Raw genomic sequence first — 56,658 nt, forward strand, 5'->3', positions numbered from 1 at the left:
ACTCCGATCAGCACGCCAAAGGCTGGGGCGCTGCGCAAGGTGTCGCTGGCCAGCAGCGGCAGCGCCACCTGCAGGGCGCCGCCGACGAACAGCGACACCAGGCCCCAGTACAGGAAGCAGGTGCGCAGGGAGACGTCGCGCCAGACCATCGCCAGGCCGTCGCCCACCGCCCGCAGCACCGGCTCATGCGCGAGCGCGCCGCCATCGGCCGGCAATGGCAGCATGCGCACCTGTGCCAGCGTCCATGCGGACAGCACGAAGCTGAGGCAGTCCACCGCGAAGGCCAGCGCCAGCGCGCGCAGGTCGGCGCCAGCGCCGGCAGGGCCGGAGGACAGCGCCAGCAGCAGCGCCGCCAGCAGCGGCCCGGCCAGCATCGACAGCTGGCGCAGCCCCATCAGCATGCCATTGGCGGCCGGCAGCAGCGCCGGCGGCACGGCACGCGGCAGCATCGCGGTGCCCGACGGCATGGCGAACGCCTGCGCCAGGCCGATGCCGAATGCCAGCACGTAGATGACGGGCAGCGTCGCCTGGCCGCGCCAGGTCAGCGCGGCCAGCGCGCCCAGCAGCACGACGCTGGCATATTTGGACAGCATCATCACACGCTTGGGCGAGTAGCGGTCCACCAGTGCGCCGCCCAGCAGGATGAAGACGGCCCGCGGCACGCTCATCAGCGCGATGACGAAGCCCAGCGCCAGCGCGTCCCCCGTGACCTGCAGCACCAGCCAGGGCAGGGCGATCATGGTGAACTGGTCCCCCACCAGCGACAGCACGCTGCCGCTCATCAGCCAGCGCAGGTTGGGATCGCGCCACGCGGCGGCGCTCATGCCCCCGGTCCTGCGATATTGCCCAGCACCAGCGTCAGCGCATCCAGACCGTCCTGCGGCGCATGGCGCAGCAGTTCCGCACAGGTCTCGCGCGCCGTCAGCATGGCGTTGTCGAGCAGCTCGTGGCCGGCCGGCGTGATGGCGGCAAAGCCCACGCGGGCGTCGCGCTCGTCCGCCAGCCGCGCCACCAGCCCGGTTTTCTCCAGCGGCAGCAGCGTACGCGTGACGCCGGATGCGGTCAGGCCCTGGCGCTCGGCCAGGTCGACGCGGCGCAGCCGTCCGCCCGGCGCCTTCGACAGGTGCTGCAGCAACATGAAGTCGCCGAACGACAGGCCGTGATGGCCGCCCAGCACCGTGTCGAGCCGGCGGATGATGGTGGCATGGGCGCGTGCCAGGCGCAGGCAGAAGTCCAGGGCGGCGTTTCCCGCCGGGTTGGCTTGATCGATGCTCATCGGTTATCCTTGTGAGGTGCTTGAGTGATCAAGTATAACGCAGCTAATTTCCGCGCGCCACAAAAACATCGATCAGCGGACGGGAGTATCATGACGCCATGGACAATCGCAGATCATTTCTCAGAAAATCCGTGGCCGTCGCATCCGCCTTGAGCATGCCGGCCCTGGCGCGGGCCGCTGTGGCGGCACCGCACGAGCGCAGCCTGCGTTTCTACAACACGCACACAGGCGAGACCCTGCGCACGCTGTTCTGGGCGGAAGGTCAGTTCATTCCCGAAGCGTTGCAGGACATTAACAAGTTGCTGCGCGATCACCGCAGCAACACGATCGCGACGATCGACCCGGAGCTGATGGTGCTGGTCAACAAGGTCAGCGCCCAGTTCGGCAGCAACAACGTGATCCATATTATTTCCGGGTATCGCTCGCCGGAAACCAACCAGAAGCTGGCGGCTGCCAGCGGCGGCGTCGCAAGGCACAGCATGCACCTGGAAGGGAAGGCCATCGACCTGCGCATCCCGGGCGTGGATTTGCGCCAGGTGCACAAGGCGGCGCTGGCGCTGAAGGGTGGCGGGGTCGGGTATTACCAGGACTCCCAGTTCGTCCATATGGACACGGGGCGGGTGCGGCACTGGTAATGGAACCCATGGTGTCAGGCACCCATCAACCGCTCTCCGACCGGTGCCTGACACCGGTGCTTCAGCGGCTGGGCGCCGCGCCCGTCATGTAGGGAAACGGATTGACCGGCGTGCCCTGCCACCAGTTCTTGTCCGCCCCCAGCTCGAAAATGGCGAAGTGCAGGTGCGGTGCGTTCGGGTCGGAGTTGCCGGTCACGCCCACGTAGCCCACCATCTGGCCACGGCGCAGTTGCTGGCCTTCCTTCAGGTCCGGTGCGTAGCTGTCCAGGTGGGCGTAGTAATACGCGTATTTCTCGGACGGATCGAACTGGTACACCGTCAGCCCGCCTTGCTTGCTGTTGAACAGCTTGACGACCTTGCCGTCCGCGACGGCCAGCACGGGCGTGCCCTTGACCGCCATGATGTCGAGCGCCTCGTGGCGCCGTTCGTTGCCGCGCGGTTGGTTGTAGGTATCCGTCAGCTCTTTCGCGCTGACCCCGGCCACCGGCACCAGCAGTTGGCCGATGGCTGGCTTGACGTTCATGTCCACGCTGGTCGCGGCCGGAGAAACGGGCGCCGGCGGCACCACTTCCGGCAGCTCGCCGGGCGGCAGCGGCACGCCGCCCGCGTTGGCATTGGCAGGTGCCGCCGCAGCAGGTGCGGCCGCTGGCGGCGCCGTGGCGGGCGCCGGCGTGACAGCCGGGCCCGGTGCGGGCGTGCCCGTCGCGGCGACGTCACGCCCCAGGTACAGCACGGTGCCCACGACGCCCAATACGATACCCAGCAGTAAAGTCAGCAGCCATTTCATCGTGCGCTCCTCTCAAGTGATCAATCCTGCAGGATGACGGGGAAGCCCGGCCCGACCATGTCCGCCACCTTGGCGGCGTCCCAGTTGGTCAGGCGGATGCAGCCGTGCGACTCCGTCTTGCCGATCATGCCGGGCTCGGGCGTGCCGTGGATGCCGTAGTGCTCCTTCGACAGGTCCATCCACACCACACCGACCGGATTGTTCGGGCCCGGCTTGATCATCGCCTTGCCTTCGCCCGGTTTGGCGTCCCAGAACAGTTCCGGGTTGTAGCGGTAGTCGGGATTGCGGCCCACGCCGTTGATCTTCCACTCGCCGATGGGCAGCGGATCGTGTTCGCTGCCCGTGCTGGCGGGAAATTGCGCGACGACCTTGCCGGCCGTATCCACCAGCGACAGCGTGCGATCCGACTCGTCCACCACGATGCGGGCGGCCGGCGGGATCGGCCCGGCCGCGTGCACGTTCGGCACGATGATCTGTTCGCCGACGCGGTTGAAATCCTTGCCCGGGTTGAGCTCGCGCAGCAGCTTCGGGCTGGCGTGGAAGCGTTCGCCCAGCGCTTCGTCGATGCTGGCGAATCCCAATGCCGGCAGTTTCGCCTTGTCCGCCATCGATTCCGGCACGGGGCGGTAGGGGCCCTGCACGTCGGCGTCGGTAATCGAGTAGGTGGCGAGCACGGGTTGGCGGTCTTCCAGCGCCGCCAGCGTCTGCGGGTCCAGCTTGCCGGTCGCCGCCAGGCCGCGCGATTTCTGGAAGCCCAGCAGCGCATGTTTCATATTGCTGCCGTACTGGCCGTCGATCTGGCCCGCCGAGAAGTGGGCGCGGTCCAGCAGGATCTGCGCGCGCAGTTCGGGTGACTCGGCGGGCGTGGCGGGTACCTGCGGCTGGGACGGCGCGGCCTGCGGCGGCGCCGCCTGGACGGGCGGCTGGGGTTGGACTTGCGCGGCCTGGACCAGCGGCGTGGCGAGGAGTAGGGTGAGGAGTGTCTTGTTCATGCGTCCAGTGTGCCCCCACTCAACAGCGCACTCTGTACGGCAGCGAACGTAACAACGGCCGCCCGGTTGCCCGGGCGGCCGTTGTTGTCATGCCATCGCTACTGACGCTGGATCAGCGCTCGCCCCACGGGCGACGCGGTGCTTCCGAACGTGGCGCGGCGCTGCCTTCACGACGGAAGCTGTCGCCATCGCGACGGAAACCGCCGCCTTCCTTGCGGAACGGCTGGCCTTCCGAGCGGAATGGCGTGCCTTCGCTGCGGTAGTGGCCGCCGCCTTCACGCGGCGCGCCCGGCTTGCTGAAGCTGCGCTGGCCCGGCTTGCCGCCGCGGCCTTCGCCTGGCTTCCAGCCCGGACGGGCGGCCGAACGCGGTGGCGCGCTGCGCTTCGGCTCGAAGCCCTCGATCACGTTGACCGGGATCGTCTGCTTGGTGAAGCGTTCGATGCGCTTGACGTTCATGCCTTCGGCATGGTTCACCAGCGAGATCGCCAGGCCGTTGCGGCCGGCACGGCCGGTACGGCCGATGCGGTGCACGTAGTCTTCCGGGAACTTCGGCAGGTCGTAGTTGAACACGTGCGTGATGTTCGGCACGTCGATGCCGCGCGCCGCCACGTCGGTGGCGACCAGCACCTTGACGTTGCCGCGGCGCAGGCCATCGAGCGTACGGTTACGCGCGCCCTGGTGCATGTCGCCATGCAGTGCGGCGGCCGAGAAACCGGCGATGTTCAGGCGGTCGGCGATCGTGTCGGCATCGCGCTTGGTCGCGGTGAAGACGACGGCCTGGTCCAGCGACTCGTCGCGCAGCAGGTGATCGAGCAGGCGGTTCTTGTGCGACAGGTCGTCGACGAAGTGCACGCGCTGCGTGATGTTCTCGTGCTTGTTGGCGGCCTGCATGATCTGGATGACCAGCGGGTCTTTCGTGATGCGGCGCGCCATGTTGCCGACCACGCCGTCCAGCGTGGCCGAGAACAGCATCGTCTGGCGATTGTCCGGCGTGGCCGCCACGATCTTCTCGATATCGTCGATGAAACCCATGTCCAGCATGCGGTCGGCTTCGTCCAGCACCAGGATCTGCAGCTGGGAGAAGTCGATCTTGCCCGATTCCATATGGTCGATCAGGCGGCCCGGCGTCGCCACCAGGATTTCAGGGTTGCGCGACAGCAGTTGCATCTGCTTCGGGTAAGGCATGCCGCCCAGGATCGAGACGGCCTTGATGCGGCGCAGGTTGACGCTGTACTTGTCGGTATTCGTGGTGACCTGCAGAGCCAGCTCGCGGGTCGGCGTCAGCACCAGCATCTTCGGCTGGGCTGGCTTGAAACGTGGACGCTCGCCGCGTGCGAACGCGGCCTGCTTTTCCTGGTTGGGGGTGCGACCCTGCGCAGCCGCCGGCTCGCTGTCGGCGAGGCGGTGCAGCGAAGGCAGCATGAAGGCCGCGGTCTTGCCGGAGCCGGTTTGCGAGGACACCAGCAGATCCTTGCCCGCGATCGCAGCCGGAACGGCCTGCTCCTGCACGGGCGTCGGCTTGGTGTAGCCGGCGTCGAGGAGGGCTTTCAGGATGGACGGGTTCAGACCTAGTGCTTCAAAACTCATGTATATCTTTCGTAAAAATCAGCGTTCGTGCAAAAACGCAGAACGCAACATAGCAACGCCAACCAAACGAAATGACTCTAAACAGCGAGAATAGAAATTTCGGCACAAAAGCTTTGCGCCGGGACGGTGTCAGACATCGACACACTTGGGCGGGGGGCTTTTAATAAGCGTCATCCGGCGGTATCAGTCGACCCGGTAGGGATGCGCGAAGGCTTGCGAAGCTGCTTTGTTGTTGTATGTTGTTGGTACATCGCGCGCCGCCTGTTGCAGCGCACAAACAACATCATACCTGAAATTACGTCACCCTGCACGCTTATCTGAAGCGTGCAGGGTGACGTTCGTGCAGTTACTGATAATCGCTGGCGTTCAGGCCCATGACGTGGGAGAAGCCGCCATCGACGTAGATGATGTCGCCGGTGATGCCGGAGGCCAGGTCGGACAGCAGGAAGGCGGCCGTGTTGCCCACTTCCTCGATGGTTACATTGCGGCGCAGCGGCGCGTGGCTGGCGGCAAAGCCCAGCAGCTTGCCGAAGTCCTTGATGCCGGACGCGGCCAGCGTCTTGATGGGGCCTGCCGAGATGCCGTTCGAGCGGATGCCTTTCTGGCCCAGGTTTTCCGCCAGGTAGCGCACCGATGCTTCCAGCGAGGCCTTTGCCAGGCCCATCGTGTTGTAGTAGGGGATCGCACGGACGGCACCCAGGTAGGACAGCGTCAGCAGCGACGAACCTTCCTTCAGCAGCGGCAGCGCGGCCTTGGCCATTGCCGGGAAGCTGTAGGCGGAGATGTCGTGGGCGATGCGGTAGTTCTCGCGCGTCAGGCCGTCCAGGAACTCGCCGGCGATCGCCTCGCGCGGCGCGAAGCCGATCGCGTGCACCAGGCCGTCTAGTTGCTGCCATTCCTTGCCCAGGTCGGCAAACAGCGCGGCGATCTGCTCATCGCTGGAGACGTCGCAGTCGAACACCAGTTTGCTGCCGAACTCGGCGGCGAACTCCGTGATGCGATCCTTGAAGCGGTCGCCCACGTAGGTGAACGCCAGCTCGGCGCCTTCGCGCTGGCACGCCTTGGCGATGCCGTACGCGATCGAGCGGTTCGACAGCAGTCCGGTAATGAGGATTTTTTTGCCTTGCAAGAAAGCCATGTTTACTCCAGTTGCCTACGGCGTGCCGGGGCGGCCGCCATCAGTGCAGGTTGTTGTTCTAATTGGTAAAAAAGGACGCGCCAGGCGCGCCGCTCCCACTACCGCAAGTCCGAGATTGTATGATCTGAATGGCAGGGCTGCAAGCTTGGCAATGCCATTATCGGGCGCGCAGCCTGCGCCCATGCGGGTTGCAAAAGAAAAGGCCGCGCCACCGGTGCGGGGGCGCGGCCTTGCTCGCGGCAAAAACTCAGTTGCGCGTGCGGCGCGCCTTGCCGGCATCGGCACGCGACACACGGGCCTTGACGAGCTTGATCGGCGACTTCGTGTTGCTGCTGCCGGCCTTGGCCTGGCGGTAATTGCTGCGCTTGGTCACGCGTTCGGTCGTGTCGATGGCGACCGTGGCGTTCTCCGCGATCTCGGCCGGAATGTCGACGTTGGCGCTGGTCGACAGCTTCGGTACCAGGATGGTCGAGCCGGCCTTCAGCACGCCGCGCGAGGGGATATTGTTGGCCTGGCGGATCACATCCGGCGTGGTGCGGAATTTCGACGCCAGCGAGGCGATCGATTCGCGTGCGCCAGTGACCTTGTGGGTGGTCCAGGTGGACAGGGCGCGGCCCCACTGGGCCAGGTTCAGGTGGAACTTCTCCGCGTTTTCCTTCGGCAGCAGGATCTGGGTCTGCTCGCCGCCCGTGATGACGGGGCGCTTGAACTGCGGATTCAGGGCCTTGAATTCGTCGACCGACAGCTCGGCCAGCTGGGCCGCGATGGTCAGGTCGATGTCGCTGGTCTTGTCCACGGCCGTGAAATAGGGCTCGTTGTGAATCAGCGGCAGGGTCTGGCTGTAGCGGGCCGGGTTGGCCACGACGTTCTTCAGCGCCTGCAGCTTCGGCACGTAGTTGCGCGTTTCCGCCGGCATCAGCTCGGACAGGCCCTCGAAATCGGTCGGCTTGCCGGCCGCGCGGTTCTTCGCGATCGCCTTCTGGACGGAGCCTTCGCCCCAGTTGTAGGCGGCCAGCGCCAGCTGCCAGTCGCCGAACATGTCGTACAGGCGCTGCAGGTAGGTCAGGGCGGCATCCGTCGAGGCCAGCACGGAGCGGCGGTCGTCCTTGAACGCGTTCTGCTTCAGGTTGAAGTCACGGCCCGTGCCGGGCATGAACTGCCACATGCCGCCCGCGTTGGCGCTGGAGACGGCGGTGGGATTGAAAGCGGACTCGACGAACGGCAGCAGGGCCAGCTCGGTCGGCATATTGCGCTTTTCCAGTTCCGACACCACGTGGAACAGATACAGCGAGGCGCGCGCGCTGGCGCGGGCCATGTAGTCGGGCCGCTCGGCATACCAGTTGGTGTGCTTGGCGACCAGCGAATTGTTCAGGTCGGGAATGGCATAGCCGGAACGGATGCGGTTCCAGACGTCCGTTTCACGGAACGCGTCTTCCGCGGCGGTGGCCTTGGCGACGTTCTTGGAAGGGGAGGCGAGTTCGGGTGCAGGAGCCTTGGCGGCGGGGGACAGCGGGATCAGCGGCAGGTTGGCGCGTTCCGCGGAGGATGCGGATTCGACCGCCTGGCCGATCGCCGGAGCCGCGATGATCAGCGCCGCCAGCAGGGGGGTGTACTTGAGTCGCATAGCATTCCATTGTTGTCGTCGATGAAGATCGGACAGGACTTCGAGGCGAAAGTTGCATTGCCTTGAAGGAACCTTCCGGACGGACTACCAATTTAAAGGTGGAGTGTACGGACGTTGTCGGGTCGCCGTCAAGAAATATGTCGGCACGGTTACAAAAAACTTTGGCAACATGGTTGCGCAAAAATAGCCGATAGATATGCGCGAGATAACAAAAGAAGACGGAAGATGGCGAAACGACAGGGTTGTGCGTAAAATGCCCGCTTGCCTGTCGCACGGCGCTGTCCAACAAGGAAGTTTCCCATGAGTACCCCCAACATCGACCATGCCGCAGCCATTGCCGCGACCGAACAATGGCTGGAAAAGGCCGTCATCGGCCTGAACCTGTGCCCGTTCGCCAAGGCCGTGCACGTCAAGAAGCAGATCCGCTACGTGGTGTCGGACGCCACCACGCCCGAGCAATTGCTGGAGTTGCTGATGGACGAGCTGCAACTGCTGGCCGACACGCCGGCCGAGCAGATCGACACGACCCTGATCATCCACCCTGGCGTGTTGACCGACTTCGAAGACTACAATGAGTTCCTCGACGTGGCCGACGCGGCGCTGGACGATATGGAGCTGGTGGGCGAGCTGCAGGTCGCCAGTTTCCATCCGGACTACCAGTTTGCCGATACCGACAAGAACGACATCGGCAACTATACCAACCGTTCGCCGTACCCGACGCTGCACCTGCTGCGCGAGGACAGCGTGGAGCGCGCCGTGGCCGCTTTCCCGGAGGCGGAAGAGATTTTTGAAAAGAATATCGAGACGATGGAAAAGCTGGGCCACGACGGCTGGGACAAGCTGTTCCCGCAGGGGAAGTGATGGCGGACCAGGATTTGCCGGAACGCCCGGACACGCCGTGCGTGGCCGTCTGCTCCACCACGTTCGACGAAATCTGCCGCGGCTGCGGCCGTACTTATATCGAGGTGGCACACTGGGTGTCGATGACGGCCGAGCAGAAGGAGGTCGTGTGGCAGCGCATCACCGCGCAAGGATATCCTCGCCGCAATGGCTGATGGCTGGGGTCTGTCCCCAGCGGGGACTGACCCCGAAGTCTGGTCGCGTATCGATGCGCTGGCAAACTTCGGGGTCGGTCCCCTGTGGGGACAGACCCCAATACCTCAGCCGTCCGTGGCCTCGCTCGGGTCGCCATACTCCAGCGCAAACTGCCCATCCTCGGTCGGCGTGGCGATCACCGCCCGCCGCACCCAGCGGCCGTCGACCCGCGTCAGCAGCGCTGCCGGCGGCGGCACGTTTTCCTCGTCGTCGAGCGCCGCGGCATCGGCCCACTCATACGCCACGCCCTGGGTGACGTCGCCCGACTCCCGGATCAGCGCGTCGGCGCGGCGGCCCAGCGTGGCCAGGTCGGCGAAGCGCTCGTCGGCGCCCAGTTCGGAAAGAATGTAGAGCATGCTTACCAGCTCCCGATGAAGTCCTTCTTGCCGATGTCCAGGCCGTTGTGACGCAGGATGTCGTAGGCGGTGGTCGCGTGGAAGAAGAAGTGCGGCAGCGCGTAGTGCAGCAGGTAGGTCTGGCCGTCGAAGTGCCTGGTCTTGTCGCCGCTGCCGGTCGTGATGGCGCGGCCGGCACTGCCTTCGATCTCGTGTTGCGGCAGGCTGTCCAGGAAGGCCAGCGTGCGGGCGATGCGCTGCCGCAGGTCGGCGAAGCTCTTTTCGGTGTCCTCGAAGGACGGTACTTCCTGCCCGGCCAGGCGGGCGCCCGCGCCCTTGGCGAAGTCGGCCGCGATCTGGATCTGGCGGATGAACGGCAGCATGTCCGGATACAGGCGATACTGCAGCAGCGCGGCCGGGTCGATCTTCTTCGCCTCGATGTGGGCCTCGGCCTTGGCCAGGATCGCGGCCAGGCTGTTCAGGATCTGGCGGAAGACGGGAACGGACGCGGAATACATGGAAAACGACATGACGGGGCTCCTTGAAAGAGTGGCGATCATAACAAGTTCCCCGCCACCGTGCCGGCTGGCGTTGTCAGCGCGCCCCGTAGAGGCCGCACTCGGGCCCCGCACGGGTGACTGCGCCGGCCCTTTCCGTGCATAATTGCACGACGAAAACAACACATCCTCTCTCCGCAATGCCTCCGAAACCACCCGGCTGCCGAACTGCATGACCAACACGCCACATCGCAGCGTGCGCGAGCGGCTGTCCGCGCTGTACGGCTCGTCGATCTACGGATCGCTGCTGCTGGTCGTGCTGGTGGGCCTCGTGTTTCCCGCCATCGTCGGCAGCTACTTGCTGATCGGGGTGCGCGAGCACCAGGCCGCGCGCACCGCGCTGAACGAAGCGCTGCAGCGCAACGCCGACATCCTGGCGCTGGGCATGCAGGAATCGTTGTGGAACATGAATGCCGATTCGGCCCAGTTGCTGGCCGAATCCGTCATGCGCGACCGCTCGGTCGTGCAGGTGGCGGTGACGGGGCAGGGCGATACGCCGTTCATCCACCTGGCCGCGCCCGCGCGCGCACTGGGCAATGTGGTGCGGGCCGAGCGCGACGTCAACGTGCGCGGCGAACGCATCGGCCATATCGTCGTCGAGATGGACGACGCCCGCAGCCGCCAGGAACTGCGCGGCAAGCAGCGCTCGACCATCTTCGTGCTGGCGGCCCAGCTGTCGGTGTCGTTGGTCCTGATCATTTTGCTGCTGAACCGGCGCGTCATCCAGCCGCTGCGCAAGCTGATGCGCTTTTCGTCACGGCTGTCGCAGGGTGACTTCGAGACCCGGCTGGACGTGCACGGCAGCGACGAACTGGGCCGCCTGGGCAGCCAGCTCGAAACCACCCGCGCCGCCATCCGCCGGCTGTTCGACGACGTGCGCCAGCGCGAGGAGCGCTTCCGCACCATCGTCACGCAGGTGCCCGGCGCCGTGTTCCGCTACCGGCCGGACGGGCCGATCGAATTCGTCAGCGACGCGATCGAGGAAATCTCGGGCTACACGGCCGCGCAGCTGATGCGCGGCACCACCCATGCGTGGGTCAACCTGATCACGCCGGAGGACCGGCGCGCCCAACGCCACGCCGTCAAGCAGGCCATCGCGGAAAACCGGCCGTACGAGTCGGAATACCGCATCGTCGATGCCACCGGCACGCAGCGCTGGGTGCTCGAGGTGGGGCAGCCGCAGATCCCGGCCGACGGCAGCTCGCCGTGGGTGGACGGCATCCTGTCCGACATCAGCGAGCGCAAGGACAACGAGATGCGCATCGAGGCGCTGCTGGCCGAGCAGAGCGCGATCCTGGACAACGTGATGTTCGGCGTCAGCTTCGTGCGGCACCGCACGATCATGTCCGTCAACCGGCGCTGCGAGGAGCTGTTCGGCTACGGCCCCGGCGAGATGGTCGGCAAGTCGACGTCGATCTTCTTCCCGAACGAGGGCGACTTCGAGCAGGCCGGCGCGCGCCAGTATCCGACCCTGGGCCGTGGCGAGTACTTCAGCGAGGAGCGCCAGTACCGCCGCCGCGACGGCAGCCTGTTCTGGTGCCTCGTCAGCGGCTGCGCGATCGACCAGAACCGCCCGAACGACGGCAGCATCTGGGTCTACGCGGACGTTACCGAGCGCAAGGAGGCGGAAGAGAAGCTGCGCCTGTCGGCCACGGTGCTGGAGCACATCGGCGATGCCGTCATGGTGGTCGACGCCAGCGGCCGCATCGTCGCCGTCAATCCCGCCTTCACGCAGATCACCGGCTACACCGAAAGCGAGGCGCTGGGCCAGGACCTGTACCTGACGCGCTCGAGCCGCCACGACGATACGCTGCGCGAGGAGCTGTGGCGCGAACTGGTCGAGACCGGCTACTGGTACGGCGAGCTGTGGTGCGTGCGCAAGAACGGCGAGCAGTTCCTGCAGGAGCTGACCATCACCGCCGTGCGCGGCACGGCCGACGCGCCCGCGGAAAGCGACGACGACCACGCCAGCGCGCCCGTCACGCACTATGTCGCGGTGTTTTCCGACATCACGCAGGTCAAGCAGTCGCAGGAGAAGCTGGACCACATGGCGCACCACGACCCGTTGACGCAGCTGCCCAACCGGCTGCTGTTCAACGACCGCCTGCAGCACGCGATCGACCGCGCCGCCCGCACCGGCGACCAGCTGGCGCTGCTGTTCATCGACCTGGACCGCTTCAAGACGGTCAACGACACGCTGGGCCACCATATCGGCGACGAGCTGCTGGTGCAGGTGGCGCGCGCGCTGGCCGGCAAGCTGCGCGACGGCGACACCCTGGCGCGCCTGGGCGGCGACGAGTTCGTCGTGCTGCTGGAAGACGTCGAGGGCCAGTACGGCACCACCCTGGTGGCCGAGAAGCTGGTGACGATGTTCGAACAGCCGTTCCTGGTGGCGGGCCACGAGCTGTTCGTCACGTGCAGCGTGGGCGTCAGCCTGTACCCGCACGACGCGACCGACCTGAACATGCTGATCCGGAACGCCGACGTGGCGATGTACCAGGCCAAGGCGCGCGGCCGCAACGGCTACCGCTTCTATGCGCCGGAGATGAGCGGCGAGGGCGTGGCGCGGCTGCAGCTGGAAACCTACCTGCGCCGTTCGATCGAGAAGGACGAGATCTTCCTGCACTACCAGCCGCAGGTGGAGATCGACACGGGTCGCCTGATCGGCGTGGAAGCGCTGGTGCGCTGGAACCACCCGCAACTGGGCCTGGTGCCGCCGTTCCGTTTCATCCCGCTGGCCGAGGACACCGGCTTCATCAACCAGCTGGGCCAGTGGGTGCTGGGCGAAGCCTGCCGCCAGATGGTGCGCTGGCAGCAGGCCGGCCTGGACGTGCCGAAGATCGCCGTCAACCTGTCGGTACGCCAGTTCGAGCGCGGCACCATCGTCGACGTGGTCGGCGCCATCCTGCGCGAGACCGGCCTGGCGCCGCACCGCCTGCAGCTGGAAGTGACGGAGTCGCTGATCATGAACACCGGCGACGCGCTGGCCTACATCAACGGCCTGCACGCGATCGGCGTCAGCCTCGCCATCGACGATTTCGGCACCGGTTACTCGTCGCTGGCCTACCTGAAGCAGATGCCGGTGCAGACCCTGAAGATCGACCGCTCCTTCATCAAGGACATCTCGACCGATGTCAACGACGAAGCCATCGCCATCGCCATCATCCAGCTCGGCAAGAGCATGAACCTGTCCGTCATCGCCGAGGGCGTGGAGACGGACGAGCAGGCCGCCTTCCTGCTGCGGCATGGCTGCAACCGTGCGCAGGGCTACCTGTACAGCCGCCCCGTGGCGCCGGACGAACTGCTGCGACACTGGCAATCCTAACCTGGACCGATACCGATGCTTGGACCCAAGAAGATCTCGCGCCGACGTTTCCTGCTGAGCGGTGCCGGCGTGGCCGGCGCCCTGCTGGTGGGCTGGGGCGTGGCGCCGCCGCGCCAGCGCCTGAAGGCACAGGCGGCGCTGCCGGTGGCGCGCGATGCCGTCGCCCTGAACGGCTGGGTGGCGATCGCGCCGGACAACACCGTCTCCATCGTCGTGCCGCGCGCCGAGATGGGGCAGGGCGTGCACACGGCGCTGCCGATGCTGCTGGCCGAGGAGCTGGACGTGCCGCTGGCTGCCGTGCGGATCGCCCCGGCGCCGCAGGACAAGATCTATGCCAATCTCGCCGTGATGCGCGAGAACTTGCCGTTCCATCCGGACGACACCGGCTACACGAAGGCGGCGACGCAGTGGGGCCTGGCCAAGGTGGCGCGCGAGCTGGGGATCAACCTGACGGGCGGCTCCTCCAGTGTCAAGGACCTGTGGCTGCCGATGCGCGAGGCCGGCGCCACCGCGCGTGGCCTGCTGATCGCGGCTGCCAGCCGGGCCTGGAAGGTCGCGCCGGAGCAGGTGCGCAGCGCGGACGGCTGGCTGTACCACGACAGCAGCGGCCGCAAGGCCAGCTATGGCAGCCTGGCCGCGGCCGCCGCGCAGGAAACCCCGTACGAGGTGCCGCTGAAGGAACCGCACGCGTTTCGCCTGATCGGGCGCGCCCAGCCGCGCCGCGACGCCCGCATCAAGAGCGACGGCACGGCGCGCTTCGGCATCGACGCGCGTCCCGAAGGCATGGTGTATGCGGCGCTGCGCATGGCGCCGACCATCGGCGGCACCATTGCCGGCATCAACCCCGCCAGCGTGCTGGCCATGCCGGGGGTGCTGAGCGTGATCGATTTTTCCGGCGCGCTGCGCGGCCAGACGGGCGCGCAGGCCGGCGTGGCGGTGGTCGCGCGCACGTTCTGGCAGGCCAGCCAGGCCGCGGCCGCGCTGGCCGTGCGCTGGGAGGCCGGGCCGCACGCGGCGTTGTCCACGCAGGGGCTGTTCGACGGCCTGGCCGCGGCGCTGGACGGCGACGACGAGCATGTGTATCACAGCCGCGGCGACCTGGAACAGGCCGGCACCGGCGCGCGCGTCATCCGCGCCGAGTACCGCGCGCCGCTGCTGGCCCATGCGGCGATGGAACCGGTCAATTGCACGGCCCAGGTCAGCGGCGGCAAGGTGCGCCTGTGGCTGTCCACGCAGGCGCCGTCGATCGTCGTCGCCATCGCCGCGCAGGTGGCGGACGTGGACCCGGCCGACGTCGAGCTGCACGAGCACCTGCTGGGCGGCGGCTTCGGCCGGCGCCTGGAAGGGGACATGGTGGCGCAGGCCGTGGCCATCGCGCGCGAGTGCCAGGGCCGTCCGGTGCAGATGATCTGGTCGCGCGAGGACGACGTCATGCACGACGTCTACCGGCCGGCCGCGCTGGCGCGCTTCCAGGCCACGCTGGACGCGGCCGGCACGATCCTGACGTGGCAGTGCCGCGCCGCCAGCGGCGCGCTGGGGCACCAGTTCGCCCGGCGCAATCTGGGCCTGCCCGCGGGCGGGCCGGACAAGAGCACCGTCGAGGGCGTGTACGACATGCAGTACGAGATCCCGCACCAGCGCATCGCCCACGTGGCCGTGGACACGCCCGTACCGCTGGGGAACTGGCGCTCCGTCGGCCACTCGCAGAACGCCTTTTTCAAGGAGAGCTTCATCGACGAGATGGCCCATGCGGCCGGCAAGGACCCGGTCGCGCTGCGCCGCGCGATGCTGCTGGAGCACCCGCGCGACCTGGCCGTGCTGGACGCGGCCGTCAAGCGCGCCGGCACGCCGCCGCCGGGCCGCGCGCACGGCGTGGCGCTGCACCAGAGCTTCGGCTCGATCGTGGCGCAGGTGGCGGAAGTGTCGGTCGAAGGCAAGGAAATCCGCGTGCACCGGGTGGTGTGCGCGATCGACTGCGGCCTGGCCGTCAACCCGAACCTGGTGGCGCAGCAGATGGAATCGTCCGTCATCTTCGGCCTGTCGGCCGCGCTGGGCGGGGAGATCACGATCGAGGACGGCAAGGTCGAGCAGACCAATTTCGGCGACTATCCGGTGCTGCGGATGCACCAGGCGCCGATCGTCGAGACCATCATCAACCTGTCCACCGAACCGCCCGAAGGGGTCGGCGAACCCGGCGTGCCGCCGGTGGCGCCGGCGGTGGCCAATGCCGTGTTCAAGCTGACCGGGCAGCGCTTGCGCAGCTTGCCGCTAAGATTGGCGTGAACCGAACGCCTCAGGGTTTAGGGTCTGTCCCCGCGGGACTGACCCTGGTTTTTATCGCAGGCCTTGGCGTAAGCCTGCGTTGACGCGTACGCGGTGCTTGACACCGGTGTTGCAAACGCTAGCGGATGTAGTAGCCCGACACCCGCCAGCTGCCATCGGCCTCGCGCATCGGCGTGACCGTCTCCACCGCCTGCTCCTTGTTGGCGAACTGGGTCGTGTACTGGATCACCACGTACTGGCCGTCCGGCAGCCCCGGCAGCGTCTTCGTGAACGAGGCGGATTTGAGCGCGCGGTCGCCTACCGAGCCGAGCCCGCCGCGCAGTTGGCGCATCGTCGCCTCCCACTGCTGCTGCGGCACGGCGGTGCGGAACGACGCGGCGCCGTCGCGCCAGGACGAGGCGTAGTTGCCGGCGTCGACCTGGGCCAGCCAGCGCTCGGCCGCTTCCTGGGCGTCCGCCACGGATTCCGGTTCCTGCGCCCACGCGGGCGCGGCCAGCAGCGCGGCCGCCAGGACCGCACCATGCCACCGGGACATCGTCGCCATTGCCGTTCGCATCACTACCTCCACCAGGTCGTTGACATGGTGTCATTGTAGCAACCGGCGGCGGGCCTGTCGCCCGCCAACACTTCAGTGCTTCAGTGCCAACTGCTGGCGCGGCGTCGCCACGCAGCCGGAAGCTGCCGACCACCCGGGACAGGCGGCAATGCCGCCAAGTTAAGGATGCAAGACTTACTGGGCCGCAGGCGTATCCTTCAACCCCAGGCCAAAACCGGGGTCAGACCCGCCGGGTCTGACCCCAGCGCTCCGCTTTTGGGTGCAAAGACGTCTGCGGCCGGCTGATAATTAGTCGGCCCGTCTTTCATCCCAGGAAAGCTGTGGTGAAAGTGTGCATTCCGGCAGCCGAAATGGGGCGTCGCAGCGGCGATTGATTGATTTCCATGCGGCAATGGAACATACTGAATCATAATTTCCGACAGCGCCAGGCCAGCCGGCAGCGCCAACTCCGCGCCAGCCGGCGTGTAAGCCATGACCGTTCTTTCCTCGTTTGCTTTTTCGCGCCGCAGGACCCTGGTGAGCGCCGTGCTGCTCGCGGCAATGCTGTGCGCGGCCCCCGTGCGTGCCGACGACGCCGCAGTGCTGGCGGAACTGCGCGCCATCGCGGATTTGTCGTACAGCGCCAATCCGGCCGCCATCAAGCGGCTCGAGGAGCTGCGCGCGACCTTGCCGCCCAACGTGTCCTACCGCGTACAGCGCGAGCTGCTGCTGACGCGCCATTCGCTGCAGCGCGACGCCGGCCAGGCCGAGCAGGCCGGCGAGACGCTGGACACGCTGCGCGAACTGGCACTGGCCAACAATGACCGCGACACCGTGCTGCTGGCCCGGTTGGGACGGGCCGACCGCCTGCTGGACCAGGGCAAGCCGATGCAGGTGCTGGCCTTGCTGGACGCGCTGCGCCCGCAACTCGGCGCGCACCCGCCCCGTCAACTGCAGAACTGGCTGGACCTGGCGTATGGCGACGCCTACAGCGGCACCAGCCAGTTCGACAAGGCACTGAGCCGCTACCTGGCCGTGCTGAGCCGCACCGAAGGAGACGATGTCGCCACGTTGCGCGAGCGGCTGCAAATCATGATGCTGATCAGCCGCTTGTACGTCAACATGAACAATCCGGAGAAGGGCCTGGCGATGGCGACCAACGCGCTGGAGACGTATCGCAGCGTGATGCCGGCGCGGCCCATGGCCTGGCTGCTGTTCGCGCAGGGCACCGCGTATATCTCGCTGGAGCGCAATGCCGAGGGCCTGGCCGCCTTCGAAGCCGCGCTGGCGACGGCCGAGCGGGCCGGCCTGGTGGCAATGGAGGGCGTCATCCTCGGCAACGTCGCCGATCACTACCTGCGCACCAGGCAATACGCCAAGGCGGAGGCGGCGGCGCGCCGCGCGCTGGTCAAATCGGTGCAGGTCAACGACGTCAGCTCGGTCCTGATGGCCAAGGCCAACCTGGGCTTCGCGCTGGGCGGCCAGGGCAAGCTCGATGCCGCACTGCCCTACGTGCGCGAGGTGATCGACGACCTGCGCAGTTCGAATTCGCTGGGCGACCTGGTCAACATGCTGGACGAAACCAGCCGCATGTTCGAAGCGGCCGGCCGCTCGCAGGAGGCATTGCGCTTCGTGCGCGACCAGCAGACGGTGCAGAAAAAGCTGCTGGTGTCGGAACGCGACCAGGCCGTGGCCGCGCTGCAGGAGAAATTCGAGGCGGACCGGCGCCAGCGCCAGATCGACCAGCTGGCGCGCGACAACCAGGTCAAGGACACGGTCATCAGCAACAAGCGCCAGGAGCAGCTGATCATCGCCGTGGCGGCCGCGCTGCTGCTGGTGGCCGGCGTGTTCGTCTACGTGCAGTACCGCCGCGCGCGGCGCGCCAACGCGGAACTGGCGCGCCTGAACGTGCAGCTGGAGTATCACGCCACGCGCGATCCGTTGACGGGCTTGTTCAACCGGCGCGTGTTCACGGAACGCATGCAGCGCCGTGCCGGCCTGCCGGAAGCGGAACGGCGCCAGCAGCGCGGCAGTGGCGTCGACGTGCTGACGATCATCGACATCGACCACTTCAAGTCGATCAACGACCGCTGGGGCCACGCGGTGGGCGACCGCACGCTGGTCGAGGTGGCGCGCCGGCTGACGGAGGCGGTGCGCACCAGCGACATGGTGCTGCGCTGGGGCGGCGAGGAATTCCTCGTGTTCGCGCCGGGCGTGCCGCCGGACCAGGTGGACGGCATGGTCGAGCGCCTGCTGGCGGCGGTCGGCACACTGCCGGTCGACTGCGGCGACGTGCAGGTGCCGGTGAAGATCAGCGCCGGCGCCGTGCCGATGCCGTTCTGCGATCTGCCCGAAACGCAGTTCAGCTGGGAGAAGGCGGTCCAGCTGGCGGACATGGGGCTGTACCACGCCAAGACGCACGGCCGCAACCGCGCGGTGGTCGTCGGCGGGCTGGCCGAACCCGTGCGCGGCGCGCTGGCGCAGACCGAGAGCGATTTCGACGCCGCCGTGGCGCAGGGTGTCGTGCAAGTGGCCGTGGTGCCGGGACCGGACAGCGCGGCCTGAAACGAGCGACCGTTCTGTGCAGCCCGGAAATCCTTAGCTTGGCGGCATTTCGATCACGCCCCCATCAACACCCGCAAATTGCAGTCGCGCTGCCAGTCGCGCCGCTCGGCGCTGCTGTCGGCCAGCCGCCGCAGCTCGGCGGGATCGGTCGCGGCGATGGTCTGGATCAGCCGGTGCGCCACGTTCGGGTCGGGCAGCATCGTGCCGAAGAACGCGACGGTTTCATGATGCTGGATCAGGAGGGTAGGGAAGTTCTCGACATCCAGGTCGCCAACCAGATCGGCGTGGTCCTCGATGTCGACCCACAGGAAGTATTTCTCGGGATTGCGCTGGGCCAGTTCCTCGAAGGCGGTGCGGTAGCTGGCGCACGTGCCGCACCAAGCCGCGCACAGGCAGGCCACGATCAGGTGGTCCTGCGCCAGCGCGGCGGCCACTTCGGCGCGGTTGTCGGCTTGTAGGGTAGTGCTGTGCATGCGCCTATTGTACAGCGAACGCGCGGCGCTAACCGCCCGGCGCCGCGGCCGCCGCTGGCAGGCGGACGATGCCCAGCCGTACCTCGTGCAGCTGTGGCGTCCCGGCTACCGGCGTCACCTGCAGCGTCTCTTCCCACGGATGGCCGTCGCCGTCGGTGAAGCGCCAGCGGTGGCCCGGCGACGCCGTGAACGGCGGTTGCATGCCCATCTGCTGGCGCTCGGCGGCCAGCGACGTGTCGATCCGCGCCGCCAGTGCCGTGCTGTCCAGGCTCGAGCGCACATGCCAGACGTACTGCCAGCGTCGCTCGTCGCCTTCCGTGCTGACCAGCGTTTCGATGCGGCCGGCATCGCCCAGGTCGGAATCGGCCACGGTCTGGTGCATCAGGTGGAACGCCCGCAGGCCCGGCAGGAAGCTGCCCTCCGGTTGCCAGTTGTATTCCAGGGCCTCGGCCACGAATTGCGCCTTGCCGCGGCCTTTCAGTCGCGTCACCACGTGCAGTGCGCCGTCGATGCCGGCGGACAGTCCACCCGTCGTCACGACACGGCCGCTGTCCACGACGCGCGCATCGCGCACGACCTGGATGCGCGGGTGGGCCTGGCGCAGTTTGTCGACGTTGTCGGCCGTGGTGGTGGCGCGCAGGCCGTCCAGCAGGCCTGCATTGGCCAGCGTGAAGGCGCCGTTGCAGACCCCGAGCAGCAGCTCGCCGCGCGCCTGGCGCGTGCGCAGCCAGGCGTGGGTCGCGGCATCCTTGACGACGGGGCCAATGCCCCCGCCCGGCACCACGATGGCATCCACGGCAGGCGCGTCGGCGTAGCTGTAGGTCGGCGCGATCTTCATGCCGCCGCCGCTCGTCACGCTCTTGCCGTCCGGGCTGACGGTAACGACATCCATGCCGGCGGTCAGGAAGATCTCGAAGGGCCCCGAGAAATCGATGATGTCGACACCGTCGAACAACACGATGGCGATCTTCTTGTCCGGATTGGGCACGACCGCCCCGGCATGGGCGCTGTCTTGCGTCAGCCCGAGCACGGCCAGGATGAGCAGCAGCAGATGGCAAATGGAACGCATGAATTCCCCTTGAGCAAGCAATATGATGTGCGCACAGGGTAGGGCAAGCGGCGCCTGCCGCCAATGACAATCAGCCCAGCTTTTCTGCCAACCGCTCGTTCGCGGCGGCGCTGCGAAAACGCGCCCTGAACGCCGTCGGGGACGTGTTGACGTGCCGCTGGAATGCGCTGCGCATCGCTTCGTCCGACTGAAAGCCGCAGCGCTTGGCCACCTGCGTCACCGGCAGGTCGCCTTCGGACAACAGCCGGCGAGCCTCGTCGATACGCAGCATCAGCACGTATTTCCCGGGCGTCGTGCCCAGCGCCGCGGTGAAGCGGCGCACGAAGTTGCGTGGACTCATGGCCAGGCGCGCGGCCAGCACGTCCACGCACAGGTCGTCGGCCAGGTGCTCGGCGATCCATTGGGTAAGGCTGGCGAAGCGCTCGGCCGCGCTGCCCGTGGTGTCGTGCAGCAGCCGGGTGCTGAACTGGGCCTGGCCGCCGGGCCGCTTCATGAACACCACCAGCTCGCGCGCGACGGCGCGCGCCAGTGCGGCGCCCAGGTCGCGTTCGACCAGGGCCAGCGCGAAATCGATGCCGGCCGTGATGCCGGCCGAGGTATGGTACTTGCCCGCGCTGACGAACAGCGCGTCGCGCTCGATGGCGACCGCCGGGAAGCGGGCCGCCAGCTCGTCGAAGTGCGCCCAGTGGGTGGTCACGCGCTGGTGGTCCAAGAGCCCGGTCGCGGCCAGCGCAAAGGCGCCAGTGCAGATCGAACCCACCCGCTCCGTGCGGGCGCACAGCGTGGCCAGCGCCGCGATCAGCGCCGCGTTGCCGGCCCACGCGCGCGCGCCGCGCCCACCTGCGACCAGCAGGGTATCGGCCTGCGGCGCATCGCCGATCCCATGCGTGGCGTGCAGCGCAATGCCCGATGTCGTCATCAGCGGCCCGGCCTCCGGCCCGGCCAGCGTGACGACATAAGGCCTGGGCCGGCCGCCGGCTTCCACGATGTCGCTGGCGATGGTGAACACGTCCAGCGCGCCGGTGACGTCGAGCATCTGGGCAGGCGGCAACCCGAGGATGACGATGCGGTGCGGCGGCTGGTGCATGGGCGAGGCGGGCGAGAGGAAGGTAGCGGCATTCTAACGCGTCCACGTGCCGCTGGGCCATGGCGGCCGCGCAGGGTAAAATAGCCGGATGTCTGCCTCCACCGTTACCTTGATTGCAATTGAAACGTCGTCCGAACCCGCCTCCTGCGCGCTGCTGCGGGGCGGCACCGTCACGTGGCGCGAGTCGTCCGGCGTGCGCACCCATTCGCAGGCCGTGCTGCCGATGATCCAGGAGCTGCTGGCCGAGGCGGGCATCGCGCTGGCCGATTGCGACGCCATCGCCTACGGTGCCGGTCCCGGCTCGTTTACCGGCGTGCGCACCGCCTGCGGCATCGCCCAGGGCCTCGGGTTCGGCGCCGGCAAGCCACTGCTGCCCGTCGTCACGCTCGATGCGATGGCGCTGGCCTGCCACGAAAAACACGGCGCTGCCGACGTGCTGGCGGTGCTGGACGCGCGCATGAACGAAGTCTACTGGGCGCAGTACCGCATCGACGGTGGCGTGCCCGTCGTCACCCAGGCAGCCGCGCTGTCGGCCCCGCAGGACGTGCGCCCCAGCGGCGCCCCTGCCGTCTGCGGCAACGGTATCGCCGCCTATGCCGAGGCGTTCGGCACGGCATGCGCGGGCGCCGACACGGCCATCGTGCCGCATGCCGTGCAGGTGGCCCGGCTGGGCGCCATCGCACTGACGGCGGGGCAGGGCGTGCCGGCGGCCGAGGCGCAACCGCTCTACCTGCGCAACAAGGTCGCCTACACGAAGGCCGAGCGCGCCGAGATGAACGGGGCGGCGGCATGAGGGCGCCGCGATGAAGCATTCGCCTGCCTGGGACCTGGCGCGGCTGGTGTACGAGCCGATGCAGGTGACCGACCTGGCCGACGTCGTCGCCGTCGAGCAGAGCGTCTACCCGCATCCGTGGACACGCACCAATTTCGCCGACTCCCTGAAGAACGGCTACCAGGCCTGGGTGCTGCGCAATCCCGCACGCGAACTGCTGGGCTATTTCCTCGTGATGGGGGTGGTCGACGAGGCCCATCTGCTGAACGTGGCCGTGGCCGCGCCGTGGCAGGGTCAGGGCCTGGGCCGCTTCCTGCTGAACCAGTCGGCCGCCTGCGCGCGCGGGCTGGGCATGGAATCGATGCTGCTCGAGGTGCGCCCGTCCAATGTGCGCGCGCTGGAAATCTACCGCCGCTACGGCTTTACCGAGATCGGCCGGCGCAAGGGCTATTATCCGGCCGCGAACGGCACACGCGAGGATGCCATCGTGATGCGGATCGCGCTATGAGCGAGCTGTCGCAGCGCAGTGCCGTGTTCCTGGATGCGATGGGCGTGGGGCCGCAATGGCTGTTGCGCGACCGGCCCGCGCGCGTGCCGGAGATGGCCGATGAAGTGATGGCCGATGAAGTGATGGCCGATAACGTGAGGACCGATGACGTGATGACCGGCGGCGCGATGGCCGAGCAAGTCGACGTCGCGGCGACCGAACCCGTGCCGGCACCCGCGGCGATGCCGCCATCCGTGGCGCCGGCGGCCGACACCGCCTGGTTCGACAACGCGCCGCCGGCGCCCTCGACGGCGCCGGCACTGAAGCAGCCGGCCAAGAAGATCGAGCCCGCCCGCACGCAGGTTCCCAGCGCCAGCGAGGACACGGCCTGGTTCGACGCCGTGCCGGCGCCGGCCGCGCGTCCCGCCGCCACGAGCGCGGCCCGCGCCGCCACGGACGAGGAAATCGCATCGATGGACTGGCGCGAGCTGCAGTCCGCCGTGCGCCGCTGCACCCGCTGCGACCTGTGCCACACGCGCCGCGCGGCCGTGCCGGGCCGCGGCGACGAGGCCGCGCGCTGGCTCGTGCTGGGCCCCGCGCCGACGACGGCGGACGAAGACGAGGCAACCGCGTTCGCCGGCGACCCGGGCCAGCTGCTGGAGAACATGCTGCGCGCCGTCGACCTCTCGACCGGCGGCGGCGCCTACGTCACCACCCTGGTCAAATGCCGCCCCGCCGATGACGCGGGCGTGGACCGGCTGCCGACCCCAAGCGAACTGGCGGCCTGCCGGCCCTACCTGCAGCGCGAACTGGAGCTGACCGAGGCCGGGCTGGTGCTGACCCTGGGCGGCGTCACGGCCAAGGCGCTGCTGGGCGCGGCCGCGCGCGGCAAGGTGCTGCGCCATGGCGAGCTGCCCGTCGTGGCGACATTCCACCCGGCCGACCTGCTGCGCCGGCCGGAAGACAAAGCCCGGGCCTGGGCCGACCTGTGCCTGGCCCGCTCCGCCCATGCCGGCCGGCGCTGACGCCACCGATTTCACATCCTACCAGGCGCGCTTCGCGCGCCGCTGGGGCCACCTGACGCGCCCGCACGTGCGCGCGCTGGCCTGGCTGCTCGATTCGCCCGACTTGCTGGACCCGGCGGCACCGGCCTGGCAGGGGCGCGTCGCGGCAGGCGGGCCTGCCGATGCGGCGACCGCCGCGTGGCTGGCGCAACTGGAAGCCGATCCGGCCCCGTTGGATGCGGCACTGGGCGCGCGCCACTATTCGCGCCTCGGCCTGTACGCGGAAAAGCTGATGGCCTTCTATTTCGCCCAGCGCGGCGACCTGTTCGCGCATGGCCTGCAGGTACGGGCCGCCAATAACGGCACCGTGGGCGAATTCGACTTCCTGCTCGACACGGGCGCCGGCCTGCGCCATCTCGAGTTCGCCACCAAGTTCTATTTGCTGGACAGCGACGACCCGGGCGGCGATTTCGACCAGCTGGTCGGGCCGAACCTGGCCGACACGCTGGGGCGCAAGCTGCGCAAGATCTTCGGCCAGCAGCTCGAGCTGGCGCGCCATCCGGCCGCGCAGGCGCTGCTGCCGCAACCGGTGATCGCGGCGCAAGCCCTCGTCAAGGGCTGGCTGTTCTATCCGGAAGGGGCGGCGCCGCCGCTGCCCGGCATCGGCCCCGGGCACTGCCGCGCGCGCTGGCATACGCTGAGCGGACTGGCCGCGACGGCGGCAGAACGCCATATCGTCATGCCGCGCCTGCAGTGGCTGGCGCCGTTGCAGGCGCCGGCGCGGCCCGCGCGGGACGGCTCGGTGCCGCCCACGCCGCCGGCGCTGGCGCGCGCGGAACTGCTGACGGTACTGGAACAGAAGTTCGCGCAGGACCGCTCGCCCGTGATGGTGGCGGCGGTGCGCGAAGAAGGGGACTGGCTGGTGGAACAGACGCGCGCGTTCGTGGTGCCGGACGACTGGCCGCAGCGCGCCGCGGAACGGCGCCCGGGACGCAGGGCGCCCTGATCGGTCAGCGCGCCCCGATCAGTGTTTGTGCTCGCCGATCAGCGCCAGCGAATCGTGCTCGCGCTGGTTGGCCGCGTGCAGGCGCATGATGAAGACCATGGTCCCGGCCAGGAACAGGCCGAACAGGATGATGATGACTTGCAGGTCCAGGTGCAGCCGCAGCATCAGCGAATACACGGCCAGCATCGTCAGGATCGACAGGTTCTCGTTGAAGTTCTGCACGGCGATCGAATGGCCGGCGCTCATCAGCACGTGGCCGCGGTGCTGCAGCAGCGCGTTCATCGGCACCACGAAGAAGCCGGACAGGATGCCGATCCCGATCAGCATCGGGTAGGCGATCCACGTACTGTGCACGAACGCCATCGCCATCACCATGAAGCCCATCGCCACGCCCAGCGGGATGACGGACAGCGAGCGGCGCAGCGTGATGAACCTGGCCGACAGCACGGCACCCACCGTGACACCGACGCCGACCAGGCCAACCATCGTCGTCGCCTTTTCATATGTCATGTGCAGGTACTGCTTGGCCCATTCCAGCACGATGAACTGCAGCGTGGCACCGGTGCCCCAGAAAAGCGTGGTGACGGCCAGCGAGATCTGGCCCAGCTTGTCCTTCCACAGGATCACGCAGCAATTGGCGAAATCCTCGATCAGGCGCGCGGGGTTGCGCTCCTGGTGCGGATAGACGCTGCCCGTCAGCGGAATGCGCAGGTTGAACAGGGCGGCGGCGATGTACAGCACGGCCACGACGCACAGCGCCGCTTCGGCGGCGCTGTCGATGCTGGTGTCGAGCAGGGGGAAGTCGAACGAGAGCATCATGGCGCCTACCTTTGCCGACACCAGCGCGCCACCCATCACGGTGCCGAGGATGATCGACGAAATGGTCAGGCCCTCGATCCAGCCATTGGCCGCGACCAGCTTTTCCGGCGGCAGCAACTCGGTCAGGATGCCATATTTGGCGGGCGAGTAAATGGCGGCGCCGATGCCGACGATGGCGTAGGCGGCCAGCGGGTGAATCTGCACGAACAGCAGCGCGCAGCCGAAGATCTTGACCATGTTCGCGATGAACATGACACGACCCTTGGGCAGCGAATCGGCGAAGGCGCCGACGAACGCGGCCAGCAGGACATAGAACAGGACAAACAGAAATTTCAGTAGTGGCGTGATCCACGCTGGCGAGTGCATCCTGGTGAGCAGGTCGATCGCGACGAACAACAATGCGTTGTCCGCCAGCGACGAAAAGAACTGCGCTGCCATGATGGTATAAAAACCACGGTTCATTCTGTGAGCCTGAAAACTGATATCGGCTTGCTTTATACCATGAAAGGTAGGCTTTCCAAAGAAAAGGGGCTGCGCTTTGGAGCGTGCCTTCGAGCCTGCCTGCGGTAACGTCCGGGGGGCTGCCTGCGGTACAATCCGGGCTTCGAAATTTTGCTGGAATTGCCATGCCAAGGCCCATCACCGCCACCGTCCACATCGCATCGATGCAGCACAACCTGGAACGCGCGCGCGCCTGCGCCCCTGGCTCGAAGGCCTGGGCCGTGGTCAAGGCGAACGCCTACGGCCACGGGCTGGAACGGGCCTTGCGCGGCTTCGCCGCCGCCGACGGGCTGGCGCTGATCGAGTTCGACAACGCCGTGCGGCTGCGCGAGATGGGCTGGACCAAGCCGGTGCTGCTGCTGGAAGGCTGGTTCGACGCGGCCGACCTGGCAACGATGGCGCGCCACGACCTGAACGGCGCGGCGCACTGCATGGAGCAGATCGCGCTGCTGGAGGACTTCTGCGCGCGCACGCCGCCGGCGCGCCCCCTGAACGTGCACCTGAAGATGAACACGGGGATGAACCGCCTGGGCTTCAAGCCGGAGCAGTTCGGCGCCGCGTTTGCCCGCCTGCGCGCGATCCCGCACGTGGGCGAGATCACCTTGATGACCCACTTCGCCAATGCCGACGAGGCGAACCACCCGTGCGTCTCGCTGCACCAACAGCTGCGCCGTTTCGCCGAAGGCACGGCCGGGCTGCCGGGACCGCGCAGCATGGCCAATTCGGCCGGCGTGTTCCAGATGCCGGGCATGGGCGATGCGCTGGTGTCGGACTGGATCCGGCCCGGCATCATGCTGTACGGCGGCACGCCGGGCGGCCGCACGGCGGCCGAGTACGGCCTGCGGCCCGCCATGACCTTGGCCTCCACCCTGATCGGCGTGCAGGACATCCAGGCGGGCGACTTCGTCGGCTACGGCAGCCGTTTCGAGGCCGAGGGCGCGATGCGCATCGGCGTGGTGGCCTGCGGCTATGCCGACGGCTACCCGCGCCACGCGCCCACCGGCACGCCGATCCTGGTGGACGGCGTGCGCACCCGCACCGTCGGTCGCGTGTCGATGGACATGCTGGCCGTCGACCTGACGCCGGTGCCGGCGGCTGGCGTGGGCAGCCGCGTGGTGCTGTGGGGCGAGGGCCTGCCGATTGACGATGTGGCAACAGCGGCTGGCACGATCGGCTACGAGTTGATGTGCGCGGTGGCGCCGCGCGTGCCGGTGCTTGAGGATTGAGCTTGCGCCCTCATATATAAAGACACTCAACGATCCAGGACCGCCGCATGGCAAAAGCAAAGACCAACTACACCTGCAGCGAATGCGGCGGCACCAGCACCAAATGGACGGGCCAGTGCCCGGCGTGCCGGCAGTGGAACACGATGGTGGAAACCGTCGTCGAGACGGCCGGCGTGAACCGCTTCTCGCAGGGCCAGCACCAGGCACTGGCGCAGACGGCGCCGGTGCTGTCGCTGCACGAGATCGAGGCGCTCGACGTGCCCCGTTTCGGCACGGGCATCGATGAATTCGACCGCGTGCTGGGCGGTGGCCTGGTGGCCGGCGGCGTCGTGCTGATCGGCGGCGACCCCGGCATCGGCAAATCCACCCTGCTGCTGCAGGCGCTGGCCGAGATGTCGCGCCTGCGCAGCGTGCTGTACGTGTCGGGCGAGGAATCGGGCGCGCAGATCGCGCTGCGCGCCAAGCGCCTGGCCATCGACGCCAGGGATTTCAAACTGCAGGCCGAGATCCAGTTGGAGAAGATCCTCGGCACCTTGGCGGACGTGCGGCCCCAGGTGGCCGTGATCGACTCGATCCAGACCCTGTATTCGGACGCGCTGACGTCCGCGCCGGGCTCGGTGGCGCAGGTGCGCGAATGCGCGGCGCAGCTGACGCGCGTGGCCAAGCAGACCGGCGTGACGATCATCCTGGTCGGCCACGTGACGAAGGAGGGCGCGCTGGCCGGGCCGCGCGTGCTCGAGCACATCGTCGACACGGTGCTGTACTTCGAGGGCGACAGCCATTCCAGCTTCCGCCTGGTGCGCGCCATCAAGAACCGCTTCGGCGCCGTCAACGAGCTGGGCGTGTTCGCGATGACGGAGAAGGGCCTGAAGGGCGTCTCGAATCCGTCCGCGCTCTTCCTGTCGCAGCACGACAACCAGGTGCCCGGTTCCTGCGTGATGGTCACGCAGGAAGGCACCCGGCCGCTGCTGGTGGAGATCCAGGCGCTGGTCGACGCCAGCCATCTGCCGAACGCGCGCCGCCTGTCCGTCGGCCTGGAGCAGAACCGGCTGGCGATGCTGCTGGCCGTATTGCACCGGCATGCCGGCATCGCCGCGTTCGACCAGGACGTGTTCATCAACGCGGTGGGCGGCGTCAAGATCACGGAACCGGCGGCCGACCTGGCGGTGCTGCTGGCGATTAACTCATCGATGCGCAACAAGGCGCTGCCGCGCGGCTTCGTCGTGTTCGGCGAGGTGGGCCTGGCCGGCGAGATCCGGCCGGCGCCGCGCGGGCAGGAGCGTTTGCGCGAGGCCGCCAAGCTGGGCTTTTCCATCGCCATGATCCCAAAGGCCAACGCGCCCAAGCAGCCGATCGAGGGCATGACGATCATTGCCGTCGACCGGATCGACGACGCTTTCAATCGCTTGCGCGAGCTGCAGTGAACAGTTTCCTTCGGGCACGTTAGAATGGCGGTGCTTCCTTAACGAACGTTTGTACAGGTAAAAATAGTGTCAGTCGAACAAAGACAGAGTGCCCGCAAGATCATGCGGACGCGGGCGATGGTCGTGCTGGACGGTGGCCAGCCGATGGGCGCGCGCACCTACGACATCAGCCTGGGCGGCGTGTCCGTCACGACCGAAAAGAAGCTCAATCCGGGCCAGGCCGGGCAGGTCGTGTTCGAGATGCTGGTCGAGGGCAAGCCCCAGCTGATCACGGTGCGTGCGAAGGTCGTGCACTGCATCTTCAGCGGTGACGAGTTCAAGGTCGGCTTCATGTTCCAGCCGCTGGCGCCGGACGTGCTGGCGGCCATCACGCGCTTCATGAAGTAGCAGTAGAAGTAAATAAGGAAAGTGACCAGCGGTATGGATTGGCAATTGATTGCCTGTCTGTTCCGCGCTTTGATTTGCCGGCGGCATGCGATGATGCCGTATTCCGCCACTGGAGCTTGCCCATGAATACCAACGCCAGCAATATCCTGTCTTCCTTGTACGGCAAGACGCCGTCCGCTGCCAGCACGACCTTGTCGCCGACGGTGGCGGCCCGCGTGCAGCAGGCGCTGCAGGGGCAGAAGGGCACGATCGACAAGCTCAACGCCGGGCTGACGCAGGACCAGACGAAATTGTCCGGCCTGGGTCAGCTGCAGAGTGCGCTGGCGGCGTTCGGCGCGCTGGCCGAGGGTATCGGCGGTGCCGGGCTGGCCACGTCGGCCACGGCGTCGGCCCAGGGCGTGCTGACGGCCGCCACCGGCACCGGCGCCAAGGCGGGCACCTACAAGGTGGACGTGCGCCAACTGGCGCAGCACCAGGTGCTGAACAGCGCCACGCAGCCGCTGGCGGACACGAAGATCGGCAGCGGCACGCCCGCCACCGTCCGGATCGACATCGGCACGCTCACGGCGGACGGTTTCAAGGCCGCCGGCGGCAGCGGCAAGACGATCACGATCGACAGCAGCAACAATACGCTGGACGGTATCGCCAAGGCGCTCAAGGAAGCGGGTGTCGATGCGGCGGTGGTCAAGGGCGAGGGCGGCTACTCGCTGCAGGTCAAGGGCAAGGACGGCGCGGCGCAGGCGATCCGCATCGGCGTGACGGGCGACGCGGCGCTGAAGGCGGCCATCGGCTTCGATCCGGCGGCGCCTTCGGGCACCGGCATGCAGCAGGCCCAGGCCGCACAGGATGCGCTGCTGACGGTGGACGGCAAGGAGATCGCCAGCGCCAGCAACAGCGTCGGCACGGCGATCGCCGGCACCACGCTGACGTTGACGGCGGCCGGCAAGACGGATGTCACGGTCAGCCAGGACACGAGCCAGATCGGCAAGAACGTGGCTGCCTTCGTGCAGGGCTACAACGACCTGACGGCGCGGCTGGCCACGCTGCAGGCGGGCGCGCTGAAGGGCGACGCGACGCTGGGCAATATCAGCAGCCAGCTGAGCCAGATGGTCAAGATGGGCGGCGGCCTGGCTGACGCCGGCGTGACCCTGGACGCCAAGGGCCAGATGGTGCTGGACGAGAAGAAGCTGAAAGCGGCGATCGCAGCGGACCCGTCCGCCGTAACGAAGCTGTTTACCAATGAAGGGCGCGGCCTGGCGGACAAGCTGGACAAGAAAATCGACGCGTTCTCGGCCGACGGCGGCGCGCTCGCCCGTTCGCGTACGCAAGTCACACGCGACTACGAGCAGCTGACCGACCGCAAGGAGAAGCTGGCCAAGTCGCTGACGGTGCAGGCGCAGGCGCTGGCGCAGCTGTACACCTGTCTCTTATACACATCTAGATGCAGGAGCAGTCTGGTGGGACGGGGTCGTTGCTGGATTTGCTGGGGTAAGCGTTTCGGCCGTACTGCGCAGCTGGCCTCCCGAAATGGTAGCGATTTGCCTGTCGTGAGCCTGAGACGTATCAAGGCTTGGGGTCTGTCGCTCCGGGACTGACCCCGGTTTTAATCACATACGCCGCGGAGGAAAACCAGGGTCAGTCCCCTGCGGGGACAGACCCTAAGCCTGGAAATTGCGGCGACGCGTTGCCGATGACGCAGTTGCCATTCGCGGCGCGGCGCAGCGCCTTCAGTTCCGTCGCACTCAAGTCTTGTCCAAACAGCCCACAGTATGCGCGGTAGCGTTCGTGCGGATTATCGCCGAGCCCGCTATACAGCGCGTGAGGCGTGAGCAACCCATCCGGCCGCACACCCGCGTTGCCCAGATAACTCGACCAACAATAGTCTTCAGGTCGCCCGACAATCCCTGCACGCACTGGGTTCAGTTCGATGTAGCGCTGACAGACAAGCAAGTAGCGTCCATCGGCAATGGGACTGGATCGATAGCGTCCATCCCACACCGTGCTGCAACGGCGCCGGCGCCGGTTGAGGTATTGGCCGTATTGCTGACCTAGGCCACGGATGAAGTCTGGCAAGCGGTGTACGTCGCGGAACGAGGCTAACAAGTGCACATGATTTGTCATTAATACATATGCATGCAACGAGCATTCCGTACGTCGCGCCTGTTCACCCAGTGTGTCGAGGTAGACGCGGTAGTCCCACTCCCTGAAAAAACACGCTTCCCGATTATGCCCCCGCTGAATCAAATGCAAAGGCACTCCCTGCAGCAACAAGCGTGGCTGGCGCGGCACGACGGTCTCCTGAAAACGACGACCATCCATTCTCCCGCCGCCGTGCAGCCAGCCCTATGCGTCCCCTCAAGCCCGCAACCCCCGCTCCGCAAAGAACACCGGCCCCGTATCGATCGTGGAACGTACGCCGAGGTTGTGGCCGTGCTCGCTTAGCCATTGCTCGGCCGCGGCCACGCCCAGGTCGTGCAGTTGCTCGAGGAACGGCAGCTCGCCGTTGAACTTGCTGGAGACGCCGTAGGTGCCCAGCGTGTCCGTACCGCTGATCAGGTGCAGCCGCAATGGCTCGATGCGCATCGTGGCACCGCGCTGTTCGTCCGGCACGCCGCCCGCGTGCATCAGCGCGCTGATCTCACGCGCGAAGCTGATGTTGAAGGCGATCTCGTGGGCGCGGTTGCTGATGTCGGCCAGGCTGCGCGGCATGCCGGCGCGGGCGATCGGGTTGTTCTGCACGACGAGCACGTCGCGCGTGGCGCGTTCCTGCAGCGGCGCCAGCGGCGGGTTGGCCACGAAGCTGCCGTCCCAGTAGCTCTCGCCGTCCACCTCGACCGCCGCGAACACCGTCGGCAGGCAGGCCGACGCCAGCAGCCGTTGCGCATCCATTTCCTCCCGGCGGAACAGCTTGCCCGTGCCCGTGCGCACATTGGTCGCGGCCACGAACAGCTCCAGCTCGGTGCAGGCGCGCACCCGGCCGAAATCGATCAGGCTGGAAAAAACATTGCGCAGCGGGTTGTGCGTGAGCGGAGTCTGCAGCACCGGCCCCATCAGTACGCCGGCCGCTTCCATCAGGTGGTAGGCCGGCGAGTGCTGCAAGGAGCCGCGACCGGCCAGCAGGTCCAGGGGCGTGGGGCGCAACGGCCCCAGGGCGGCCACCTGGGCCAGCCCCGTCCAGAAGCGCCGCAACGCGGCCTGGGCGCCGCGCCGGCCGCCGCCAAGGGCATAACCGTCGGCCAGCACGGTGGCGTTGACGGCGCCGGAACTGCTGCCGCTGACACAGTCGATGATGACATCCTCGTCCAGCAGGCGGTCCAGCACGCCCCAGGTGAACGCCCCGTAGGTGCCGGCACCCTGCAGGGCCAGGCTGACGGTCCGCGGGCCGTTGGTTTTGACGATATGCAAGGGAACCTCCGTAGTCGGTTGTGTCACGCAAGTGCGTGGAGTTGCCGAAATACTAGCGGAGTTGTCGATGTTGCGGCGCAGCATACGAGCGCAGCGGTGGCACCAAAAATTAAGGCTCCGTCGGCAAACCGTGCGCGGACACGGGCTGCTGCGGAGCCTCGCTCTGGTCGAAGCGTTCGCTATTCTTCGTGATAGCGGTCGGTCAGCTTGTGGTGCGCCCCACGGCTTTCGGACACGATTTCAAATGCGATCAGCGCCACGGTCGCAATGGCGATGCCGATCGTCAGCAGAGTAGGCATGGTATTCCGGGCCACCTTGCGACAGCCCGCTCCCTTGGTTGATACAGTTAAACTGTAGCAGGCCCGATGGCCTTTGCAAGGGCGCCGCGACACATTTTTTACAGCCGAGAATTCACATTCTCACTTGACCAGGTCGGCCGACATCGCCGCCTTCAGGACCACCGGCTCGTCCGCGTCGCGCTGGGTGAACCACCAGGCGCTGGCCTTTTTCATTTCGATGTCCAAGGGTTCGCCCGTCAGCAGCAGCGACGCGACCTGACCGAGAGTCGGCTGGTGGCCGACGATCAGCACCGTCTCGCGGCCGTTCGGCCAGCCCGCGGCCTGCAGGATCGCTTCCGGCTCGGCGCCCGGCACCAGCTCGGCGTTGGTCTTGTACTTGCGGCCCAGTCCCTCGGCCGTCTGCACCGTGCGCACGGCCGGGCTGACGAGGATGCGGCAGTTCTCCGGCAGCTGCGAGTCGAGCCACTTGCCCATGCGCTTGGCCTGCTTCAGGCCCTTGCCGGTCAGGGCCCGTTCCAGGTCCGGCAGGCCTTCATGGCCAGGTTCGGCTTCGGCGTGGCGCCATAAGATCAAGTCCATCCATTCTCCTTGTGGTCGGGGTCACGCGGCGGGCGGGGTCGGCCGCGTGGCCTCGGCCGTTGTCGTGCCCAAGGTCTGCATCAGGTGCTGTTGCGCGCCGAACGGCTGCTGCTTGGCGCGCGGCTTGCGACGCTGGTAGTGGCCGTCCGGCTCCAGCTCCCACGCATTCACATTGTCCTTCAGGTAGGGATTCAGCCCCTCGGCCATTACCCGCCGTTTCAGGCTGCGATCCAGGATCGGGAACGCGACCTCGATGCGGCGGAACAGGTTGCGGTTCATCCAGTCGGCACTGCCCAGGTAGATGTCATGCTGCAGGTCGTTGCGGAAATAGTAGATGCGGCTGTGCTCGAGGAAGCGGCCGATGATCGAGCGCACCCGGATGTTTTCGGACAGGCCCTCGACACCCGGCCTGAGCGTGCAGGCGCCGCGCACGATCAGGTCGATGCGCACGCCGTCCTGCGAGGCCGCGTACAGCGCGCGGATGACCGATTCGTCCACCAGCGCGTTGACCTTGACGATGATGCGCGCCGGCTTGCCCGACTTGGCGATCTTCGCCTCGTTGCGGATCGCCTTGATGATCTGGTCCTGCAGCGCGAACGGTGCCAGCCAGATGTGGTTCAGCTTCTGCGGCTTGGCCAGGCTGGTCAGGTGCATGAACACCTCGTTGACGTCGCGGCCCAGCTCCGGGTTCGAGGTCAACAGGCCGAAGTCCGTATAGAACTTGGTCGTGGTCGGGTGGTAGTTGCCCGTGCCGAGGTGGGCGTAGTAACGCAGCACCGGGTTGTCGTTGCCGCCTTCGCGGCGGATCACCAGTGCGATCTTGGCGTGCGTCTTCAGTCCGACCACGCCGTACACGACCTGGGCGCCCGCCTGTTCCAGCTTGTCGGCCCAGTTGATGTTGGCTTCCTCGTCGAAGCGCGCCATCAGCTCGACCACCACCGTCACTTCCTTGCCCAGGCGCGCGGCCAGGATCAGCGCTTCCATCAGGTCCGAGTTCATGCCGGTGCGGTAGACCGTCTGCTTGATGGCGACGACGCACGGATCGGTGGCGGCCGAGCGGATGAAATCGATCACCGTCTGGAACGACTGGAACGGGTGGTGCAGCAGCATGTCGTGCCGGCGCAGGGTGGCGAAGATGTCGTTGTTGACGGTCTTGTTCAGCACACCCGGGATGAATGGCGGGAAGCGCAGCTCGGGCTTTTTCGTGTGCTCGGCGATCTCGTTCAGGCGCACCAGGTTGACCGGCCCGTCCACCTGGTACAGCCGGGTCTTGTCCAGGTTGAACTGGTCGAGCAGGAACTGCGACAGCTCCGGCGGGCAGTTCTTCGCTACTTCGAGCCGCACCGAGCGGCCGAACTGGCGCCCGGCCAGTTCGCCCTTCAGGGCCTGGCGCAGGTTTTTCACTTCATCCTCGTCCACCCACAGGTCGGAGTCGCGCGTGACGCGGAACTGCGAATAGGCCAGCACTTCGCGCCCGGAGAACAGGTCGGCGACGTGGGCATGGATGATGGAGGAGAGCAGGCAGAACGAGATGCCGGGTTGGTCGGACAGGCCGGCGGGGAGGGGAATGATGCGGGGCAGGACACGGGGCGCCTTGACGATGGCGATCGCGGTGCCGCGCCCGAAGGCATCCTTGCCGGACAGCGCCACGATGAAGTTCAAACTCTTGTTGACCACTTGCGGGAACGGGTGGGCGGGGTCGAGGCCGATCGGTGTCAACAGCGGGCGCACTTCCCGTTCGAAGTAGTCCTTGACCCAGGCCCGTTGCGCCTCGGTGCGCTGGCTGTGCCGCACGATGTGGATGCCGTTCTGTTCCAGCAGGGGCAGCACCTCGGTATTGAGCACTTCATATTGCCGGTTGACCAGCGCATGGCACTCGGCGCTGACGCGGTTCAGGTTGGCTGTCAGCGCCGGGTGTTCCGACAGCACCCCGTCCACGCTGGCCGCCGCCAGCAGGCTCGCCACCCGCACTTCGAAGAATTCGTCCAGGTTGCTGCTGACGATACATAGATAGCGCAGGCGCTCCAGCACGGGAATCGACGGGTCCTCGGCTTGGGCCAGTACGCGGCGGTTGAACGCCAGCTGGGACAATTCGCGGTCGAGAAACAGAGCATGGCGCGCAAGTTCCGCACGAGTTTCAGGCTTCATGGGCTTGTCATTTCTTCTATTCATGTCTACAACTATTTTACCGCCACCGGTGCACGCGTGGGCTGCGTGACAGTGTAGAGATCAAATATGACAACTTCATGACTGCAAGGCTACCGATTATGACAACGGATTCATGCGCCTTCCCAGCTCAGCAATAAGTGCGGCAAGCCGGGCTGTCACGAAATATTTCAGAGAGCGCCATCGATGTCATAAAGCTGTCATATTGAGTCATTACACTCCGTCGCATTCAAACCCGTGGTACTTGTTCAACCTCCCTAGAGGAACTTTGATATGCGTATGAAACAGTTGATGGCCTCCCTCATCGTAGGCGTGTCCGCAGCAATGGCCTTCACGACCGCCGCCGCGGCGGACATTACCGGCGCCGGTGCTACCTTCCCATATCCGATCTACGCCAAGTGGGCCGAAGCCTACAAGGCCGCCACCGGCAACGGCCTGAACTACGCTTCCGTCGGCTCGGGCGCCGGCATCAAGCAGATCAAGGCCAAGACCGTCGACTTCGGCGCTTCCGACAAGCCGCTGAAGGCGGAAGAGCTGGACGAAGCAGGCCTGATGCAGTTCCCCGCCATCATGGGCGGCGTCGTCACCATCGTGAACCTGGACGGCATCGCGCCGGGCCAGATGAAGCTGACCGGCCAGGTCGTGGGCGACATCTACCTGGGCAAGATCACCAAGTGGAACGACCCCGCCATCGCGGCGCTGAACCCGGGCGTGAAACTGCCGGCCGAGGACATCACCGTCGTGCACCGTGCCGACAGCTCGGGCACCTCGTTCCTGTTCACCGACTTCCTGGCCAAGACCAATGCCGAGTTCAAGACCAAGGTCGGCGCCGACGCGGCCGTGAAATGGCCGACCGGCGTGGGCGGCAAGGGTAACGAAGGCGTGGCCGCCAACGTGCAGCGCATCAAGGGCGCGATCGGCTACGTCGAGTGGGCCTACGCCAAGAAGAACAAGATGGCGCACACCCAGCTGAAGAACAAGGATGGCGTGTTCCTGCAGCCGGACGACGAGAACTTCAAGGCCGCCGCCGCCAATGCCGAGTGGACCAAGGCCCCGGGCTTCGGCGTGGTGCTGACCGACCAGCCAGGCAAGGCTTCGTGGCCGATCACGGGCGTGTCGTACATCCTGATGTACAAGCAGCAGGCCGACGCCGCCAAGGGCAAGGAAGTCATCAAGTTCTTCGACTGGGCCTTCGCCAACGGCGACAAGTCGGCCGTCGAACTGGACTTCGTGCCGATGCCCGACACGGTCGTCAAGCAGGTCCAGGCCGCCTGGAAGCAGAACCTGAAGGACGCCTCCGGCAAGGCTCTGTACTAAGTCTCCTCCCGTCCCCTCGTCCCCGAGGGGGCTAGCAGGGCCTCTCGGCACGGTCTCCACCCCCGCTGACGGCAACCGAGATGCCCTGCTAGCTACCTCCACCGAAATCATAAAAATGTCCATGAGTGCAGAAATTTCCACCGTCCCCGTGACGGAGCCGCCGGCCGCGAATGCCGTCTCGCAGGCGGCCATGCTCGGCGTCATGCGCCGCCAGCGCATCCAGGATTTCATCTTCCACAAGGTGACGATGCTGTTTGCGCTGTCGGTGCTGTTCGTCCTGATCGGCATCATCGTCTCGCTGGCGATCGGCGCCATGCCGGCCCTGAAGGAGTTCGGGCCCGGCTTCATCACCCGCGTCGAGTGGGACCCCATCAACGACCAGTATGGCGCGCTGATCGCCATCGTCGGCACGCTCTCGACCGCCGCCATCGCGCTGGTGATCGCCTTCCCCGTCAGCTTCGGCATCGCGCTGTTCCTGACCGAGATCTGCCCGGTGTGGCTGCGCCGCCCGCTGGGCACCGCCGTCGAGCTGCTGGCCGGCGTGCCGTCGATCATCTACGGCATGTGGGGCCTGTTCGTGTTCGCGCCGCTGTTCGGTGACTACGTGCAGCCGTTCCTGAAGTCCACCATCGGCCTGTTGCCGATCATCGGCGAGCTGTTCCGCGGCCCGACGATGGGCATCGGCATCCTGACCGCCGGCCTGATCCTGGCCGTGATGATCATCCCGTTCATCTCCTCGGTGATGCGCGACGTGTTCGAGATCGTGCCGGCCGTGCTGAAGGAGTCGGCCTATGGTCTCGGCTGCACCCGTTGGGAAGTGGTCCGCAAGATCGTGCTGCCGTACACCAAGACGGGCGTGGTCGGCGGCGTCATGCTGGGCCTGGGCCGCGCGCTGGGCGAGACGATGGCCGTCACCTTCGTGATCGGTAACGCCAACAAGCTGTCGGCCTCCCTGTTCGCACCGGGCAACTCGATCGCCTCCACCCTGGCCAACGAATTCGCCGAGGCCGCGACGCCGCTGCACGTGTCGTCGCTGTATTCGCTGGCCCTGATCCTCTTCGTCATCACGTTCATCGTGCTGTCCGCCGCCAAGCTGATGCTGGCGGGGATGTCGCGCAAGGAAGGCGTCAAATAATGCATGCTCCAGTCAACAAGGTTTATCGCAAGCGGCTGCTGCAGCACCGCGTCGGCATCGCGCTGTCCGTATTCGCCATGTCGCTCGGCATCGCCGTGCTGCTGTGGATTCTCGCCACGCTGCTGATCAACGGCTTCCAGGCGCTGTCGCTGTCGCTGTTCACCGAAACCACGCCGGCACCCGGCAGCGAAGGGGGCGGTTTGATGAACGCCATCGTCGGCAGCCTGATGATGGTCGGCCTGTCCACCCTGGTGTCCACGCCGATCGGCATCCTGGCCGGTATCTACCTGGCCGAATACGGCGAGGAGAACAAGCTGGCGCAGGTGACGCGTTTCGTCACCGACATCATGCTGTCGGCGCCGTCGATCGTCATCGGCCTGTTCGTCTACACGCTGTACGTCGCCAACGTGAACCACTTCTCCGGGTATGCCGGGTCGATCGCGCTGTCGCTGATCGCCGTGCCGGTCGTCGTGCGCACCACCGACAACATGCTGCGTCTCGTCCCCAACAGCCTGCTGGAAGCCGCGTTCGCGCTGGGCGCGCCGCGCTGGAAGGTGGCGATGATGGTGCGCCTGCGCGCCGTGAAGGCGGGCGTGGTGACGGGCGTGCTGCTGGCCGTGGCCCGCGTCTCCGGCGAGACCGCGCCCCTGCTGTTCACGGCCCTGAACAACCAGTTCTTCAACGCCGACATGAACAAGCCGATGGCCAACCTGCCGTACGTGATCTACCAGTTCGCGATGAGCCCCTACGACAACTGGCGCGCACTGGCCTGGGGCGGCGCGCTGCTGGTGACGTTCTCCGTGCTGGCGCTGAACATCCTGTCGCGCACTGTCTTCACCCAGAAAATCCCGAATTGATCGTATGCTGAACCAAGAGACCACCCATATGAACGTTACCAAGCCGGTGCAGGCCGTCGCACCCCAGGCCCGCGCGGCCAGCAAGATCATCGAGATCAAGGGCCTGAATTTCTACTACGGCAAGACGCGCAGCCTGACCAACGTCAACCTGGACATCCACGAGAAGCAGGTCACGGCCTTCATCGGTCCATCGGGCTGCGGCAAGTCGACCCTGCTGCGCACCCTGAACCGCATGTACGACCTGTACCCGGGCCAGCGCGCCGAAGGCACCATCGCCTACCGCGGCCGCAATATCCTGGACGCGGACCAGGACGTGAACATGCTGCGCGCCAAGGTGGGCATGGTGTTCCAGAAGCCGACGCCGTTCCCGATGTCGATCTACGACAATATCGCCTTCGGCGTGCGCCTGTACGAGGACCTGTCCAAGGGCGAGATGGACGAGCGGGTGGAATGGGCGCTGAAGAAGGCCGCGCTGTGGACCGAAGTGAAGGACAAGCTGGGCAAGAGCGGCCTGTCGCTGTCCGGCGGCCAGCAGCAGCGCCTGTGCATCGCGCGCGGCGTGGCGGTGAAGCCGGACGTGCTGCTGCTGGACGAGCCGACCTCCGCGCTGGACCCGATCTCGACCTCCAAGGTGGAAGAGCTGATCAGCGAACTGAAACAGGACTACACGATCGCCATCGTCACGCACAATATGCAGCAGGCGGCGCGCTGCTCGGACTACACGGCCTATATGTACCTGGGCGAACTGGTGGAGTTCGGCGAGACCGACCAGATCTTCATGAACCCGGCGCGCAAGGAAACGCAGGACTACATCACCGGCCGCTTCGGCTGATCGAAAAAGAACAACGGGAGAGCAGCCATGATGGGCGAACATTCATCCAAACAGTATGACCACGACCTGGAAGCGATCCGCTCCAAGGTGCTCCTGATGGGCGGCATGGTCGAGACGCAGTTCCTCGATGCGATGACGTGCTTCCGCATCGGTAACGTCGAGCGCGCCGAGCGCGTGATCCGCGAGGACGACGCCGTCAACCAGCTGGAAGTGCAGCTGGACGACCAGTGCAGCCACCTGATCGTGCGCCGCCAGCCGGCCGCCAACGACCTGCGCACGATCATGGCCACCATCAAGGTGATCACGGACCTGGAGCGCATCGGTGACGAGGCCACCAAGATCGCGCGCACGGCGAAAAGCCTGCATTCGCGCGGCGCCGTGACCGTCAACCATTACGAGATGGTGCGCACCATCGCGACCGCCACCAGCGACATGCTGCACGACGCACTGGACGCGTTCGCCCGCAATGACCATAACCAGGCCTTGCAGCTGATCGCCCAGGACGCCGTGATCGACCACGAGTTCCGTTCCATCATGCGCAACCTGATCACGTTCATGATGGAAGATCCGCGTACAATTTCGGCTGCGCTGGACACGATGTGGGTGGCCAAGGCCATCGAGCGCATCGGCGACCACGCCAAGAACATCGCCGAATACGTCATCTATGTGGTGGAAGGGCGCGACATCCGGCACAGCAAGCCGGCCAGCGTGGCCATCGGACCCGAGGAAAATTAAGTCAGAAACATGGCAGCCGACAAAACGACCGTACTGATTGTGGAAGACGAACCAGCCATTGTCGAGCTGGTGACGTTCTCGCTGCGCGAGGCAGGCTGGAACTGCTGCGCCGTGCAGAGCACCGCCGAGGCCTGGGATTTCATCCATGAGCGCAAGCCGCAGCTGATCCTCCTGGACTGGATGCTGCCCGACCAGAGCGGCCTGCGCCTCCTGGCCCGCATCCGCGGCGACCGCCACTTCGCCGACATTCCCGTCATCATGCTGACGGCGAAAAGCATGGAAGAGGACAAGCTGGCGGGCCTGAACAGCGGCGCCGACGACTACATCACCAAGCCGTTCTCGCCGCGCGAGCTGCTGGCCCGGGCGCGCGCGCTGTTGCGCCGCAAGAGCCCCGAGCATGCCGATTCGGCCATGCGCGCCGGCCCGATCACGCTGGACCCGGTCAGCTGCACCGTCACGATGGGCGAGAACAAGATCGACATCGGCCACGCCGAATACAAGCTCTTGAAGTTCTTCCTGGCCCATCCGGAGCGCGTATTCTCGCGCAGCCAGCTGCTCGACAAGGTGTGGGGCGACCACGTCGTCATCGAGGAGCGCACGGTGGACGTGCACGTGCTGCGGCTGAGGAAGGCCCTGAAGGAGGCGGAGCACCTGATCAAGACGGTGCGCAGCGTGGGCTACATGCTGTCCGAGAAAGCGTAAGGGCGGGCGATGAATCCGAAGCTGCTGTTCTGGGTACCGGTCACCTTGCGCCTGGCGTTCGGCGCGCTGGGTGTGGGGGTGCTGTGGTGGTGGCTCGGTCCCATGACGGCATTGTGGTCCGCGCTGGTGCTGGTGCTCGGGATGGCGCTGGTGCAGCTGCACTACCTGTTCCAGCTGTCCGGCTGGCTGGACAACCCGCAAAGCGCCAAACTGCCCGATGGCTGGGGCGAATGGACCCCGGTGTTCTCACGGCTGTACCGGATGCGCCGCGACGACGAGAAAAACCAGGCCGAGCTGACCGAATGGCTGGCGCGCTTCCGCCAGGCGATGCACCTGCTGCCGGACGGCGTCGTCATCATGGACGACGTACTGTTCCTGGAGTGGTGCAACCCGGCGGCGGAAGAGCACCTGGGCCTGCGCCAGGAGCGCGACAAGGGCATGCGCGTGACGAACCTGGTGCGCAGCCCCGATTTCATGGACTACCTGATCCTGGGCCGCTACGACCAGCCGCTGACCCTGTCGTTCCGCGGCCGCAAGCTGATCGTGCACATCATCCCGTTCGAGAACCGGCGCCAGATCCTCGTCACGCACGACATCACGGAAACCGAACGCACCGACATGATGCGGCGCGACTTCGTCGCCAACGCCTCGCACGAGTTGCGCACGCCGCTTACCGTGATCGTCGGCTTCCTGGAAATCGCCGCCTCCGAGCAGCTGGACAAGGAAACCCGCCAGGCCCACCTGAAGCTGATGATGGAACAGGGCCACCGCATGCAGCACCTGATCGAGGACATGCTGACGTTGTCGCGCCTCGAGTCGCTGGACCACCCGATGCGCTCCGAGCGGGTCGACATCGGCAAGCTGCTGCTGCGCGTGCAACGCGACGCGCAGGCGCTGTCGGCCGGCAAGCACGAGATCACGCTGGACGTGCAGGGCGGCGACCTGATGGGCAGCGGCGAGGAGCTGTACAGCGCCTTCGGCAACCTGGCCGCCAACGCGGTGCGTTACACGCCGGCCGGCGGCACCATCCACCTGCGCTGGGAGGACACGGCGTCCGGCGTGCGCTTCGTGGTGCGGGACAACGGCATCGGCATCAGCCCGGAGCACATCAGCCGCCTGACGGAGCGCTTCTACCGCGTCGACAAGAGCCGCTCGCGCGAGACGCAGGGCACCGGCCTCGGCCTGGCCATCGTCAAGCACGTGCTGCTGCGCCACAGCGGCACCCTGACGATCGAGTCCGAGCCGGGCAAGGGCAGCACGTTTACCGTCAACCTGCCGAAATCGCTGGCGGCCGCGCCGCAGCTGAGCCACGCGGCTTGAGCAGCGCGAACGACCGCGATAAAAACCGGGGTCAGTCCCCAGGCGGGGACAGACCCCAAGCCTGACGCTCCGTCACGGTATCAGGGATTGGGGTCTGTCCCTTCGGGTGTTTGGGCGGGAGACATAGGTAACACTTGTCGGGAGACATAGGTAACACCTTTTATGATCATTGCACAGCAACTAACAGGAGCGTGCAATGCCTTGGAAGGAGTCCACCACTATGTCGTCCCGACTCGAGTTTGTCATGCTCGCCCAAGCTCCGGAAGCTAACATCGCTGCCCTCTGCCGGGCGTTCCAAATCAGCCGGAAGACTGCATACAAATGGCTCGATCGATATGCCAACCATGGTGCGGAGGGGCTGTTCGAGCAATCGCGTAGACCCCACTCATCGCCTGCAAGCTCGTCGGATGAACTAGAGCTGCAGGTGCTAGCGCTGCATTTGGAGAATCCATGCTGGGGCTCACGCAAGCTGCGTGAGCTCTTGCCCGAGCATCTGCCACGCCCCCACCACAGCACTGTTGACGCGATCTTAAAGCGCCATGGCTGCCAGGTTATTGGGGCGCCGGTTAAACAGGATTTGGCCTCGACACGCTTCGAGCATGACCTACCGAACTCGCTTTGGCAGATGGACTTCAAAGGACATTTCGGGCTGACCACAGAGGCCGCAGGGCGATGCCATGCGCTGACCATCCTTGATGACCATTCCCGCTATAGCGTCTGCCTTACCGCTTGTTCTAACGAGCGATTCAGCTCTGTCCAGGCAGGGATGCAAGCGACGTTTGAGCGCTACGGGCTGCCTGATCGAATTACTGCTGACAACGGTCCACCTTGGGGAAGTACTGGTCTCAAAGGGCTGACAAAGCTCAAGGTGTGGCTCATTCGACTCGGTATCCGCATCAGCCATAGCCGTCCGTATCATCCGCAAACGCAAGGTAAAGATGAGCGCTTCCATCGTACTCTAAAGCTAGAGCTGCTTGATCGTCGCGGCTTCGGTTCGATTGCTCAGTGCCAGTTGGCCTTCGATGAGTGGCGTGACAAATACAACATGCTTCGCCCCCACCACGCTTTAGGCATGAAGCCGCCGATCACACGGTATGAGCGCAGCGGACGCGAACTGCCCAGTGTCTTGCGGCCCATCGAGTACCTATCCAGCGATATTGTGAGAAAGGTCGATGCGAAGGGCTACATCTCGTATGCCAATCAACGCCACTACATCGGAGAGGGCATGCAGGGACAGCCGGTCGCGATCAGGCCCGATCCTGACAACGACGGCCTTCTTGAGGTCCGGTTCTGCCATCACAAAGTAATGGAGCTGGACCTCAAGGCCGTGACGTAAAATGCAATTTCATGTGTAACCCATGTCTCCCGACATGTGTTACCTATGTGTCCCGGCTATACACCCTTCGGGACTGACCCCGGTTTTCATCCGCGGCAGTGAAGAGCTACTTCACAAACTGCTACAATCTGGACGGCCGCGCAAAGCGGCCGCAGTCATTTCCAACCGAGCAGATCGAGTACATGTATCCAAAGCGCCTCACCGCGTGCATCCTGGCCGCAGCCCTGCTGGCCGGCTGCGCCACCACCGGCACGACCCCCACGCCCACCGCCGGCACGCCACCCGGCGCCGGTACAGCCGCAACGCCCGCTACCCCGGCAACGCCGCTGCCGCCCGTCATCCCGCCCGCGCTGGGCGACTCCACCGCCAACGTCGTGCCCACGCCGGCACCGCAGCGCAAGGTGAAGATCGGCTTGGCCCTGGGCGGCGGCGCCGCGCGCGGCTTTGCCCATATCGGCGTGATCAAGGCGCTGGAAGCGCACGGCATCGTGCCCGACATCGTGGTCGGCACCAGCGCCGGCAGCGTGGTCGGCGCCCTGTACGCGGCCGGCAACAACGCCGGCACCTTGCAGAAGATGGCCTACGACATGGACGAGGCCGCGATTTCCGACTGGGCGCTGCCGCTGTTCGGCACCAAGTCCGGCGTGCTCAAGGGCGAGGCGCTGCAAAGCTACATCAACAAGGCGGTGAAAAACCGCTCCATCGAGAAGCTGAAACTGCCGTTCGGTGCCGTCGCATCCGACCTGAAGACGGGCCAGCCGATCCTGTTCACGCGCGGCAATACCGGCATGGCCGTGCGCGCCAGCTCGGCCGTGCCGGGCGTGTTCCAGCCGGTGACGATCGGCAGCCGCACCTACGTCGACGGCGGCCTGGTCGCGCCGGTGCCGGTGCGCTTCGCCAAGGAAATGGGCGCCGACTTCATCATCGCCGTCAACATCTCCACGCAGACCGAGGCCCAGGCCGCCGTGTCGTCGCTGGAAGTGATCATGCAGACGTTCTCGATCATGGGCCAGCGCATCAACCAGTACGAGCTGCGCGATGCCGACGTCGTGATCCAGCCGCCGCTGGGCAATATGGCCAGCAACGACTTCAACAGCCGGGCGCGGGCCATGAGCGCGGGCGAGAAGTCCACGCTGGCAGCGATGGCCCAGATCAAGCAGAAGCTGAAAGCCAAGCGCGAGGCACCGACCGTCGCCGCCCAATAAGCGCAGTTCGACACCCATTTTCACCACGAGGAACACCATGCAATCGAAGCCGTACCTGAGTCTTGCCGACGTCAAAAAAATCGCCGCCGCCGCGGAAGCCGAAGCGCTGGCCAACAACTGGGCCGTGTCCATCGCCATCGTCGACGACGGCGGCCACCTGCTGTGGCAGCAACGCCTGGATGGCGCGGCGCCGCTGACGTCCTATATCGCCCCGGCCAAGGCCAAGACGTCGGCGCTGGGCCGACGCGAGTCGCGCGTGTACGAGGAGATCATCAACAACGGCCGCGTCGCGTTCCTGTCCGCACCGGAGGTCGAAGGGCTGCTGGAAGGCGGCGTCAACATTGTGGTCGACGGCCACACGATCGGCGCCGTCGGCGTCTCCGGCGTGAAATCCATCGAGGACGCGCAGATCGCCAAGGCCGGTATCGCCGCACTGGGCTGAGCTGTTCTGCTGGCGTATGGAAGTTGCCGAAATTCGGGGACAGTCCCCGAATTTTGGCAATTTTCTTGCTTTTTCGTGAAGCGACGGGCCACCGTTCGTCGCGAAATTGCAAAAAACGCTAGCCGAACCGACAATATTTTTGCGCCCGCGCGGGTGCAGCGGGTAGACTCCTTGGCTTTCCAATACCCGGATCAGTCATGCAAGCAACTCTCATCCGTACCGCGTTCGCCGCCGCGCTCCTGTGCAGCGGCGCCGCCCAAGCAGGTACCATCGACACGCACGCCTTTACCCTCGACAGCGCCGGCGACGGACCAGCCGCCGACATCGCGCTGATCGGCGACGATGCGCACCGCGCCACGTTCTCGCTCGAAGGCCTGATGCGTGACATGCACAGCAGCGTGGACTCGGCGGGCGTACCGTCCGCGTCCGCCGACAGCCCCGTGCAGGCCGGCTACGGCATCGGTGTCAAAAGCGGCTACCGCATCACCGGCCTGACGATCAGCGGCACGTTCAGCGGCAGCCTCGCGCCAGCCGATGGTGGCGCGGCCAGCAACGACATCGGCCTGTCGTTCCTGGCCTGGCCGCCCGGCCAGGTGCCGCTGTGGTCGAATTACGCCCACGCGGTGGACCTGGACGGCGAGCGCACCTTTTCCGTGACGCTGGGCGCGCAGGCGCTGCGTGGCGAATTCCTGCTGGGTGTGCTCGGCAGCGCTACCGCCAGCGCCGACAGCGCGTTGTTCCATGACGATGCCACCGGCACGGACAGCTGGCTGGGCTCGGCCGCGCAGGTGCGTGTCGGCAACCTCGTGCTGACCGTCGACGTGGCGCCGGTACCGGAACCGCAGGCATGGTTGTTGTTGCTCGGCGGCATGGGTGCGCTGGGCGCGTGGCGCCGCCGGGTGTCGGTGGCGCGCAACGCCGGTCAGCAATAACGGCCCGGACGCGCTTAACCAGCAGTAATGAACGCTGCCGCGGCGGACGTCGGTGCTACACTGTTTTCGATGACCCGTCTTGCGGCAGGCCAGTCGAAACGCTCATGTACACCAACACGTACACCAGGGAGGAAGGCATGAAAGGCACAATGGCCGGGCTTGCGCTCGGCGTGGCATTGTTCGGTACGGCCGCGCACGCCGAGCCGATTCACATCGAATCGGCGGCACTCGTGTTCGACAACTTGCCGTCCTATGCGGACGACCGCGTCAGCATCCTGGCCAACAGCGCGGATGTGCTGCAGTTGTCGCTGAACGAGATGATCAGCCGCAACAGCAGCGGCGGCGCCGGCTGGTCCGTCTATGACGACCAGGGCAGTTTCGCGCAGACGTCCAACCGCTACGACACGGGTTACCAGCTGAGTGTGCGCGACGGTTACCGCATCACGTCGATCGAGTGGAACCTGACCTTCGACGGCCAGCTGCAACAGGCCGTGTCGCCGATCGACCCGCCCGGCCTGGCGAACAATCTCACGTCGAACAATATTCAGCTGACGAGCGGCGGCGCTACGCTGCAGGCCGACAGCCGGGCGCTGCAGGACCTGAACGGTTCGCAGTCGGTGCAGGTGACGTTCAACGATATCGGCTTCGCCAGCCAGTACGGCCTGCTGTTGCAGTCGGAGGTCTGGATGGGCGCGCAGGGCATTCCACCCAACGGCATCCTGCCGGGCATTCCGTCGTTCGCATCGATGAACCTGACGGGGGCCACGCTGACCATCCACACGGCGCTGGCACCGGTGCCGGAGCCCGGCACGTATGCGATGCTGCTGGGCGGCCTCGCACTGATCGCTGGCGTGGCGCGGCGGCGGCGCTGAAATCGGCCGGCAGTCATGCGAAACGGAGCGGCTTGCCGCTCCGTTTTCTTTGCTGCGCTGCACGGCCCGGATTGTCAAGCTGGCACAGGTAGGGATAAGTGGGGAGGATTGTGACGGTCCATCACAATCGGCAGAATACCAGCTCGGTATTCGACTGCGGATGGTACGTCCGCCTTGATCACTTCATCCATTGGGAGGACACCATGAAACGACTGGCAACCGGGCTCTTGCTCGGCGCACTGATCTGGCATGCATCGACGGCCCACGCGGCCGCGACGATCGAAACGGCGGGCTTCAGCCTGGCCTGGACGGAAAGCTCCGCCAACCCGCTCGACATGCAACTGCTGTCCGACACGGATGGCCTGGTGCGTATCGGGATGGCCATGGGCACCTGGGGCGAGCGCTGGGACACCAACATGAATGGCGATGGCGGCATCGGCAACGCGGCCGCGCACCTGTTGACGGGTATCGTCCGGCAAGGCTACCGCATCACGTCGATGACGCTTGGCGCCGTCGTCAACGGTTCCCTGTACCTGGAAACACGCGACTGCGAGCAGTGCGAAACTGCGCCGGGCACGGTGGACAACAGCGCCACCCTGAACTGGTCGATCCTGCGTGCCGGCGAGCACGCGGTGCTGCCCGCCGCTTACGCCAGCCATGTCGACGGCGTCCAGGCCATTTCGGCGACAAGCCGCCTGCCACTGGAGGGCCCGTTCCAGCTCGCCCTCGGCGCGGAGAATACCGTCGCGGCCAGCAGCCCGGTGCAGTACGTCTGGAATGGCTGGAACTGGGACCAGACCATCTTGCAAGCTAGCGCGGCCGTCGAGCTGTCGAATGTCGTGTTGAGCGTGCAGGTGGCGCCGGTACCCGAGCCGTCGAGCTACGCCATGTTGCTGGCGGGCCTGGGCGTTGCCGGCTGGATGGCACGGCGCCGCCGCATCTGACGCGACGTTACAAAACAAGACATATTTGCAAACAATCAACGACGGTTTTCTCCGGATGAGCTCGCTACACTGCGTGCCTCGACAACTCATCCGGAGCAACCATGCAACTGCTGTCCCGCGCCCTGTGCGCCGCCGCCATCCTCGCCGCCACCGGTTCCGCCCAGGCCTTCGAGCCGCTGATCGAAACGACCGGCTTCACCTTGGGCACGAATGCCTCCGAGCCGGTCCCCGGCATCGCCCTGATCGGCGAGACCGCGAACTCGGCCAGCTTCTCGCTGTACGGCATCACGGAAGGCTTCCCGTTATCCGTCGACTCCGCCTTTAAGGCGTTCGCCAGCGACTACCGGTTCTGGCAGAATGAATACGAGATCGGCGTCAAGGCCGGCTACAAGATCACCGGCATCACGCTGACGGGGTCGTTCTACGGCACCCTGGCGCCCGCCCAGTGGACGATGCCGGGCGACGCGGGCAACGACCTGGGCTTCGGCTTCGGCACCTATCACACGGAGCATCCGCTCGAATCGAACTGGGCGACGGCCAAGGACCTGAACGGTCGCAAGGACTTCTCGCTAACGCTGGGCAAGACGGCCCTGGAAGGAGAGTTCACGGTGTCGTTCAACGGCCGCAACGAGGTGACGGCGGAAAGCGTGTGGTACCTGGACGAGCTGAGCAACGAGCAGTACTGGCTGGGTTCGTCGGCCAGCGCAGGCCTGGGCCAGCTGACGATGACCGTCAACATCGCCGCCGTGCCGGAACCGCAGACGTGGGCGATGTTGCTGGGCGGGCTGGCGCTGGCCGGCGCGGTGGCGCGCCGGCGACGCCAGGACGCTTGAGCGACTAGCGCTGGCGCCAGCGCGCGGCCACGCCCAGCAGGGCCAGGCCGCCCAGCAGCATGGCATACGTGCCGGGTTCCGGGACAGGGCTGACCTGCACGGTCAGGATCATGTCGCCAAACCCGAGCGATGCGCGGCTCGGCACGTAGGAGATATCGCCAAGGCGGTCCTCGACGCCGGCAGTCGCAAACGCCACGCCATAGGTGTCGACCGCCAGCGCGAACTCGCCCGTCAGCGGCTGGTTCGCCGTCAGCGCGTAGGAATGCGTGCCCTGCGCGTTATCGAGGCGCCACAGGGCCGGCCCGGTCGCCGTGCCATTGCGCAGCACCGACATGTCGACGGTAGCCTGGTTGGCGGCCGTGCCCTGTGCGCAGGCGAGTTGCGCGCTGCCGCACTGGCTGTCCAGTGCCGCCGTTTCCAGGGTGCCGGTAACGGTGCCGGTGAGCGTCATCGACGTGATGCGATAGCCGGCGGTGACGCTGGCTTGCAGCAGGCCGCCGCCGATGTCCCACTCGGTCTGCGGCAGTTCGTCGGCCGCCACCACCCACGCGGGATTGATCTGCGGCTGCCAGCCGCGCACGGCGATGCGGACTTCGCCGCCGACGGCCGACAGGATGGCCATGTCGACGGGAGAGGGCGTGTCGATGTGGGCAAGGCGAAAGCCGTCGGTCTCGATCGTGGTGGCTGCATGGGCAGCCGATACCGCCAGCAGGGCAGCGCCCAGCAGGGCTTGCTTGAGTGTCATTCGGGGACTCCGGTGAGTGCACGGCAGGGGGGCAGCCTCCCGGCGGCCGTGACGGCGGGATGGTTGCCACAATATCACTTTGACAGCCGTCCATTTCTATCGAATTGTCACGAATGCAATATGCGGCGGGCGGCACCCCTCTTGGCGCGTGCCGAGGGAGGCGGGCGCGGTCGCCGCATGGCGACGCAGCCCGGCCCACGCATTGCCGAAACAGCTCCTTTGAGTTATAATTCAAAGGTTTAGCCAATTCATATCCGTCGTAGCGCCTACCTCTTCCATCCATTCTCATCTGACCCGCAGCCAGGCACCGCCCGGCTTATTTTTTATGTGGGTCGTCTGACGTGGCGCTGCTACGGTAACTTTACAGGAGTTGCCCTTGCCGCCGTTTTTTTCAGGCCCAGCCGTTCCAGCCATCCTGGCTCTTGCTGACGGAACCATCTTCAAAGGTATTTCGATCGGCGCCGCCGGTCACACGACGGGTGAAGTCGTGTTCAATACCTCGATCACCGGATACCAGGAAATCCTGACCGATCCCAGCTATTCCCGCCAGATCGTCACGCTGACGTATCCGCACATCGGCAACTACGGCATCAATGCCGAAGACGTCGAAGCCACCAAGGTCCACGCTGCCGGCCTGATCATTCGTGACCTGCCGCTGCTGGCCTCCAACTTCCGCTCCACCCAGTCGCTGGCCGACTACCTGAAGGCCGAGAACGTCGTCGCGATCGCCGGCATCGATACCCGCAAGCTGACGCGCCTGCTGCGCGAAAAAGGCGCGCAGGCCGGTGCCATCCTGACCGGCACCCTGGGCAACGAGCCATCGGTACAGCAGGCCATCGAGCTGGCCCGCTCGTTCCCCGGCCTGGCCGGCATGGACCTGGCCAAGGTCGTGACGACCAAGGCGCCGTACGAGTTCACGGAAACGGAATGGAAGCTGGGCGAGGGCTACGGCAAGGTGGAGAACCCACGCTTCCACGTGGTGGCGTTCGACTACGGCGTCAAGCGCAACATCCTGCGCATGCTGGCCGCGCGCGGCTGCAAGGTGACGGTGCTGCCGGCCCAGTCGACGGCCGCGGACGCGCTGGCGCTGAACCCGGACGGCATCTTCCTGGCCAACGGTCCCGGCGACCCGGAACCGTGCGACTATGCGATCGCCGCTACGCGCGAGCTGATGGCGAAGAAGATCCCGACCTTCGGCATCTGCCTGGGCCACCAGATCATGGCGCTGGCTTCCGGCGCCAAGACCCTGAAGATGAAGTTCGGCCACCACGGCGCCAACCACCCGGTACAGGACCTCGACTCGAAGCAGGTCCTGATCACGTCGCAGAACCACGGCTTCGCGGTGGACGCGGCGACCCTGCCGGAAAACTGCCGCGTGACGCACGTGTCGCTGTTCGACGGTTCGCTGCAGGGCTTCGCCCGCACCGACACGCCGGCGTTTTGCTTCCAGGGCCACCCGGAAGCCTCGCCCGGCCCGACCGACGTCTCGTACCTGTTTGACCGCTTCATCTCGATGATGGAAGCCGCGGAGAAGAAATAAAAATGCCAAAACGTTTAGACATCAAAAGCATCCTGATTATCGGCTCCGGCCCGATCGTGATCGGCCAGGCCTGCGAATTCGACTATTCCGGCGCCCAGGCCTGCAAGGCCCTGCGCGAAGAGGGGTATAAGGTCATCCTGGTCAACAGCAATCCGGCCACGATCATGACCGACCCGGAAATGGCCGACGTCACCTATATCGAGCCGATCACCTGGCAGGTGGTCGAGCGCATCCTGGACAAGGAGCGCCCGGACGCGATCCTGCCGACGATGGGCGGCCAGACCGCGCTGAACTGCGCGCTCGACCTGCACCGCCACGGCATCCTGGAGAAGTACAACGTCGAACTGATCGGCGCCACGCCGGAAGCGATCGACAAGGCCGAGGACCGCGCCAAGTTCAAGGACGCGATGACCAAGATCGGCCTGGGTTCGGCCCGTTCCGGCATCGCCCACTCGATGGACGAAGCGTGGAGCGTGCAGCGCGAGCTGGGCTTCCCGACCATCATCCGGCCGTCGTTCACGATGGGCGGCTCGGGCGGCGGCATCGCCTACAACGAGGAAGAATTCGAGCAGATCTGCAAGCGCGGCCTGGAAGCCTCGCCCACGTCCGAGCTGCTGATCGAAGAGTCGCTGTTGGGCTGGAAAGAGTACGAGATGGAAGTGGTGCGCGACAAGGCGGACAACTGCATCATCATCTGCTCGATCGAGAACCTGGACCCGATGGGCGTGCATACCGGCGACTCGATCACGGTGGCGCCGGCACAGACGCTGACGGACAAGGAATACCAGATCATGCGTAACGCGTCGCTGGCGGTGCTGCGCGAGATCGGCGTGGACACGGGCGGCTCGAACGTGCAGTTCTCGATCAATCCGAAGGACGGCCGCATGATCGTCATCGAGATGAACCCGCGCGTGTCGCGTTCGTCGGCGCTGGCGTCGAAAGCCACCGGCTTCCCGATCGCGAAAGTGGCGGCCAAGCTGGCCGTGGGCTTCACGCTGGACGAGCTGCGCAACGAGATCACGGGCGGCGCCACGCCGGCCTCGTTCGAGCCGTCGATCGACTATGTCGTCACCAAGATCCCGCGCTTCGCGTTCGAGAAGTTCCCGACTGCCGACCACCACCTGACCACGCAGATGAAATCCGTCGGCGAGGTGATGGCGATGGGCCGCACCTTCCAGGAATCGTTCCAGAAGGCGCTGCGCGGCCTGGAAGTGGGCGTCGATGGCCTGAACCAGAAGACAGTCGACCGCGAGAAGCTGGAAGAGGAACTGGGCGAGCCGGGTCCGGAGCGCATCTGGTACGTGGGCGACGCCTTCGCCCAGGGCTTCACGCTGGAGGAAGTGCACCAGCTGACCAAGATCGACCCGTGGTTCCTGGTGCAGATCAAGGAGATCGTCGACCTGGAACTGTGGCTGGACACGCAGAAGCTCGATAACCTGGACAAGAACACGCTGTACCGCCTGAAGCAGAAGGGCTTCTCGGACCGCCGCCTGGCCTACCTGCTGCAGACGACCGACACCGAGGTGCGCAAGCGCCGCCGCGAACTGGGCATCCGCCCGGTGTACAAGCGCGTCGACACCTGCGCGGCCGAATTCGCCACCAACACGGCCTACATGTACTCCACGTACGACGAGGAGTGCGAGTCCAACCCGACCGACAAGAAGAAGATCATGGTGCTGGGCGGTGGCCCGAACCGGATCGGCCAGGGCATCGAGTTCGACTACTGCTGCGTGCACGCGGCACTGGCGATGCGCGAGGACGGCTACGAGACCATCATGGTCAACTGCAATCCGGAAACCGTGTCGACCGACTACGACACCTCCGACCGCCTGTATTTCGAATCGCTGACCCTGGAGGACGTGCTGGAGATCGTCGACCTGGAGAAGCCGGTCGGGGTGATCGTGCAGTACGGCGGCCAGACGCCGCTGAAGCTGGCGCTGGACCTGGAAAAGAACGGCGTGCCGATCGTCGGCACGTCGCCGGACATGATCGACGCGGCCGAAGACCGCGAGCGCTTCCAGAAGCTGCTGCACGACCTGAACCTGCGCCAGCCGCCCAATCGCACCGCCCGTACCGAAGAAGAAGCACTGCGCCTGGCGCAGGAAATCGGCTACCCGCTGGTGGTGCGTCCTTCCTACGTGCTGGGCGGCCGCGCGATGGAGATCGTGCACGAGCAGCGCGACCTGGAGCGCTACATGCGCGAAGCGGTCAAGGTGTCGAACGATTCGCCGGTGCTGCTGGACCGCTTCCTGAACGACGCGATCGAATGCGACGTGGACTGCATCTCCGATGGCGAGACCACCTTCATCGGCGGCGTGATGGAGCACATCGAGCAGGCCGGCGTGCACTCGGGCGACTCCGCCTGCTCGCTGCCGCCGTACTCGCTGGCGCAGGACACCATCGATGAACTGAAGCGCCAGACCGCGCTGATGGCCAAGGGCCTGAACGTGGTGGGCCTGATGAACGTGCAGTTCGCGATCCAGAAGCAGGACGTGGACGGCGTGCAGAAGGACGTCGTGTACGTGCTGGAAGTGAACCCGCGCGCGTCGCGCACGGTGCCGTTCGTGTCGAAGGCCACCGGCCTGCAGCTGGCCAAGATCGCGGCGCGCTGCATGGTCGGCCAGACCCTGGCGCAGCAAGGCATCACGCGGGAAGTGGTGCCGCCTTACTACAGCGTCAAGGAAGCCGTGTTCCCGTTCGTGAAGTTCCCGGGTGTCGACACGATCCTGGGCCCCGAGATGAAATCGACGGGCGAGGTGATGGGCGTGGGCCAGACGTTCGCCGAGGCGTTCGTCAAGTCGCAGCTGGGCGCCGGCGTCAAGCTGCCGAAGTCGGGCAAGGTGTTCCTGTCGGTGAAGGGTTCGGACAAGCCGCGCGCGGTGAAGGTGGCGCGCGACCTGGTCGATGCCGGCTTCACGCTGGTGGCGACCAAGGGCACGGCGGCCGTGATCGCGGCGGCGGGCCTGCCCGTCACGCCGGTCAACAAGGTCGTCGAGGGCCGCCCGCACGTGGTGGACATGATCAAGAACCACGAGATCGCCCTCGTCATCAACACGGTGGAAGAGAAACGCAGTGCGATCAACGACTCGCGTACAATCCGTACGTCGTCGTTGCAGTCGCGCGTGACGACGTTCACGACGATCGCCGGCGCGGAAGCCGCGGTCGCCGGCATCCGCCACCTGGACGAGTTGCAGGTGTACGATTTACAAGGTCTGCATAAAACACTACACTAAGCTACTAACGTAGTTGGCTGTATCCATTTAGCAGGACCCAAGCAGAGCCCGCGCCATTGGCCCGGGCTCTGTGCTTTTTTCAATTCACCAAGAGAAGAAACATGAATTCTGTTCCACTGACCAAGTACGGCGCCGAGCTGCTGAAGGAAGAGCTGCACCAGCTGAAGACTAAGGAACGCCGCATCGTCATCGATGCGATCGCCGAAGCGCGGTCGCACGGCGACCTGTCGGAGAACGCCGAATACGACGCGGCCAAGGAGCGCCAGGCGTTCGTGGAAGGCCGTATCGCGGAACTGGAGGGCAAGCTGTCCTCCGCCCAGATCATCGACCCGGCCACGCTCGACGCGGACGGCCGTGTGGTGTTCGGCGCCACCGTCGACCTGGAAGACCTGGAGTCGGGCCAGAAGGTCAGCTACCAGATCGTCGGCGTGGACGAGGCGGACATCAAGCTGAACAAGGTTTCCGTGACGTCGCCGATCGCCCGCGCGCTGATCGGCAAGTCGGCCGAGGACGTGGTCGAGGTGCAGGCGCCGTCCGGCCCGCGCGAGTACGAAATCCTCGAAGTGCGTTACGTCTGATGCTGGCGAAGGTCCGGCTGCTGGTCGCGGTGATCTGGGCCGGCAGCCTGTGGACGGTCGGTTACCTGGTGGCGCCGACCCTGTTCGCCACCTTGTCCGACCGCGTATTGGCCGGCACCATCGCCGGCAGCATGTTCCATGTGGAGGCATTGCTGTCGCTGGGCTGCGCGGCCGCGCTGCTGGTGTTGCTGAAGTACGGCACGGAAGGCTGGACGGCGCAGCGGCGCCGCACGGTGCTGGCGCTGATCGCCGCGATGGCGCTGTGCACGGTGATGAGCCATTTCGGCCTGCAGCCGATGATGGCCGAGCTGAAGGCCGCGGCAGGCCCGGACGGGGTGATGGCGTCCGCCGGCAAACAGCGCTTCGGCATGCTGCACGGCATCTCGAGCATGATCTACCTGGTGCAGAGCGTGCTTGCGGGCTGGTTGATCCTGAAGCAATAGTTGCTCTGAAAATGGGGACAGACCCCATTTTTCAGGCAATAAAAAAGCGGGCAGTGCCCGCTTGGTCCGAAGCTGCTTGGATCAGCCCAGGATGGTTTTCTTGGTGCTGGTCTGGCGCTTCTTGGCGCGCTTGATGGTGCCGCCTTCGGTGACGCGCTCATTGCCTTTCAGCATGACCTTGCTGATGGTCGGCTTCTTGGTGCCGGAGGCGCTGGGCTTGACGATGGTGACCATGCGCATGCCCTTGCCGGCCTTGGCGCTGCGTGCTTTTTCCACTTCCTTTTTCGGGCGGTACAGGACGAGCAGCTTGCCGATGTGCTGCACGGGCGCCGCTTCCAGTTCGGCGCAGATGCGTTCGTACATCTCGATGCGGGCTTCGCGGTCGTCGCCGAAGACGCGCACCTTGATCAGGCCGTGCGAATCGAGGCCCAGGTCGATTTCCTTCATCACGGCTTCCGTCAGGCCGGCTTCGCCAATGAGGACGATGGGCTTGAGCGCGTGGGCTTCGGCGCGCAGGGCGCTGCGCTCAACGGGTGTCAGTTTCAACATATAAATTTCTAGTGGTTCTCTTAAAAGCAGTATTCTACGCGAATGGCAAAGAACAAATTAAACAAAAACTGGTTGCACGACCATATTAACGATCCGTACGTCAAGGCCGCCCAGAAGGACGGCTACCGCGCCCGTGCCGCCTACAAGCTCAGGGAGATCGACGAGGATGAGAAGCTGATCAAGCCCGGCCAAGTCATCGTCGACCTCGGCTGCACCCCCGGCAGCTGGGGCCAGTACACCCGGCGCAAGCTGGCCGGCAAGGAGGGCGGCGGCATCAACGGCACCATCATCGGCCTGGACATCCTGCCGATGGAGCCGATCGCCGACATGCATTTCCTGCAAGGCGACTTCCGCGAGCAGGAGGTGCTGGACCGGCTGGGCGAAGTGTTGCAAGGACGCAAAGCGGACCTGGTGCTGTCGGACATGGCGCCCAACCTGTCGGGCATCGCGACGGCCGATGCGGCGCGCATGGAAGACCTGATCGACTTGGCCATTGAGTTTTCGCAAATGCACTTGAAACCGGGTGGCGCATTGTTGGTGAAGTGTTTCAAGGACATGGGGTTTTCCCAGATCGTCGAGAAGTTCCGTCATGAATTCAAGACCGTCACGCAGAAAAAGCCGAAAGCGAGCCGCGATAAATCGTCCGAAATCTTCCTGTTGGGGCGGGGA

General features: G+C 66.0%; 54 protein-coding genes (2 of these 54 only partly in view). 33 read left to right on the plus strand and 21 right to left on the minus strand.

Annotated elements, in window-relative coordinates; genetic code table 11:
• Together E7V67_009025 and E7V67_009030 are read right to left on the minus strand one after the other, a co-directional pair.
• Positions 1–824, minus strand: the 5' portion of a protein-coding gene (locus tag E7V67_009025; protein ID WUR15229.1) for an MFS transporter. 451 nt of this gene lie to the left of the window's left edge; only the first 824 of its 1,275 coding nucleotides appear in the window; its start codon is at positions 822–824; its stop codon lies off the left edge, out of view.
• The gene (locus tag E7V67_009030; protein ID WUR15230.1) at positions 821–1,276 is read right to left on the minus strand and encodes a MarR family winged helix-turn-helix transcriptional regulator; all 456 of its coding nucleotides are present in this window, start codon (positions 1,274–1,276) and stop codon (positions 821–823) included. Before E7V67_009030 ends, E7V67_009025 begins: the two co-directional genes overlap by 4 nt.
• A gap of 131 nt (positions 1,277–1,407) precedes the next feature.
• Here E7V67_009030 and E7V67_009035 point away from each other — a divergent pair, with 131 nt between their 5' ends.
• A complete protein-coding gene (locus E7V67_009035) occupies positions 1,408–1,911 on the plus strand; it encodes a DUF882 domain-containing protein (protein WUR15231.1) in 504 nt (167 codons plus the stop codon).
• A 61-nt stretch (positions 1,912–1,972) separates the two neighbouring features.
• Here the strand turns inward: E7V67_009035 and E7V67_009040 are convergent, their stop codons facing one another.
• The 5 genes from E7V67_009040 to E7V67_009060 all read right to left on the minus strand — a co-directional run bounded on the left by E7V67_009040 (position 1,973) and on the right by E7V67_009060 (position 8,040).
• Positions 1,973–2,698: a M23 family metallopeptidase gene (locus tag E7V67_009040; GenBank protein WUR15232.1), complete on the minus strand. Its 726-nt coding sequence runs from the start codon at positions 2,696–2,698 to the stop codon at positions 1,973–1,975.
• A gap of 20 nt (positions 2,699–2,718) precedes the next feature.
• Entirely contained in the window at positions 2,719–3,690 is a 972-nt protein-coding gene (locus E7V67_009045) for a L,D-transpeptidase (protein ID WUR15233.1), read from the minus strand.
• A gap of 112 nt (positions 3,691–3,802) precedes the next feature.
• Positions 3,803–5,278, minus strand: a complete 1,476-nt coding sequence (locus E7V67_009050) for a DEAD/DEAH box helicase (protein WUR15234.1) — start codon at positions 5,276–5,278, stop codon at positions 3,803–3,805.
• Positions 5,279–5,624: 346 nt separating this feature from the next.
• Positions 5,625–6,416, minus strand: a complete 792-nt coding sequence (fabI, locus tag E7V67_009055) for an enoyl-ACP reductase FabI (protein ID WUR15235.1) — start codon at positions 6,414–6,416, stop codon at positions 5,625–5,627.
• 247 nt (positions 6,417–6,663) lie between these two features.
• Entirely contained in the window at positions 6,664–8,040 is a 1,377-nt protein-coding gene (locus tag E7V67_009060; protein ID WUR15236.1) for a transglycosylase SLT domain-containing protein, read from the minus strand.
• 300 nt (positions 8,041–8,340) lie between these two features.
• Between E7V67_009060 and E7V67_009065 the strand changes: the two genes are divergently transcribed.
• The gene (locus E7V67_009065; GenBank protein ID WUR15237.1) at positions 8,341–8,901 is read left to right on the plus strand and encodes a DUF1415 domain-containing protein; all 561 of its coding nucleotides are present in this window, start codon (positions 8,341–8,343) and stop codon (positions 8,899–8,901) included.
• Positions 8,901–9,095 carry a DUF1289 domain-containing protein gene (locus tag E7V67_009070; protein ID WUR15238.1) on the plus strand — a complete coding sequence of 65 codons (195 nt, stop codon included), beginning with the start codon at positions 8,901–8,903 and terminating at the stop codon, positions 9,093–9,095. The genes E7V67_009065 and E7V67_009070 overlap by 1 nt, the downstream gene beginning before the upstream one ends.
• A 105-nt stretch (positions 9,096–9,200) precedes the next feature.
• Here the strand turns inward: E7V67_009070 and E7V67_009075 are convergent, their stop codons facing one another.
• The gene (locus E7V67_009075; GenBank protein ID WUR15239.1) at positions 9,201–9,491 is read right to left on the minus strand and encodes a hypothetical protein; all 291 of its coding nucleotides are present in this window, start codon (positions 9,489–9,491) and stop codon (positions 9,201–9,203) included.
• 2 nt (positions 9,492–9,493) lie between these two features.
• Positions 9,494–10,000 carry a DUF1993 domain-containing protein gene (locus E7V67_009080; protein WUR15240.1) on the minus strand — a complete coding sequence of 169 codons (507 nt, stop codon included), beginning with the start codon at positions 9,998–10,000 and terminating at the stop codon, positions 9,494–9,496.
• 199 nt (positions 10,001–10,199) lie between these two features.
• Between E7V67_009080 and E7V67_009085 the strand changes: the two genes are divergently transcribed.
• Both E7V67_009085 and E7V67_009090 read left to right on the plus strand, forming a co-directional pair.
• A complete protein-coding gene (locus E7V67_009085) occupies positions 10,200–13,352 on the plus strand; it encodes an EAL domain-containing protein (GenBank protein ID WUR15241.1) in 3,153 nt (1,050 codons plus the stop codon).
• A 15-nt stretch (positions 13,353–13,367) separates the two neighbouring features.
• A complete protein-coding gene (locus E7V67_009090) occupies positions 13,368–15,635 on the plus strand; it encodes a xanthine dehydrogenase family protein molybdopterin-binding subunit (protein WUR15242.1) in 2,268 nt (755 codons plus the stop codon).
• A 118-nt stretch (positions 15,636–15,753) separates the two neighbouring features.
• On the opposite strand, the gene E7V67_009095 is transcribed toward E7V67_009090, so the two are convergent.
• Both E7V67_009095 and E7V67_009100 read right to left on the minus strand, forming a co-directional pair.
• Entirely contained in the window at positions 15,754–16,191 is a 438-nt protein-coding gene (locus E7V67_009095; GenBank protein WUR15243.1) for a DUF4019 domain-containing protein, read from the minus strand.
• Positions 16,192–16,388: 197 nt separating this feature from the next.
• Complete coding sequence (locus E7V67_009100; protein ID WUR15244.1) at positions 16,389–16,664, minus strand: hypothetical protein; 276 nt, start codon at positions 16,662–16,664, stop codon at positions 16,389–16,391.
• Positions 16,665–16,707: 43 nt separating this feature from the next.
• On the opposite strand from E7V67_009100, the gene E7V67_009105 reads away from it, so the two are divergent.
• Positions 16,708–18,735, plus strand: a complete 2,028-nt coding sequence (locus tag E7V67_009105) for a GGDEF domain-containing protein (protein WUR15245.1) — start codon at positions 16,708–16,710, stop codon at positions 18,733–18,735.
• A 53-nt stretch (positions 18,736–18,788) separates the two neighbouring features.
• Here E7V67_009105 and E7V67_009110 read toward each other — a convergent pair whose 3' ends face one another.
• From E7V67_009110 to E7V67_009120, 3 genes are all read right to left on the minus strand, one after another.
• Positions 18,789–19,208, minus strand: a complete 420-nt coding sequence (locus E7V67_009110; protein WUR15246.1) for a thioredoxin family protein — start codon at positions 19,206–19,208, stop codon at positions 18,789–18,791.
• A 28-nt stretch (positions 19,209–19,236) separates the two neighbouring features.
• Entirely contained in the window at positions 19,237–20,277 is a 1,041-nt protein-coding gene (locus E7V67_009115) for a DJ-1/PfpI family protein (protein ID WUR15247.1), read from the minus strand.
• Positions 20,278–20,347: 70 nt separating this feature from the next.
• Entirely contained in the window at positions 20,348–21,364 is a 1,017-nt protein-coding gene (locus E7V67_009120) for a GlxA family transcriptional regulator (protein ID WUR15248.1), read from the minus strand.
• 88 nt (positions 21,365–21,452) lie between these two features.
• Between E7V67_009120 and tsaB the strand changes: the two genes are divergently transcribed.
• The 4 genes from tsaB to E7V67_009140 are packed head-to-tail and all read left to right on the plus strand — an operon-like array spanning position 21,453 to position 24,633.
• Positions 21,453–22,157 (plus strand): tRNA (adenosine(37)-N6)-threonylcarbamoyltransferase complex dimerization subunit type 1 TsaB, encoded by a 705-nt coding sequence (tsaB, locus tag E7V67_009125; GenBank protein WUR15249.1) that lies wholly within the window; start codon positions 21,453–21,455, stop codon positions 22,155–22,157.
• Between the two features lie 10 nt (positions 22,158–22,167).
• Positions 22,168–22,644: a ribosomal protein S18-alanine N-acetyltransferase gene (rimI, locus tag E7V67_009130; GenBank protein WUR15250.1), complete on the plus strand. Its 477-nt coding sequence runs from the start codon at positions 22,168–22,170 to the stop codon at positions 22,642–22,644.
• Positions 22,641–23,648 (plus strand): uracil-DNA glycosylase, encoded by a 1,008-nt coding sequence (locus tag E7V67_009135; GenBank protein ID WUR15251.1) that lies wholly within the window; start codon positions 22,641–22,643, stop codon positions 23,646–23,648. Before rimI ends, E7V67_009135 begins: the two co-directional genes overlap by 4 nt.
• Positions 23,632–24,633, plus strand: coding sequence for a DUF1853 family protein (locus E7V67_009140; GenBank protein WUR15252.1), 1,002 nt, complete (start codon positions 23,632–23,634; stop codon positions 24,631–24,633). The genes E7V67_009135 and E7V67_009140 overlap by 17 nt, the downstream gene beginning before the upstream one ends.
• Before the next feature lie 18 nt (positions 24,634–24,651).
• Here E7V67_009140 and lplT read toward each other — a convergent pair whose 3' ends face one another.
• Positions 24,652–25,914, minus strand: a complete 1,263-nt coding sequence (lplT, locus tag E7V67_009145) for a lysophospholipid transporter LplT (GenBank protein WUR15253.1) — start codon at positions 25,912–25,914, stop codon at positions 24,652–24,654.
• Positions 25,915–26,078: 164 nt separating this feature from the next.
• Here lplT and alr point away from each other — a divergent pair, with 164 nt between their 5' ends.
• From alr to fliD, 4 genes are all read left to right on the plus strand, one after another.
• Positions 26,079–27,179 (plus strand): alanine racemase, encoded by a 1,101-nt coding sequence (alr, locus tag E7V67_009150; GenBank protein WUR15254.1) that lies wholly within the window; start codon positions 26,079–26,081, stop codon positions 27,177–27,179.
• A 47-nt stretch (positions 27,180–27,226) separates the two neighbouring features.
• On the plus strand, positions 27,227–28,603 hold the full coding sequence (radA, locus tag E7V67_009155) for a DNA repair protein RadA (protein WUR15255.1): 1,377 nt from the start codon (positions 27,227–27,229) through the stop codon (positions 28,601–28,603).
• A 66-nt stretch (positions 28,604–28,669) separates the two neighbouring features.
• Positions 28,670–28,990 (plus strand): PilZ domain-containing protein, encoded by a 321-nt coding sequence (locus E7V67_009160; protein WUR15256.1) that lies wholly within the window; start codon positions 28,670–28,672, stop codon positions 28,988–28,990.
• A 122-nt stretch (positions 28,991–29,112) separates the two neighbouring features.
• Entirely contained in the window at positions 29,113–30,585 is a 1,473-nt protein-coding gene (fliD, locus tag E7V67_009165) for a flagellar filament capping protein FliD (protein WUR15257.1), read from the plus strand.
• A 40-nt stretch (positions 30,586–30,625) separates the two neighbouring features.
• Here fliD and E7V67_009170 read toward each other — a convergent pair whose 3' ends face one another.
• The 4 genes from E7V67_009170 to ppk1 form a co-directional block, all read right to left on the minus strand.
• On the minus strand, positions 30,626–31,309 hold the full coding sequence (locus tag E7V67_009170; GenBank protein WUR15258.1) for a transposase: 684 nt from the start codon (positions 31,307–31,309) through the stop codon (positions 30,626–30,628).
• A gap of 36 nt (positions 31,310–31,345) precedes the next feature.
• Positions 31,346–32,395, minus strand: a complete 1,050-nt coding sequence (locus E7V67_009175; protein ID WUR15259.1) for a patatin-like phospholipase family protein — start codon at positions 32,393–32,395, stop codon at positions 31,346–31,348.
• 419 nt (positions 32,396–32,814) lie between these two features.
• Positions 32,815–33,273: a phosphohistidine phosphatase SixA gene (sixA, locus tag E7V67_009180; GenBank protein ID WUR15260.1), complete on the minus strand. Its 459-nt coding sequence runs from the start codon at positions 33,271–33,273 to the stop codon at positions 32,815–32,817.
• A gap of 21 nt (positions 33,274–33,294) precedes the next feature.
• Positions 33,295–35,421: a polyphosphate kinase 1 gene (gene ppk1, locus E7V67_009185; protein ID WUR15261.1), complete on the minus strand. Its 2,127-nt coding sequence runs from the start codon at positions 35,419–35,421 to the stop codon at positions 33,295–33,297.
• Positions 35,422–35,712: 291 nt separating this feature from the next.
• Between ppk1 and pstS the strand changes: the two genes are divergently transcribed.
• The 14 genes from pstS (at position 35,713) to E7V67_009255 (ending at position 48,901) form a co-directional block, all read left to right on the plus strand.
• Positions 35,713–36,756, plus strand: a complete 1,044-nt coding sequence (gene pstS, locus E7V67_009190; GenBank protein ID WUR15262.1) for a phosphate ABC transporter substrate-binding protein PstS — start codon at positions 35,713–35,715, stop codon at positions 36,754–36,756.
• 121 nt (positions 36,757–36,877) lie between these two features.
• Positions 36,878–37,891 carry a phosphate ABC transporter permease subunit PstC gene (gene pstC, locus E7V67_009195; GenBank protein ID WUR15263.1) on the plus strand — a complete coding sequence of 338 codons (1,014 nt, stop codon included), beginning with the start codon at positions 36,878–36,880 and terminating at the stop codon, positions 37,889–37,891.
• The gene (gene pstA / locus E7V67_009200) at positions 37,891–38,748 is read left to right on the plus strand and encodes a phosphate ABC transporter permease PstA (protein WUR15264.1); all 858 of its coding nucleotides are present in this window, start codon (positions 37,891–37,893) and stop codon (positions 38,746–38,748) included. Before pstC ends, pstA begins: the two co-directional genes overlap by 1 nt.
• Positions 38,749–38,776: 28 nt before the next feature.
• Complete coding sequence (pstB, locus tag E7V67_009205) at positions 38,777–39,580, plus strand: phosphate ABC transporter ATP-binding protein PstB (protein ID WUR15265.1); 804 nt, start codon at positions 38,777–38,779, stop codon at positions 39,578–39,580.
• Between the two features lie 27 nt (positions 39,581–39,607).
• Positions 39,608–40,315 (plus strand): phosphate signaling complex protein PhoU, encoded by a 708-nt coding sequence (phoU, locus tag E7V67_009210; protein ID WUR15266.1) that lies wholly within the window; start codon positions 39,608–39,610, stop codon positions 40,313–40,315.
• A gap of 9 nt (positions 40,316–40,324) precedes the next feature.
• Positions 40,325–41,017 (plus strand): phosphate regulon transcriptional regulator PhoB, encoded by a 693-nt coding sequence (gene phoB, locus E7V67_009215; GenBank protein WUR15267.1) that lies wholly within the window; start codon positions 40,325–40,327, stop codon positions 41,015–41,017.
• A 9-nt stretch (positions 41,018–41,026) separates the two neighbouring features.
• Entirely contained in the window at positions 41,027–42,337 is a 1,311-nt protein-coding gene (gene phoR / locus E7V67_009220) for a phosphate regulon sensor histidine kinase PhoR (protein WUR15268.1), read from the plus strand.
• A 196-nt stretch (positions 42,338–42,533) separates the two neighbouring features.
• The gene (locus E7V67_009225; protein ID WUR15269.1) at positions 42,534–43,673 is read left to right on the plus strand and encodes an IS481 family transposase; all 1,140 of its coding nucleotides are present in this window, start codon (positions 42,534–42,536) and stop codon (positions 43,671–43,673) included.
• Positions 43,674–43,855: 182 nt separating this feature from the next.
• Positions 43,856–44,878, plus strand: coding sequence for a patatin-like phospholipase family protein (locus tag E7V67_009230; protein ID WUR15270.1), 1,023 nt, complete (start codon positions 43,856–43,858; stop codon positions 44,876–44,878).
• A gap of 37 nt (positions 44,879–44,915) precedes the next feature.
• Positions 44,916–45,320: a heme-binding protein gene (locus tag E7V67_009235; protein ID WUR15271.1), complete on the plus strand. Its 405-nt coding sequence runs from the start codon at positions 44,916–44,918 to the stop codon at positions 45,318–45,320.
• 197 nt (positions 45,321–45,517) lie between these two features.
• Entirely contained in the window at positions 45,518–46,252 is a 735-nt protein-coding gene (locus E7V67_009240; GenBank protein WUR15272.1) for a PEP-CTERM sorting domain-containing protein, read from the plus strand.
• Positions 46,253–46,356: 104 nt separating this feature from the next.
• The gene (locus tag E7V67_009245; protein WUR15273.1) at positions 46,357–47,124 is read left to right on the plus strand and encodes a PEP-CTERM sorting domain-containing protein; all 768 of its coding nucleotides are present in this window, start codon (positions 46,357–46,359) and stop codon (positions 47,122–47,124) included.
• Between the two features lie 203 nt (positions 47,125–47,327).
• On the plus strand, positions 47,328–48,068 hold the full coding sequence (locus E7V67_009250) for a PEP-CTERM sorting domain-containing protein (protein ID WUR15274.1): 741 nt from the start codon (positions 47,328–47,330) through the stop codon (positions 48,066–48,068).
• A gap of 101 nt (positions 48,069–48,169) precedes the next feature.
• On the plus strand, positions 48,170–48,901 hold the full coding sequence (locus E7V67_009255) for an FxDxF family PEP-CTERM protein (protein ID WUR15275.1): 732 nt from the start codon (positions 48,170–48,172) through the stop codon (positions 48,899–48,901).
• Positions 48,902–48,905: 4 nt separating this feature from the next.
• Here the strand turns inward: E7V67_009255 and E7V67_009260 are convergent, their stop codons facing one another.
• On the minus strand, positions 48,906–49,646 hold the full coding sequence (locus tag E7V67_009260) for a PEP-CTERM sorting domain-containing protein (GenBank protein WUR15276.1): 741 nt from the start codon (positions 49,644–49,646) through the stop codon (positions 48,906–48,908).
• 376 nt (positions 49,647–50,022) lie between these two features.
• On the opposite strand from E7V67_009260, the gene carA reads away from it, so the two are divergent.
• The 4 genes from carA (at position 50,023) to E7V67_009280 (ending at position 55,440) form a co-directional block, all read left to right on the plus strand.
• Complete coding sequence (gene carA, locus E7V67_009265; protein WUR15277.1) at positions 50,023–51,186, plus strand: glutamine-hydrolyzing carbamoyl-phosphate synthase small subunit; 1,164 nt, start codon at positions 50,023–50,025, stop codon at positions 51,184–51,186.
• Between the two features lie 2 nt (positions 51,187–51,188).
• The gene (gene carB / locus E7V67_009270; protein ID WUR15278.1) at positions 51,189–54,419 is read left to right on the plus strand and encodes a carbamoyl-phosphate synthase large subunit; all 3,231 of its coding nucleotides are present in this window, start codon (positions 51,189–51,191) and stop codon (positions 54,417–54,419) included.
• Between the two features lie 101 nt (positions 54,420–54,520).
• Positions 54,521–54,997, plus strand: coding sequence for a transcription elongation factor GreA (greA, locus tag E7V67_009275; protein WUR15279.1), 477 nt, complete (start codon positions 54,521–54,523; stop codon positions 54,995–54,997).
• On the plus strand, positions 54,997–55,440 hold the full coding sequence (locus E7V67_009280; protein WUR15280.1) for a DUF4149 domain-containing protein: 444 nt from the start codon (positions 54,997–54,999) through the stop codon (positions 55,438–55,440). Before greA ends, E7V67_009280 begins: the two co-directional genes overlap by 1 nt.
• A gap of 81 nt (positions 55,441–55,521) precedes the next feature.
• Here the strand turns inward: E7V67_009280 and yhbY are convergent, their stop codons facing one another.
• On the minus strand, positions 55,522–55,989 hold the full coding sequence (gene yhbY / locus E7V67_009285; protein WUR15281.1) for a ribosome assembly RNA-binding protein YhbY: 468 nt from the start codon (positions 55,987–55,989) through the stop codon (positions 55,522–55,524).
• A 42-nt stretch (positions 55,990–56,031) separates the two neighbouring features.
• Here yhbY and E7V67_009290 point away from each other — a divergent pair, with 42 nt between their 5' ends.
• Positions 56,032–56,658: the 5' portion of an RlmE family RNA methyltransferase gene (locus E7V67_009290; protein ID WUR15282.1), read on the plus strand. 39 nt of this gene lie beyond the right edge of the window; the window shows 627 of its 666 coding nt (coding positions 1–627); the start codon lies at positions 56,032–56,034; its stop codon lies off the right edge, out of view.

The organism is [Empedobacter] haloabium, from assembly GCA_008011715.2.
Classification (GTDB): Bacteria; Pseudomonadota; Gammaproteobacteria; order Burkholderiales; family Burkholderiaceae_D; genus Rugamonas; species Rugamonas haloabia.

Coding starts and splice junctions, on each gene's coding strand:
- E7V67_009030 (WUR15230.1), bottom strand. CDS start 1,276: ATGAGCATCGATCAAGCCAACCCGGCGGGAAACGCCGCCCTGGACTTC.
- E7V67_009040 (WUR15232.1), bottom strand. CDS start 2,698: ATGAAATGGCTGCTGACTTTACTGCTGGGTATCGTATTGGGCGTCGTG.
- E7V67_009045 (WUR15233.1), bottom strand. CDS start 3,690: ATGAACAAGACACTCCTCACCCTACTCCTCGCCACGCCGCTGGTCCAG.
- E7V67_009050 (WUR15234.1), bottom strand. CDS start 5,278: ATGAGTTTTGAAGCACTAGGTCTGAACCCGTCCATCCTGAAAGCCCTC.
- fabI (WUR15235.1), bottom strand. CDS start 6,416: ATGGCTTTCTTGCAAGGCAAAAAAATCCTCATTACCGGACTGCTGTCG.
- E7V67_009060 (WUR15236.1), bottom strand. CDS start 8,040: ATGCGACTCAAGTACACCCCCCTGCTGGCGGCGCTGATCATCGCGGCT.
- E7V67_009065 (WUR15237.1), top strand. CDS start 8,341: ATGAGTACCCCCAACATCGACCATGCCGCAGCCATTGCCGCGACCGAA.
- E7V67_009070 (WUR15238.1), top strand. CDS start 8,901: ATGGCGGACCAGGATTTGCCGGAACGCCCGGACACGCCGTGCGTGGCC.
- E7V67_009075 (WUR15239.1), bottom strand. CDS start 9,491: ATGCTCTACATTCTTTCCGAACTGGGCGCCGACGAGCGCTTCGCCGAC.
- E7V67_009080 (WUR15240.1), bottom strand. CDS start 10,000: ATGTCGTTTTCCATGTATTCCGCGTCCGTTCCCGTCTTCCGCCAGATC.
- E7V67_009085 (WUR15241.1), top strand. CDS start 10,200: ATGACCAACACGCCACATCGCAGCGTGCGCGAGCGGCTGTCCGCGCTG.
- E7V67_009090 (WUR15242.1), top strand. CDS start 13,368: ATGCTTGGACCCAAGAAGATCTCGCGCCGACGTTTCCTGCTGAGCGGT.
- E7V67_009095 (WUR15243.1), bottom strand. CDS start 16,191: ATGCGAACGGCAATGGCGACGATGTCCCGGTGGCATGGTGCGGTCCTG.
- E7V67_009100 (WUR15244.1), bottom strand. CDS start 16,664: ATGGCTTACACGCCGGCTGGCGCGGAGTTGGCGCTGCCGGCTGGCCTG.
- E7V67_009110 (WUR15246.1), bottom strand. CDS start 19,208: ATGCACAGCACTACCCTACAAGCCGACAACCGCGCCGAAGTGGCCGCC.
- E7V67_009115 (WUR15247.1), bottom strand. CDS start 20,277: ATGCGTTCCATTTGCCATCTGCTGCTGCTCATCCTGGCCGTGCTCGGG.
- E7V67_009120 (WUR15248.1), bottom strand. CDS start 21,364: ATGCACCAGCCGCCGCACCGCATCGTCATCCTCGGGTTGCCGCCTGCC.
- tsaB (WUR15249.1), top strand. CDS start 21,453: ATGTCTGCCTCCACCGTTACCTTGATTGCAATTGAAACGTCGTCCGAA.
- rimI (WUR15250.1), top strand. CDS start 22,168: ATGAAGCATTCGCCTGCCTGGGACCTGGCGCGGCTGGTGTACGAGCCG.
- E7V67_009135 (WUR15251.1), top strand. CDS start 22,641: ATGAGCGAGCTGTCGCAGCGCAGTGCCGTGTTCCTGGATGCGATGGGC.
- E7V67_009140 (WUR15252.1), top strand. CDS start 23,632: ATGCCGGCCGGCGCTGACGCCACCGATTTCACATCCTACCAGGCGCGC.
- lplT (WUR15253.1), bottom strand. CDS start 25,914: ATGAACCGTGGTTTTTATACCATCATGGCAGCGCAGTTCTTTTCGTCG.
- alr (WUR15254.1), top strand. CDS start 26,079: ATGCCAAGGCCCATCACCGCCACCGTCCACATCGCATCGATGCAGCAC.
- radA (WUR15255.1), top strand. CDS start 27,227: ATGGCAAAAGCAAAGACCAACTACACCTGCAGCGAATGCGGCGGCACC.
- fliD (WUR15257.1), top strand. CDS start 29,113: ATGAATACCAACGCCAGCAATATCCTGTCTTCCTTGTACGGCAAGACG.
- E7V67_009170 (WUR15258.1), bottom strand. CDS start 31,309: ATGGATGGTCGTCGTTTTCAGGAGACCGTCGTGCCGCGCCAGCCACGC.
- sixA (WUR15260.1), bottom strand. CDS start 33,273: ATGGACTTGATCTTATGGCGCCACGCCGAAGCCGAACCTGGCCATGAA.
- ppk1 (WUR15261.1), bottom strand. CDS start 35,421: ATGAAGCCTGAAACTCGTGCGGAACTTGCGCGCCATGCTCTGTTTCTC.
- pstS (WUR15262.1), top strand. CDS start 35,713: ATGCGTATGAAACAGTTGATGGCCTCCCTCATCGTAGGCGTGTCCGCA.
- pstC (WUR15263.1), top strand. CDS start 36,878: ATGAGTGCAGAAATTTCCACCGTCCCCGTGACGGAGCCGCCGGCCGCG.
- pstA (WUR15264.1), top strand. CDS start 37,891: ATGCATGCTCCAGTCAACAAGGTTTATCGCAAGCGGCTGCTGCAGCAC.
- pstB (WUR15265.1), top strand. CDS start 38,777: ATGAACGTTACCAAGCCGGTGCAGGCCGTCGCACCCCAGGCCCGCGCG.
- phoU (WUR15266.1), top strand. CDS start 39,608: ATGATGGGCGAACATTCATCCAAACAGTATGACCACGACCTGGAAGCG.
- phoB (WUR15267.1), top strand. CDS start 40,325: ATGGCAGCCGACAAAACGACCGTACTGATTGTGGAAGACGAACCAGCC.
- phoR (WUR15268.1), top strand. CDS start 41,027: ATGAATCCGAAGCTGCTGTTCTGGGTACCGGTCACCTTGCGCCTGGCG.
- E7V67_009225 (WUR15269.1), top strand. CDS start 42,534: ATGCCTTGGAAGGAGTCCACCACTATGTCGTCCCGACTCGAGTTTGTC.
- E7V67_009230 (WUR15270.1), top strand. CDS start 43,856: ATGTATCCAAAGCGCCTCACCGCGTGCATCCTGGCCGCAGCCCTGCTG.
- E7V67_009235 (WUR15271.1), top strand. CDS start 44,916: ATGCAATCGAAGCCGTACCTGAGTCTTGCCGACGTCAAAAAAATCGCC.
- E7V67_009240 (WUR15272.1), top strand. CDS start 45,518: ATGCAAGCAACTCTCATCCGTACCGCGTTCGCCGCCGCGCTCCTGTGC.
- E7V67_009245 (WUR15273.1), top strand. CDS start 46,357: ATGTACACCAACACGTACACCAGGGAGGAAGGCATGAAAGGCACAATG.
- E7V67_009250 (WUR15274.1), top strand. CDS start 47,328: ATGAAACGACTGGCAACCGGGCTCTTGCTCGGCGCACTGATCTGGCAT.
- E7V67_009255 (WUR15275.1), top strand. CDS start 48,170: ATGCAACTGCTGTCCCGCGCCCTGTGCGCCGCCGCCATCCTCGCCGCC.
- E7V67_009260 (WUR15276.1), bottom strand. CDS start 49,646: ATGACACTCAAGCAAGCCCTGCTGGGCGCTGCCCTGCTGGCGGTATCG.
- carB (WUR15278.1), top strand. CDS start 51,189: ATGCCAAAACGTTTAGACATCAAAAGCATCCTGATTATCGGCTCCGGC.
- greA (WUR15279.1), top strand. CDS start 54,521: ATGAATTCTGTTCCACTGACCAAGTACGGCGCCGAGCTGCTGAAGGAA.
- E7V67_009280 (WUR15280.1), top strand. CDS start 54,997: ATGCTGGCGAAGGTCCGGCTGCTGGTCGCGGTGATCTGGGCCGGCAGC.
- yhbY (WUR15281.1), bottom strand. CDS start 55,989: ATGTTGAAACTGACACCCGTTGAGCGCAGCGCCCTGCGCGCCGAAGCC.